Here is a 50,972-nt window from a genome sequence, read left to right as displayed (position 1 = left end):
CGCGCGCCAACCGCGATCAAATCACGCACCGGCGGGCTGGGTTCGCGCTTTCCGCGAACCATCCCGGCCGTTCGGTGGTGCCCCCGGCAGGATTCGAACCTGCGCTCCCGCCTCCGGAGGGCGGTAACCACACCTGCTTTCACCTGCACGTATGCAGAGAATGATCTTCCCATCGGCACACGACGGGCACGTCACGGATAGAGGGTTCGCACGCAGCCGAAGGCGCGACAGCTCCCCAAGTGCAAAGACGGGTACTCCAGCTCGGAGAACCCCGCCTGTTCGTCACTCTCCGGTTACACGTCGCTGGCCACCCGGCTTGCCGGATCACCGCCAGCGAACGCCCGACACGCGAAAGCCCCTCCTGGGACCAGGAGGGGCTTTCGGCGTTTCCGGCCACTTTCGCCTTAGCTACTCAAGACCTGGCGCAGCCGGCGGTCGGACACGCCGAGTTCGGCCGCCACAGCCGTCTTGGAGGGCTTGTCCGACGACGCGAGTCGCTCAAGCGCCCTGGCGCGCAACACATCGGCCGGCACGCGCTTCCTCTTGCCCCCTTGGCCTTGCTCGATCGGCCCGATGTTCGCGGCCGAAGCCTTCAGCGTCACTCGCTTCGCCACCGGCGCCAGCGCCTGCGGCGAAACTTCCGCCTTGGGCTTCACAACCGGCGCCTCCGGCAGGGTTGCACTCTCAGGTTGCCCAGTCGGGGACGGCGACGCGGCCGGAAGCTCGGACAGGACGAGCTTGGTCAGTGCCATGAACGCCAGCGTCGGCACCGACGAGAGCAGCCACCCGGAAGGGCTGGGGGTGGCGACGGCGAGCTGAGCGGCAAGGGAGAGCAGGCTCGCGCCCACCAGGATGGTGAGCGGATAGGTGATGCTGCGACCACTGCGGCGCCGCTGACGAATGGTGAGCAGGGCGGCGATGGGCACCAGCTCGGAGACTGCGGCATTGACCCATCCGAAAACGTCTGGGGTGCCTGCCGGCAGGTGGATCATCGACCACTCGTGCACGTGCGTGAAGCTGACCGCGCCCGCGGCGCAGCCGACAGCGCCGAGGATGAGGACCTGTGCGCCGCGCTCGATGCGCTCCGCGCGGGCAAGGCTAGGCGTGTCAGAGCACGCCAAAGTAGGATCTTTCATGGGTCGGGGGCCTTTCCCGATCAAGAGCCCAGGTCGAGTGCTGCCAACACTGCCTGGGCTCGCTTTTGCCAAGACCCTCTCAGGTTACCCGTGTCGGATGACCCCCGACAAGGTGTCATGATGCACGTCTGACGATCAGCGAGGGCTTTCGAGCTGTTTGGGACCAGGCTTCGGGTCCTCGATGTCGACCTTGACCAACTTGCCCAGTACGGAGACCGAGACGCGCCTACCCGCGTGCGGCTTCTTGAGCACGAGCCAGACGATCACGCACGGGACGACGAGAAGCGCCAGGATCACGGCCGCGCCGAGCATGGGACCGGCCGAAACGGCGAAGTCAAGGAATGGCGTCAGCACGCGCGCACCTGTCCGGCGACCAGCTCGAAGTTCTAGTCACCTGTCAGGTGGGGTGTGCTCGCTGCCTCCCCTTGGAGGCTTTGGCTGTCACTTCAGCCGTGCGGACGAACCACGGTGCACCAACCTTCGAGCGGCCCACCCGCTAATCCTTTGGTCCGAAGATCCTTTAGTCCTTTTACGGGCCGTTGGTGCGCTTCGATGCTACCAGCGACGGACTCGACAGCGGGTGGTCAGCGGTGGCGCGCTCCGCGTTCCTCTGGTCGAGCGGGAGCGTCCTCGCGTGGTTCGAGCGCGTCAGCGAGCACCCACTGTGCGACGCGAACCCCTGCGCCTTCCTTCGGGATCACGAACGCGACGTAACCGACCCAATGGCCGGTCGTGGTCATCTCCCACATGGACAGCTCGCCGGGAACGCGCGCCTGAAGGTTGAGCCCCTCCTCGAAGGGCTCGCGGGGACGGTCGATGCGGAACACTGCGCCAAGATCGACCCAGACAGCTTTCGGTGGCTTGCACACGATCTGCCGGCCCGTCTTCCGCGGCGGCCTAGCCCCTTCGAAGCCTCGCTGTTCGAACACGGGTTCGAGTATGCGCGCGAAGGTCGGAACGCGAAACGGGGCACCCCGGAAGTCCAGGATGCCCCGCCCTGCGACTGACGTCAGCCGTTGCTGATGTGCTTCACGAACCGTTGCCAGCCTTGCGCGCCGAACTCCAACACGACCGCAGGATTCTTGCTGTCGCGCACAGCGCCCGGCCTCACCTCGACGCATTGAGCGTCGTTCCCGCCGTTGCTGTAACTGCTCTTACGCCACTGCCCACCCGTGGTGTCAGCGGCCAACGTGCCCATCGTCTTACGCTCCTAGCTGTTGTTCGAGGTTAGCGATCCTGCGGTCCAGTATCGCCGCCGACTCCTCCTCGTTTTTCGCCAGAGCCCACGCCTGGTCGAACGCAGCCTCGTACGGGGCCGTCTGTTTGATGTAGTCGGTCCGAGACAACGACACGGTGTAGGCGATCTTTTCGAGCCTGTCGGTCGGCTTGCGGGGATCGAAGTGCAACAGCGTGAACGGGCAGCTCAACGCGGGCACGCCGCCTACGTCGTAGGTTGCCACCCTGAACTCGACTTCGGGCAGCCGAAGGAACTCGTCGCGGAAGTACACGAGCTGGTTCAACAGGACACCCGGTCCGCCGAACTCCCGGTACAGGGCTTCTTCGCCCAGGACGATCTGAACCTTGGGGCCGCCTGCGTGGATCACTTCAGCTCCGCGCTTCGGCCGTGCCGCGGCCATCGCCGGCACTTCCTTCGCAGGGACCGACAGCGACCGCTCAAGTGCGGCAAGCGCGAACTCGAAGTTCTCCAGCAGTCCAGGCCACTCGGGGTAGACCATCTTGATCGTGGACGCGAGTCGTTCGAGTGAGACGTACTTCCGCGACGATTGAGGAACCGGGGTTGCATCGGCCCGTCGTCGAGCCAAGATGCTGGCCTGTCGAAGCTGATCGGCCTCTGGCTCTCCGAGCCCGTAGAGCGTGATCATCTTCTCCACGACGTCGGGCGGTGGCGCCACATCGCCGTTCTCGATCTTGCTCAACTGCCCGCTGTACTTGTCGAGCGCCTTCGAGGCAGCGGTGAACTCGACGTGTGCGGCCTCCCGAAACCGGAACGCCAACTCCCCGCACTCAAGGCGAGCGATCAGGGGATCGGTGCCCTCGTCATCTGCCATGCGTGAAGTGTGCCGCACGGCCCGGCGCCAGCGTGCCGCACACACAGAGCTGTTATTTGAGTTGCAAACAATCACCCGTTTGGTCGCAACACTGTTTGCAACTCTGTCATAGAGTCTGCTTGCAGCTCCGCGCGGACCGGTTAGCGATCCGCATCCGGCGTGGAGCGGCAGCCAGCGAGGCAGGGCAGGCAGCGAGGCGCGGAGTACGAGGCCCCGTACCCGCTCCGCGCTAGGACACCGCGCCGCCCTCCTCGCTGGCCCGAGACTGCCCAAGGAGGTCGGGGAATGTGGACGTCGATATGCACGGTGGTACTAGCGATGGGAACCCTGAAGGCACGCCAGGTGTGGTGCGCGTACCAATGTGGGTGCCAGGGGTGCAGCGCGAGCCCGACAGTCCGGGCGCTCCGCAAAATGGGCCGGCGATGACTACCGACCTGGTCCGCGTAGCGCTGCCTGCCGGCGGCCTCGGTGTGCACCTGGCGGAGCTGAAGCGCCGTTGGTGGACGTTGCATTACGTTCCAGACGCTGAAAACCCCGTGGTCATCGCGGGTGCCTACTGGCACGAGGACTTCGTGGACGTCGTGCAGATTTTCGGTCCCGTGGAATCGATCGCCTATCGAGCGCCGATGCGCCCTGGCTGGGATGCGTTCCGCCCTCGCTCGCTTGTGTGGTCATTCAAGGGCGAACCGAACTGGTCGATCCGGAACGTGTTGTTGCTCCACGACCCGGAGGAGCCACTCGCTCCCCGCATCGAAGCGAGCCCTCTCCCCGAGTGTCAGATCCTCCCTCAGCTGCTCAGGCACCACGGCACGTTCGTGGTCGAGTCGCCGAGGCAGCCCCCGAGGGTCATGACGGTTCCTCCGCCCGCGCAGCCGCTCCCTGAACTCGGCGAGCCGCGAGCATGAGCACAGCAGCACCGCCCGAAGGCCTCCCCAGCGCCACGAGGTACACGATCATCGCGCTTCTGCTGACGGCCCCGAATCGGACGTGGGAGCCGAAGGAAATTCAGCGCCTGACGGGCTTCACCTACGGCGTTGTACGCGGCGCACTCGAAGCGCTCTTCGACTCTCGACGGATTGTGAAGGTGCCCGGCAAGCGCAAAGGGCGGTACCACGTCCGCCTGACTTCAACCGGCGTGGAGTGCTGCACCGCCTGGATTGCGCAGCATAGCTCGACGGCGCTGATCAACGCGGCGAAGTCGACAGTGCAGGGACGCGCGATCATCGAGGCCTTCACCGTGGCCACGCTCATACAGCTCGCCGACTCATCGCCGTCAAGCTCGCCCCTGTAGCCCAACTGGTAGAGGCACGCCCCTTAAAAGGGTGTCAGTAGCGGTTCGACTCCCGCTCAGGGGCACTAGGCGCCCGCAGGAGAAGCGCGGCGTCACAACAAGAATCGATGGAGGGACACAAGATGACGGCAACGCTCGACTCTGCGGCCACCCAGGCCGCAACCAGGCTCACCCAGGCCACGGTATCGACTGAGTTTCGCATGCAGTGGCGCAGCCAGATCATGAAGGACCACAGCCTGCCGTTCATGGAGGCTGACCAGATCATCTCGGACACGTTGAGCTTCCTGACCGTGTGCGCCACGTACCCGAACACCGGCTTCCGGCCAAGCAAGAAGGTCGACATCGGCTGGCACCAGTTCATCCTCAACACCAAGCCGTACGCCGAGTTCTGCCAGCGCGTCGCCGGGCACTTTATCCACCACATCCCGGACGAGTTCACCGCGCCGCGCCGCGAACGCGCCTCCGTTCAGGAAGCACTCGCCCCTACGGTAAAGGCGATCACCGACGCCGGATTGCCGTTCCATCCGGACCTGTGGCTGTCGGACACCGGCAGTTGTAGCCAGTGCCACGATGGTTGCACCGACTGCGGCCAGGGCGGCGGCTTCCACTAGCAGCCCGAGACAGAGGAGTCCGACGATTAACCGCCTCAACTGGAGTGACCTGCCCGCAGGCGTGGCCGCCGCCGTCAGCGAACACACGGGCCACGTGACCGAAGCAGAGGACGCCTCTGCCGGCCGCAACTCCGCGGTCGCTGCGTCGCTCATGACGGCAGGCGGCTGGATCTTCTGCAAGGGCATCAAGGCGGACGATCGCCAGGCCTTCATGCACCGCAACGAAGCCGCGGTGAACCCCTTCCTTCCTCGGGACGTGGCTCCGCGGCTGCTGTGGCAGGTCGAGAACGACGGGTGGTTGCTGCTCGGATTCGAGCACGTCTCCGGGCAGCACGCCGACTACTCGCCGAACTCCCCGGACCTGCCGCTCGTGGCAAAGACCGCGCAGGTGATCAGCCAGACCGAAGCGCCAACGATCGCGGACGACAGGCGCGCGATTCAGGGACAGTGGGCGGCGGCCCTGGATCGAGAACTGGCCCTCGCGCCGCCCGACAATGCCCACTCATGGTCACGTGAGAACGCGCTGACGATCAAGGAGTGGGCACGCCGTGCCCCGTCCTATCTCGGAGGCTCCGCGTTGATCCACTCTGACCTCAATCCGTTCAATGTCCTCGTGGCGGATCGAGCACAGGTCGTGGACTGGGCGTGGTGGAAGACGGGACCCGCGTGGGTCGACGCCGCACACCTCGTCGTGCGTCTCATTGCCGCTGGGCACTCCCCGGCGGAAGCCGAGGCATGGGCAGCCCAGCTCGACGGGTTCGGCTCTGCGGAGCCCGAGGGCATGACGGCGTTCGCAGCGTCGCTCGTGCGCCTCTGGGAACGGAAGTTCGCCATCAGCGACGCAACAGAAGGCGCGCGTCGCTGGCTTGAGTACAGGCTCAACGGTCACTAATCCTCACGCACACGAGAGCCCCCGCCGATCCGTTCGGCGGGGGCTTCTGCCGTTCATAGCGGTAGCCTTGAGGTCGTGACTGGAGACGTTGAGACTGGCGCTGAGCAGCGCAATCGCGCAGAGCTGGCCGATCTGCTGCGCCGGGAAATCGACTCCGGGAAGTACCCAGTCGGGACGAAGCTCCCGAGCTACCGGCAGTTGGCGGAGATGTTCGGTGCCGCCCCCAACACGGTCGGCGAGGCGGTGCGGACGCTCGCAGCAGAGGGCCGCGTCAGGGTGAAGCCGAACGCGGGTGCCGTCGTCGCCGTCCCTCACCCGAAGACGCCGGAGCAGCAGCTCCAGGAGGCTCGCGCCGGCCTCGTCGAAGTGCGCGAGCGACTGCGTTCGGTGCGCCGCGATGTCGACGCCCTCGATAGCCGCGTCGCGGACCTCATCGCCGGACTTCCAGCCGACTAGCCCGGAACGACCAAGAGCCCCTCACCCGGCGAGGGTGAGGGGCTGTCGCGCTTCCGGGGAGTGGTCGAGGCTCAGGAGGCGGAACTTCCGGTGCGCCAAGGCAGAGCAAGGGCGGAAGTTCCGTTCGGGACAGAGTGGAGCAACTTCCACTCGCCGTCCACGAGCTTCCAGACCTCACCGCCACGGGTCTCGCCGTAGCCACCCCAGGAAACTGCCGCCCTGGCGCGGCCGACGCTGGAGTGCAGCTTCCAGGTGGGGCGACGGAGCGGAACACGGCTGGCGTAGCACTCCGGGTCGACCGGAGGCGGGCTGCCCATCGGGCGCTCGTCGTAGTGCATGTTCTGGAAGGTCACGCGGCAGCCTCCTCCGTGTGGATGATCCCGTTGTTGAGGTGGTTGGTGAGCAGCTCCAGGCCGCGGGCCAGGCGCTTGCTGATCGCGCGCTGGCTGACCTGCTCGTGCTCAGCGATCTCGTCCTGAGTCCAGCCGCAGGCGTGGGTGAGGAACAAGGCGACTCGAAGTTCTCGGGTCAGCAGGGTCTTGTGCCAGGCGGAACTGATGTCCGCCAGGTGCGCCCAGTAGGTGCCGGCATGGGATGCGACGGAAGATGCTCGGGGCATGTCCGGGTCGGGGGCCTGGGAGTTCTGCATCCCCCAGGCCCACGCCCTACCCCAGACGGTCGGCAGGAGCCGCTCGACCTGTTCCGGGGTGTAGGTCAAACTTCCGCCCCCAGGCGGTCGGTCGACACGACCCGGTTGGACCGGCGAACTACCGGGCGGTACTGATCCCGCAGCCTCGACCAGAACCACCGGACGAGGTGGCCAGGGTTGGTCTCGTCCGCGAGGTAGGCGAGGACCCTGTCCGGGTTGGTGGCGGCAAGGATGGCCGCGTCCTGCCGGAGGTCGGCGATCTCGACGACGTGCCCGAAGTCGCGGGCGATGCTTCCCGAGGCGATGTTCATCGCCTCCACGACGGGGGCGAGCTGAGCCACGCGCCAGTCAGTCCGGTCGGTCAACGAACCACCTCCAGTGGGCCTACGGCCCCGTCCTTGGTCACGGCGACGATCAGGCCGGGGTGCCCGGTCGTGCCCTTGGCGTGCCGCCACCAGGTCGATTCCGACTCCAGTGCGGGCGGCTGGATGAACAGGCGACGTCCGTCGCTGTCGACGTGCTCGTGGTGTAGGTGGCCGGCGAGCAGCAGGTCCGCCTGATGCATCGGCGAGGCCGTGTTGAACGCCTGGCCCTTCCACCACTCGAAGTGTTTGCCGGGCTTCCACTGGTGCCCGTGCGCGTGCGCCACGACGGTCCCGGCCACGGGGAGCACGACGGTCAGCTCATCGGTCTCGGGAACGTAGAACTCCACGTGCCCGAAGGCGTCCGGGTTGAGCTTCGCGGCGTCGGAGACGGCGATCAGGGACTCGGTGTCGTGGCTGTCGTCGTATCGCGTCAGGCCCTTGCCCTGGATGCGGACCGCCTGGTCGTGGTTGCCGGGCACCGCGGCCTGGGTCAGCCGGCGAGCCAACGGAGCGAAGGTGAGCAGCGCGTGCAGCATCACCCGGCGGTGCAGGCGAATCTGCTCGGTCTGCGTGAGCCGGGTGCGCCACACGTTCGAGCCGCCCTGCGAGACGAACCCCTCGGTGTGGTCACCCAGCCAGCCGATGTGGACGTGGCCGATGTCGAAGCGCTGGCGGTAGAGCTCCAACAGCTCGGCTGCCCGGTCGATGCCGTCGACCGCGCGCTTGAGCGTGCCTTCCACCCCGTCGCCGTCGATCTTGCCGAACTGGGTGTCGCCGAGGGCCACGATGAAGCCGTGGTCGCCGTCCGCTCGGCTGGCGGCTGGCTTCTGCACGTGGATCTCGGAGAACAGCTCATCGAGCGGCGGGCGCTCGGTGCTGGCCGCGGTGCCGCGCCGGGCGAAGCTGTACCGGGTGGAGATGCCGGTCTCGCCCGAGGCCATCGTCCACTCCGAGGAGCGGAAGCCGGTCACCTCCCACAGCGCCGGGTCTTCGCCCTTCTCGCGCAGGACGTTGGCCGCCGCGCTCTCGTCGACCTCGACGTCACTGCGGACGACGACCTCGGCGGTGTCGCCGGAGACCTCGACCGCGCGAGTGAAGCCGCGCTCGGGATTGGCGGCTCGCGGGGGGATCGCAGGGCCGACCGGCTTGGCGAGGAGCTGCTCCGTCAGGCTGTCAGCCAACGTGGACACCCCCTTCCTGGCGAGTGGCTCGCCGGTAGTTGCGGATGGTGGACGCGGACACGGTCAGGCCGTGCTCGCGCAGGACCGTGGTCAACCAGTCGGCGGAGGTGGTGCCGAGCAGGTGCGGGCGCAGAGCGGCCCTCTGGTCGGAGGTGAGGCCGTCCCAGAGGGCCGCGAGGGTGGGGCCTGGAGTCCCAGGCAGGGGTTCGGTCACTCGGGCTGCACTGCCTTCCTGAGGGCGGAGCTGCTCACGATGTGGAGGAGCTGTCGGAGCACGGAGCGGATGTCGGAGGCGCTGTAGCGGCTCGGGCGCTTGGCGATGTCGGAGGCGAGCACCACCCAGGCCCCGACGCCGTGCTGCCCCTCGACGACGCGGACGTAGCAGGGCGCGTGCACCGGCCCCCAGAAGTCGGACAGCACCACCTGGTCGCACTCAGCGCCGGTCCAGTCGCTCGTGCCGTCCGAGCGCGTCACCTTGCGGCACAACACACAAAAGCGATCAACCAACCCGCCGTGCTCTGGGTGGAAGCCGAGATCGCGTGGCTCAGCCGGGTAGACCGGCACTCGGACGGTGATCGTCTCGGCGCTCACGCCGGCACCACCTCGACGCGCTGCACGACGGTCACGTCCTCGGGGTAGTCGACGACCTCGTCCCCGAAGAACTGCCAGTGCCCAACGTCCTCGCCGTCGTCCACGAACAGGGCCAGCTCGCCGTCTTCCTCGCCGTACCGGATGACCAGGGCGAGCTGGCCGTGCGCAAAGTCCTGTGAGGTCACGGGTTCTTCGGACCCCAGAACAGCTCGGCGATGTCGGCGACCTGTGTCGCGTGCATGACCATCGCCGGGCGCTCGACCGGCGCAACACCGCGACGGTGCAGAGCCTCCCGCCACTCCACTGCGAGGGCGGCGACCGCGACGAGGCACTCAGCCAGGTCCTTGGGCTCGTGCTTGGTGAGCGCCAGGGCAGTCTTCTCCAGGAGCAGGTCGCGCCAGGAAACCACGCCGTACCGCGCCGCCTCGTCGAGGTTCCGGCGGGTGTCGCCCAGCATCGAGCGGAAGGCGGGGCCGGTTCCGTCCGCGCGGTCCGGCTGGCCGGCGGAGGTGGACAGCCCGAGGGCGGCAACCTCGGCATTGCGCTCAGCGCGGACCTCGGCCAGGACCTCGTTGGTAATGCGCACGCGCTTGGTCATGCCGGTCAGTTCGGCGTAGTTCAGCACTGTGTAGGGCTCCAGGTGTTCGAGGTAAACGAGGGGAAGGTCTTGCAGACGGAGCTGGTCGGTAAGGTCCCCGGACCACCAGACCTCGGGGACGTCGCGGGTCACGCCGCGACCAGCTCCTTGGGCTTGAAGGCGTCGAAGATGGCGTCGCGGCCACCGGCCAGGTAGGTGTCGGTGACGTCGCCGATCTGGGGCGACAGCCGCACACCCTTGGCGGTGCGCAGGGAGCGGGTGACCTTGCTGACGAACTCGGCGCCCGCGTCGTCGGGGTCGCCCCAGACGTACACCCGCGAGAAGCCGGCCAGCATCCGGCGGTGCCGAGCGAACCAGAGCTTGGCGCCGGGGATGGCGACGGCGTACAGGCCGAGCATCCGGAGGATGACCGCGTCCAGCTCGCCCTCGCAGATGTGGATCTCGTCCGCGGCCTCGTGCACGGCGCCGACGTTGAACATCCGGGGGGCGTCGCCCTCCAGCGTCATGTACTTGCCGTGGAACAGCGCCCGGTGGTCGTGCTCCTGGAGACACCGGAAGCGGATCATCAGCGGCTTGCCGTTGCGGTCCAGGTAGGGGATCGCGAGGAAGCCGCGGAACTTCCCGTGTCCAGGGTGGGGGTCACCGACGACGCCAAGCCGGAACGTAACCGCCGCCTCGCGGCTGATTCCCCTTGCGACCAGCCACCTTGCGGCGTCCGCCGTAAGCGCTGCCTGATAGCTCGTCGTCGCCTCCTCCAGCGCTTCCCGTTGCGAGTCCGAGAGAGGCTGCAAAGGTTCGTGCTCCGACAAAGTCGAGGTCCTCCTTGAGCTGGATCAGGTTGAAGCTGTCGCCCGCCCGGCCGCAGGAGTGGCAGTTCCACAAGCCTTTGTCGAGATCGACGCTGCACGAGGGGGTCCGGTCCTCGTGCAGCGGGCAGGCGACCATCTGGCGGGTGCGGCCGGAGAAGCGGACGCCGTAGTGCTCGAAGAGGGCGCCCAGGTCCGGGCGCTCGACGTCCGTCACGCCAGCTTCCGGCCGCGCAGGGTGCCGGTCGCCCGGTCGTAGCCCAGCTCGGCGAGGCTTGCCGGCGTCGGCACGACGTCGAAAAGCAGTTCGGCGGCGCGGATCTGGCGGACGCCCCAGTGCTCGATGCCGAGGTCGTCGGCCTCCAGCCGGGCGTCGATCTCGAACTCGACGGTGGCGATGTCGGTGCCCTGCGGCCAGGCGCGCAGGTCCATCCACTCGCGCCACTCGCCGCCGAGGATTTCGGCCTGTACGGCGAGCTTGTCCATCGCGTTGGACATGGCGACGAGGTAGGGCGTCACGTCGGAGTGCTTCACCTGGTGAGTCCGAAGTAGTCGCCCACGGTCGTCAGGACGAGCGCGTCCTTCCAGTTCATGCCCCGGCGCTTGACCACGGCGATGCTGGCGACGCGCGCCCGTTCGAGGTTGCGATGCTTGGCGAAGTGGCCGCCCTCGACCAGGGCCTGGCGGACGAACTCCGTCACGTGGAGCTGGCCGGCCTTGGCCTCGATCACGACGAACTCGCCGGGGTTGGCGAAGTCGCGGACCACGAGGTCGCCCTCGTCTTCCTTGCCGGTCAGCACGAGGCGCTCCACGTCCAGGCCCGCGTCACGCAGGCCGTTGCGGAGGTCGCTCTGCCACTGGGCGCCGCGGCGCCGGTTGGCGGCGTTGCGCTTCGCGGTGTCGGTCAAAGTGAAACACCTGCCAATGCGGGGTTTTGGGTGTCGATCGCGTGGAAGCGCGTCTTGTCGGGCTCGCAGCGCAGCGCCGCGTAGGTGCGCGCTGTCGGGTCGGACGGCCCCATGCGCTGCTTGATCACCGCGATGCGGTAGATGAGCGACGTCGGGTCCAGGGCCACGGACAGCGACAGCTCCGGCTTCTCCGAAAGGCCACCCTTGACCTGGTCGCGAGACGGCGGCGCCCACGGGTCGCTCTTGGCTTCCCAGGACTTGTCGCTGGCGTGGTGCAGGAGGATGACGGTCGCGCCCGTGGCGCGGGCCAGCTCGGTGGCCGAACTCATCACCGCCATCTGCTCGGTGTAGTCCGACTCGGCGCCGTCGAAATCCATCAGGTTGTCGAAGACGATGACCTGCGGGTACTCGTTCCACAGCTCGATGTATGCCTCCAGCTCCTCGTCGACCGCCTGCCAGGTGATCGGCGAGCCGAAGCTGAAGGTGATCCGGGAGTCGGCGAGCGCGTCGAGGTACTTCTGGCGGTGGTGGCCGCCTTCCGCCATGCCGGCTTCGACCATCTCCGTCGTGTGCCCGAGGGCCATCGACGCGAGGCGGGACGAGGCGGTGAAGGCGCTCATGTCGGCGCTGAAGTACAGCGTCGGCAGGTTCATCTGCGCGACCCAGAACAGCGCCAGGCCGGACTTCTGCGTGCCTGACCGACCGGCGATCATGATTACTTCCCCGTGACGGGGCCTGCATCCCAGGTCGTACAGACTCTGGAATGCAGGCACCCGAGGAAGCTCACGGCCGGACTCGGCGTGCAGACTCAGCGACCGCGAGGGCGTGAGCAACTGCGATGCCTCCTAGACCCGCGGGGGCCAGTGGTAGTGACCGGGGGTCGACTCCTCCGCGTACGGCACGCCGGGCAGCGGGTGCGCGTACGGGGCGACCTGGTTGAAGATCAGCAGGTCCGCGGTGGAGCCGTCCTCGTGAACGTCGGTGATGAGCGCGGCGCGCGTGGCGCCGCCAGGGTCGGTCGTGTAGTGCACGAGCCGAGCCACGCTGGGAGTGGGGGAGGAGGCGGACCGGGAGGCCCGCCTCGTGCCCTGCTGCGCCTCGGCCATCAGTCGAAGTCGGGCGCGTCCGACATGGCGGCCTGGAGCGCGGCCTCGCGCTTGGTCGCGTAGGCCACGACCTTCTGCATCGTGGCGCGATCGACCTGGCGCCACACCCAGGCGGGCTTGCTGCCGGGCGTCTTGCTCGGCACCTGCGCCAGGGTCACGACGGTCGCCTGACCGACGAGCTGGCCGAGGTCGCGGGCCAGGACGGTCTGCTCGACGCGGACGCCCTGCTGGATCTCCGGCTCGCCGTTGTCGAGGTCGGCCGCGGTCTGGAAGGCCGAGATGTCGACGAGGGCCGAGTCCTTGGGGCCGTGCGGCGTCGGCCGCTGGCGCTCGAACGACTTGACCTCAACGAGGATCGCGACAGCGCCCTGGAGTTCGGCGGGCTTCAGCCAGCCACCGGACTGGTTGGGGATGTCGGCGAAGGACAGCACTGTTGGGGTTCTCCCTAGGTTGGGGGTGATGAGGTGAAACGGAGAGCCGAGGATCTCAAGTTACCCATGCGGCTCAAAGAAAGGCGAGGTCAGAGCCCCGCCGAAGATGTTCTCAGGTTACACAATCCGAACTGGAAGTGCAACCCTTGTTAGCGCGTGATGTCGCGGAGCTTCTTTGCGGAGGCGCGGTTCTGCGCCGCCGAGAACTCGGCGAACGCGGCCTGGCCGGCGAGCGTCTCGATCTGGGCCGCCGTCTCCTGCGCGACCATCTCCTGCTCGCGGGCAGCGCTCTCCAGCGCCTCCGCGGCCTCGGTGAACTGCGCCAGGGCACGACCGGCCTGGACGTCGGCCAGGGTCAGCCGCTCGGACAGCGACGGCTCGGTGGGCTCGACGACGGACTTCGAGAAGGGGTTCTTGAACACGGGCGCGGGACCTCCTAGCGAGACTGGACGAGGGGCAGGCGCAAGATCAGGCGGCAGCCTTGAGCGCCCGGCCCTTGGCCTTGTAGGCGTCCATCAGGGAGCCGTCCGCGAAGGCAGCCTGGTTCGCTGCCCAGAGCTTCTTGAGTGCGTCGACCGACGTACAGGCGTCGATCTGCGCCAGCATCGGGTTCACCGCCGGCTTGTCGTCGGTCGGCCAGGGCGGCTCCGAGGGCGAGGAGCTGGCGTTGGCCCAGACGTCCTCCGCGGTGGTCCCCTCTGCGACCGGCTTCGCGCCCAGCTCGTCCTTGAGCAACTTCATCGCCCGAGCCTCGGCCTCAGCCTCCGAGTCGCTGGAGCTGCTGGCCTGCATCCCTGCGGGCATCGGTGCGCCCGAGGCGATCTTCGCGGCGAGCTGAACCAGCTCGTGCAGCGTGCGCTGCTCCGTCGTGTAGGAGTCGAGGCCGAAGAAGGCGGTGAGGTCGTCGCGGATCTCGGTCGGCGAGCCGTAGAAGACCGCCCAGGGGTCGGCCTTGTCGCCCTTGCCCTTGATGGTGACCGTGATTCCGCGTGCCTTGCTGTTCTCGTTGCTCACTGGGGTGTGGGCTCCTCTCGTTCGATGTTCTCAGGTTACCCAATCACAGATGATTGTGCAACTTGAGAGTCTGTGGCCTGGCTCACCGGCGGCGTGAGGATGAGGTCATCCCGGACCGGCAGCTCGTTCGAGCGCCGACCGCCGACCGCACGGCAGTAGTCCCGCACTCCGCACCCTCGGCACAGCGACGTGACGTTGGGCAGGAAGACGCCGTTGCGAATGCCCGTCCACGCCATCGCGTACTGCGCGTCGATGTACTCGTCGCTGTAGACCGTGAGGTCCTTGAGGCCGGTCAGCTCGCCGTCGCTGGCCATCCAGTAGGCGCCCCACTCGGCGTCGATGCCGTACTTGCGCCACAGGGCCACTCGATAGCTGCCGAGCTGGACCGAGGACAGCGGTACCGCACCAGTCTTGAGGTCGACGATGACGACCTGGCCGTCCGGCGTGATGTAGACCCTGTCGATATAGCCCAGGAACGACTCGTCCGCGATGTCCTCGTTGACCATGACCTCGATCCCGACCGAGCCGTCCGGCAGGATCGCGATCTTCCAGTCGCTGGCGGCCTTCCATGCCAGCCACTTCTCCACGTAGATCGGGCCGTAGACCAGCCACCACTCGTAGTCCTTCTTGTTCGGCCCGCCCGTGGGGCCGATGTTCTTGAGCTTCTTACCCGAGGGCTTGACCTCGACGCCGTTCTTGCGCTCCTTGGCGAGCAGGCTGTCGAACGTCTCCTTGAAGCTGGGGATCTCACCGACTCGACGACCGACCTCGTTGAGGTCGTGGGCCTCGGTGATCGTGTGCACCGCTGAGCCGGCAACCGTCGCGTACCAGGTTGAGCCGTTGAGCTTGTGGCCGCGCTCCAGGCGCCAGCGCTCCCCGCACTCGGAGTAGGACGACAACGAGGAGTAGGACAGCCTGCTGGGAACCTGGATGGTCAAGCGCCCACCCGCGGCGCGACGATCTCGGGGACGATGATCTCGGGGGCCAGGTCGGCGTCCTCGACAGGTTCGATCGGCACCAGGTAGCGGCGCACCCAGCCGTCGTCGAGCAGCTCGGCCTCGCACTCGTCCAGCGGGATCGGCTCGTAGCCGAGCAGGGCGAGGTGGGTCAGCGTGTGCGTCACCCAGCGAGAAGCGGTGTCGGGCGCGACATCGACGTAGAAGTTGAACTCCTCAGTATCGAGGTAGAAGCGGACCCGTCCGGCCGCCATGCCCGTCAGGAAGGGCGTCCCCCTGGTGTCCGAAGCTGCGCGGTCGTCGCCGTCGAAGACGGTCGGAACCGCACGTGTTGGGGCCGTGTCGTGCAGTGGTGCCGTGTGCACTGAAGCGCGTCCTTTTGGGTAGGTTGAGATCGGGTAACTTGAGAAGTTCTCCTCTGTTGTACCCGATCTTGCGCTGCTCGTCAACGGGGGGCGGGAGACGGACCGCGTCACTGTCTGTTGTCGGATTTCACCTGATTCATCGATCATGGAATCACGGCCGTTACCCCTACTGGCCAGTAGTAAACATCCAATATAGTTTTGCATCAAACAGAAGCGCCCCAGGCCGAAGGCCGGGGCGCTGTCATTTCGTCACTGAGTGACTGTGCAAGTGTGCGTGCAATTGCGTGATCAGGTGAAGTTTCAACCAGTTAGGATTCGGACACCGGGAGTGACGCAGTGTCACGGCGGTCGCTGCTCCCTCCGTCGAGCGAGGGGCGACGGATCAGGTCGTCGTCCTGTGGCTCGCGCGGGACGTAGAAGAAGCCTTCGTCGGTGTCGGGGTCGTAGTGGACGACCGCGTTTTCCAGCTTGATGGCGTCCAGCCAGTTGGTCAGGCGCGTCTCGTCTTGCGGGCGGAGCTCGAACCCTTGTCGCCGCCGCGCTTCCAGCCTGAGCATGGTCAGCGGCGTTGCCCACTGGTGTTCCTCTTTGACTTTCCACGGCACCAGTTCGGGGTCGCGGGCCATGCGTGCCTCAAACCCGCTGCGGCGACGATAGTTGGACCACATGGAGATGGTCGTCTCGATGTTGTACTTGCGCAGGTACTCCTCGACCATCCAGCGGAAGGGCTTGCCTTCCTCCATCCAGCGGCGAACCTCGCCCTCGTCCTGGATCTTTGACCTCGCCATGTTGCACACCCTTTATGGTTGTCCCCTGATCAATCCGTGTGTAACCTTGCCACATTGGAACTTTTGTCGCAAGTAACATTTTAGGCGATCCTAAGTGGTTGCACGGGCAACTTGGGGAGATGGGGATGAGGGTTACCGTCACGGTGTGCGACGTCTGCGAGGACGCCGAGCGGGAGACCAGGTCTTGGCAGATCCGGGACGTGAGTGGGGGCGTGACCGGGAACGTGGACCTCTGCGAGGAGCACGAGCAGCCCTTGGCGGCGCTGCTCGCAAAGGCCCCCGCGTCGAGCACGGTGAAGACGAAGACCAAGGCCAGGGCAGCGGGTGCCACACCTGCGAAGGCGCGCTACCGCCCGCACGGGATCAAGGTAACGACGCCCGAGGAGATCGAGAAGAAGAAGCGCGAACAGGGCGCCTGATCGCACAACGACGAAAAACGCCCCGCCCGCTGGATGAACCAGCAGGCGGGGCGTTTGCGTTTCCGAGATCAGCTCTCGTCGGAGCCGCGGGTTGCCGGCGAGACGGCGCCGCGTGCCCAGATGACGAGGACGGCGGTACCGAGCAGGTCGACCGCGCCAGCGATGGCGGCCTCGGCCTCCGGGTCGATCGGCAGGACACCGAGGACGACGAGGGTGTGCAGCAGGCCGGTCAGGGCGGCGACGATGGCGCCGCGGATGACGAGGGGCTCGCGGGAGGTGAGCGGGGTGGAAGCCACGGGGCTACTCCTTGGGTGAGGGTGGGTGGAACGCCGAACGCCCCCGCTGGCGCTTGGCCGGCGGGGGCGTTCGGGGGATGAGGGCGGGCGGGGTTAGCGCCCGGTGTTGTCGATGTGTCGGTCGAGGCGCTCGGACACAGCCAGGCGCTCGGCGCGCTCGTGGGACAGGTCGCGGGCAAGGCCGCTGATCTCCTGGCCGTGCTCGCGCAGCGCCTCGTCGTGGCGGGCCTGCCCGGCGAGGACGGCGTCCAGGCGGGCGATGACCTTGTCCACGTCGTCGCGCAGGTTGGTCGAGTGGCTGTTCTGGACCTGCGCGCGGGCTGCGGCTGTGTCGGTCTGGACTGCGGTGAGCTTCTTGTCCGTCTTGCGGAGCAGTCCGGCGACGACGCCGAGGAAGCCCAGGCCTGAGGTGATCAGGGCAACGATGACGGGGTCGCTCACGCGCCACGCTCCTTGAGTTGGTGCACGAGCAGCTCCAGGCGCTCGATGCGGTTCTCCTGCTCCTGCACGACCGAGAGGAGGGCGACGCCGAGCAGGTCGTAGCGCAGGGACATGATCACGCCGTCCTCGTTGCGCTGGACGATCTCCGGCAGCGTCTGGTCGACCTCCTCGGCGATGAGGCCGAGTTCGTTCTTGTGGTCGGTGTTCTTGCGGTCGTAGACCCGCGGACGCAGCGCGAGCACGCGCTCGGGCTCGATCCAGTAGTCGCGGATGTTCTCCTTGAACCGCCGAGCCGAGGTGTTCTGGCAGAAGTTGCGGTTGCCGTCGACCCAGGCCGCGAACCACGGGCCGGGGCCGGGTCCGTTGGTGTGGACGCGGTCGGTGCCCCAGGCGCGGTTGACGTGGCCGTCGATCTCACCGCCGCCGTGCCGGTGCCCCCAGACCGCGTAGTTGCCGTGGCCGTGGTCGGCCCAGCTCTTGTTGTTCCACAGGTAGTCCAGGTCGCCCTGGAGGCCGGTGATGTCGCCCTTGCCGTGCGTGTGGCCGGAGGGCGGGAACGAGGAGGGCTTGCCGCTCACGCTGTCCCAGGTGTGGGTGTGCGCGGACGGGGTGAACGAGCTGGGCACGCCGTCGAGGTCGTTCCAGTGGTGGCGGTGTGGAGCGGGGGCGAAGGTCGCCGGCTTGCCCTCGATCGTGCTCCACACGATGACCGGGGCGAGGTCGACCCAGCCCGAGCCGTTGTGCCACTCCCAGCGGCCGGTCGAGAGGTTGAGGCCCAGCGTGCCCAGCCGCGGCGAGGCCGGGCGGGTCTCGGTACGCCAGACGCGGACACGGCCGCCCGTGAACTGCCTCTCGTCCTGAGGCACGGTCGTGCCGATGTTCGTGGTGCCGGTCGGTACGGGAATACGGCTCAGGCTCAGCTCGAAGATGCCGCTGTCGGTCTGCGTGAGCGGCGGGGCGCCTGCGCCCGGCTCGCCCTTGACGACCTCCAGGCTGATCTCGTTCTGGCTCGGGTCGAGGCGCAGCACGACGCGGTCAGAGCGCGAGGCCGATTCGGCTGCGGGAATCGGGACCTGCTCCACGCTCGTGGAGACCACGACGTGCCCGCGGACGATGGCCGTTCCGGGCTGAACGTTGACGTACATGCCGCCCGCGTCGGCGCTGACCGAGAAGGCCGAGCCGCTCGCGCTGTCCACGACGCCGGAGTCCTGGAGTTCGCGGAAGAGGTGGCTGTACTGGGATTCGGTGGTGGACTGGTTGTCGAACGGGTACGAGCTGACTGCCACGGGGGCGGCCTCCTGCGGGCACGGGGAAGCCCCCTGTGCGGCGTGGCACAGGGGGCTTCGGGAGACGGAGAGCTAGGCGGGGTCCGGCTCGGGCGCCGGGTCTGCCGGCTGCTCGTCGAGCGGGTGAATCTCGCTGGCGATGACCGCCAGGGCCACGACGTAGCGCAGCGCGGGCTGGAAGGCCGCCGGGTTGGGGTCGTCGACCTTTGGGGCGTCGGTGAAGATGCCGAGGATCATGTCCGCGGCTTGGTCGTATTCCCAGCCGAGCATGCGCAGCGGTACCCCTGGGGCTGCGCTCGCGTTCGGGGTTGTCACTGGCGCCTCCTACTGGTCGGCGAAGAAAGTCGCATTGATCGTCAGCCAGCTATTGCCGGCATTCATGCGGTGGATCTCGCCGTTGGCGCGGATATCGACCCGGTTGAAGGTGTCACCCATGTTCTGAACGGTCAGGTGGGTCGCCGAGGGACGGCAGCCGATCGGGAGGGTTGTGATGTGACCGGCGCTGCCTGAGCGAACAAGGCCGCGCACTTCCACTAGCGAGCTTGGGCCTTTGCGGTACTGGGCGGTGGCCCACTCCTCGCCGTAGTTGACCCACCCGTTCAGCAGGGTGAGAGGTTCCCAGCAGTCGTCGATTTCGCCTGTGCCCCAGCGAACATGGGCACTTCCCCCGCCGGAGTCGTTGCGGGTGACGATCATGACCCAGTGGGACGGGATCTCCCAGATGGTGTCGTAGTCGTCGGCGCTGGTGATGCGGAAGTTGTCGGGGTAGGTGTCGCCGTTCGTGCCGATGGGAAGCACGTACCAGAGCGTGGTGTAGTTCCCCATCGGGATTCGGCCACCTGTGACGGTGACGCTGTCGCCGCCCGGAACGGCGCTGGGGATGACCGTGCCGTCCGGTGGCATCCGAATCCACCACGACGTGTCGGTGACCAGCATCGGGTGGTAGCCGTGCGCGTAGACCCGGAAGTCGTATGACCATCGGACGCTGCGGTCCCAGGCCACTGTCTTGACGCCGCCGCCGGTCATTCCGAATTGGACCCTGATGGCGTGCAGCGCTGGGTCCGGGCCGTTGTTGAGGAACTGGTGTCCCATCAGGCCTCCATCTCCACGCCGCAGGCGTGCAGCGCCGCGCCGTAGTTCCCATCGGCCCATGCTTGGATGCGCTGGCCCGCTTCAAGGACCTGCGCGCAGTCGAGCGTGAAAACTCCGCCGGGACTGAGCTTGAGGTTGTGGAGAACGAACACGTCCTCCAGCATCAGGAAGTTGGCGCTCGCGGACTCGCTTCCCGTCCTGGAGTTGGAGAGCAGCAGACTGGTCAACACCCAGCGCTTGCCTGCCGGCACCGTTGCAACGACCTCGCCGTACTCGTTCCCGAGTTCCTCGCGAACAAAGGTCTTCGGCGTCACCGCCACGAGCTACCACACCCCCATGAGGCTCATGACCGCCGCGTCGTCCGCGGCCGTCGTTCCGATCTCTGCGTTGCGCTCCAGGGCGCTGATGCGCTTGCGCGCATCCTCCAGGCGCCGGTTCAGCGTCTCGTTGCGGTCGAACTGCCTCGGGTCGCCGAGGATCGCGCCGAGCTGCACGCCGGTCGCGCCGACCGCGAGCACGTAGCCGGTCGCGACGGCCGTCACCTCGCCCGAGCCGACGACGGCTGAGACGCGGTCGCCCAGGTACCAGTCGACGCCGAAGCGCATCGTGCTGTCGTCGGTGGGCACCGCGCGCATGGCGACGGCTGTGAAGCCCTCTTCGGCGAGGACCTCGTCAGCGGCCTGCTGGTACTCGTCAGGGTCGTCGGTCTGGCGCTGGTCGACGAACCGTTCGATCCGCCGGCCCCAGTCCTGTTCCGCCTCGACGGCTTCCGGCGTGGTGGCCGCGAGGAAGTCGCGGTTTTCGAGCTCGCCCTGGCCGCCTACGATCACGCGCGTGACGCCGGGGGCTGCGATGGCGACGGACTGCGAGGCCAGTGTGCCGTTGAGGACGTCCAGGCGGATGTCCATGCTGCGGTCGATCACCTGGTAGGTCTCGAACACCAGCTCGTCCCCACGCTGCACCACGCGGAACCCCAGGCCCGCCATCACGGCGATCTCGGAGACCAGCGCGCCGAGCACGGGGAAGCGGGCCGACTTCTTGACGCGGGGGCCGCGCGCGAGGTTGGAGCCCATGCGCAGCCGGGACTTGCGTCGCGCGGCCGGTGCGCCAGGTCCACAGTTGGCGTTGACGTAGCCGTGGATGACGCTCTCGGCGTCGCCCTGGCGCACGTCGTGCGAGGCAGTCTGTGTAGTTGGGTCCGGATTCGACGGCTGAGGCCAGGCCAGCATGTCGGCGAGCACCACGGAGTCCGACACGCCCTCGAAGCTGACCATGCCCGCGGTGTCGTTGGCGGAGGTGACCGTGACCGGGCTGACCGTGGGGCCGGACATCAGGATGTCCTGCGGGCCGGTGACGATGATCCCGGCGCCGGGCTGACCGAGGGCGCCCGCGAGCGGGTGCTCCGCGGGCAGCTCCAGCTTCCAGACGCCGATCCCGTTGTGCTCGCCCTCGATCCGGAGGTTCAGCTCCTCGGGCCGGATGAGGCCCAGGCGCGACAGGTCCCGGTTGCGTACCTCGACCGTGAGATCGGCGAGCCGCACTAGATCACCATCCACTTCCGGGGTCGCCAGGTGCACAGGATTCGCGACTCGGGGATGACGTCCTCCAGGCTCACCGTCGCGGTGGTCGTGCCGGGAGGGATGCCCCAGAAGCGAGGGGCCGGCGCCAGCTCGCCGTAGCGATTGCGCCCGAGGTTGTCCACGACTGTGCCCAGGCTGGCGTCGAGGAACAGGCTTTCGCCGACGCCGAGGACGCCGCGCCAGTACAGCACTTCGCCGGTCGGCGAAGTGGCCTTGAAGTCGCGGCCGGGGCCGACGATCTCCCAGACGGGGAACGAGCTGGCGTCGCCAGAGTTCTCCAACTGGATCTGGCCGATGGCCTGGCTGGAGGCCACGTTCATGGTCGTGAGGCTGCCCGCGAGCAGGCCGCGGATCACGGCCTGCTCGCCGATCATCTTGCGCGTCGGCACGCTGTAGGTGAAGAACGGGTTTCCGGCTCGGAGCGTGATCACGATCAGCAGGTCGGTCTCGCCGATCGTGTCCACGCCGAAGCCGTAGTCGCCGCCTCCTACGCGGACCACGCTGGTGGTCCACGAGGTGCCGTCGTCCTCGACCCAGCGCAGCGTGCACGGCTCGGCCAGCATGACCGCCAGCCGATTCACGAGGCGCTGTAGCTCCGCGCGGTCGGGAGCTTCGAGCAGCAGGGGCAGGTCGATGTCGCGCGGCAGGACGCGCCGGCCGCGGTAGATCGCGCCGTCACCCGCACCGCTGAGCCACTGCACGGAGACCGGGGGCAGGCCCAGCCCGGTCACACCGGACAGGGCCTGGACCCCCCTTCCCTTGCGCAGTGCGTCGTCGAGGTCGAAGACGTCCACTGTGGATTCGAGTTGCAGTCGTGGCACTTACCAGCCCATCCTTGCGCGACCGGCGGCTGCGAACAGGTCCTCCTCGGAGGAGATGGACGAGCCGGGGGCCGCGTAGTAGTTGAGAACCTTCTGGGCGCCCTCCCTGCTGCCCGCCAGCGCGCCGTCCGCCAGCCCCGCCGCCCGTCGCGAGACGCCAGGGGCGTCCACTCCAGGGATGGCGAAGTCGGTGTCGGCCACGTCGTCGGTGAGGCCCCGCAACGACTTCCGGACCGCGTCGTAACGCGATTCGAGGCCGTCGATGAAGCCGTCGATGACGAGCTGGCCGGCGCCGCGCAGGATGGTCCGGTCGCGAGGAGCCGGTCCCTTCCAGTCGGGCAGGAGCGCGGTCAGCTCGGCGAGCGCGGCCTTCACCCGCCCGAAGGCGCTCCGTAGGCCTGCGAGGAAGCCGTCGATCACCTTGTGTCCGGCGTCGACGAGGAGCTGGCCGAGCGGCCCGAGCGCCGCGACGATGCGGTCCGGGATACCCCGAACCCAGTCGATGACGCTGTTCACGCCGTCACGAGCTGCGTCTGCCATCAACCGCCAGGCGTCACGCGACTTCTGACGCATGTCCTCCCAGCCGGAAGACCACAGCTCCCGCATCTTGCCGAGGCCGCTTGTCAAGGGCGCCAACAGGTTCACGCCCATGAACGTGGCGAAGGTGCCGGTGATCATGGACCAGATTCCCTGACCGATTTCCTTGATCCCGCGCCAGACTCGATCCCAGTCCGCCGTCAAGAATCCGGCGAAGACGTCCCAAGATCCCTTCATGGCAACGAAGGCGCCAGAGAAGACATCGGCCAGTCCAGTTAGGACAGACGCGAGATTTTCGCCGAGGAAGGACGCCAGCAGGCGTGCCGCGGGCAGGACATCCTCGCGGAAGACGCGCGCGGCCTCGGCGCCCTTCGAGACCATCGGAGCGATGACCTCGGCCACCTTGACGATGGCACCGACCAGCGCTGGCAGAACCTCCAGCGCGAACGCGACGAACGCGGGAACGAGGGTCTCGCTCGCGAGCGTCGCCAGCTCGGCGAAGCCGGGCAGGAGCGGCGTGACCGCTTCCGTGATCCGCGCGAGGGCGTCGGCGACGAGCGGGATCAGCTTGACCAGCTCGGGCAGCAGTCGCTCGACCATGCCGCCCCACACGCCGACCATCTGCACGAACAGCTCGGCGAGCTTCGGCAGCAGGTCGCTGGAGGTCAGCGACGTCAGCGCGGTCACGAGCGCGTCGCCGATGAGCGGGAGCAGGCGCTCCAGGACGGGCACCAGACCGTTGATCGCGGTCGTGAGCGCCGGGACCAAGGCCGTGTCGGCTGCTCGCGCGAGCGCGTCGGCGACACGCAGCAGGACCGGCGACAGCGCCTCGGTCACCCGCAGCAGGCCGTCGCCCAGGACGCCGACCAGCCGGGTGACGCTCGGCGCGAGCCGGATCACGACCTCAGCCAGGGTCCCGAGGACCTCGGCCGCCAGTGGCCCCAGGACGCGGGCGATCTCGCCTACGAGGATGGCCAGCTTGCCCAGCGCGACAGCGACCGGCCCGAAGGCGGGTCCCAGTGCGGCCAGGGCGTCGCGCAGCGCCTCGAACATCAGCACCAGCGCGCCCTGGAAGGCAGGATGACTCAGGGCCGTAGCGACGTTGTCGAGCAGCGTGCCGAGCGCCTCGCCGACCACCGGAAGGATGGCCGTGAGGGTCCGGCCCAGCGTCTCCAGCAGGCGCGTAACCGCGGGACCCGAGATCGTGGCGATGAGGTCCATCGCCTGGTGCGCCGCGCGGAAGACGTCGGTCATACCGCTCTGGAAGCGCTCGCCGTTGACGATGTCGGCGATCCGGGTCAGCTTGTCGGCGAGGGTGCTCAGGGTGGAGCCGCCTGCGGCCTCGGCCGCCTTCGTCATGCCGAGGAAGATCCGTCCAACTTGGACGATGATCGTGCCGAGGTCGGCGAGTGCCTGGATGCCGTTGTCGATCCAGGTCTGGAGTCGGCCGTCAGCGGACGCCTGTCCGAGGAAGTCGTCCAGGCGCTGGGAGATGTCGACGAACCACTGCGCCAGCCGGGGCAGGTAGGACGAGCCGACCGTGCCGAGCTTGGCCAGGATTCCGGCGTAGGCGTCGGTGCCCTTGCCGGCGAGGCGGATGGACTCGACCAGCGAGTCGAACATGCCGCCCAGGACGTCCGCCCCGAGCGCCTTGCGCAGGGAGTTGGACAGGTTGGCGAAGAACCCGCCCAGCGCGTCCGCGGTGCGACCGGCGCCCTTCTCCAGGGAGGGGAACAGGTCGTCGACCAGCCGGCGAATCGGCGCCTCGGCCACCTTCCAGAACCGCTCGGAGAGCTGGTCCTGCAAGCTGGACAGCCGAGTCTTGACCTCGGGGAGGACCTCGTTGAAGTCCTTGAGGACCGCGATGGCGACGCCCACTCCGACCGCGATGCCGCCGAAGATGCCGGGCAGCGCGAGCGCCGCTCCGCCGATCTGCGCCAGCGACGCCGACAGCGTGAAGAGGTTGCTCACGGCAGTGAGCGCCCAGCCGGCCAGGCCCGCGATTGCGAGGGCGATCGAGCCGATGATCGGGACGTTCTTGTCCAGGTCGGACAGAGCCTGGCCGAGCTGGCGAATCCAGTTGGCCGCGACTCGGGCACCGGACAGCGACGCGAGCACGGCGCTCACTCGCGCGGCCGACGCCTTGTTGATGTCGACGATGATCTCCACGCGGCGTGCGCGGGTCATCGCGGCGAGCTTCGCCCTGGACGCCTTCTCCGACAGCGCGTTGACGTCGGTGTGGATCTCGGCCGTCAGGTTGCTGATCCGGTCCTCGATCTCCTCGATCTCGCGCTCCAGCTTGCGCCGGGCGACGGAATCGAGTTCGGGCTTGATCTGCGCCTTGAGCTGCTCGATCTTCTCGGCGTGCGCCTCGATCTGGCGCATGGTGCGCTGCACCGCGGCCTGGTCGAGGGTCGGTGCGATGCTCACGCCGTCGAGGCGTGCCTGGACGCGCTTGCGGATCTCGTCAGCCTTGGCGTAGTTGACCGCCAGCTCCAGGTCCTGGTGGATCTTGAGGTTGCGCTCCAGCTCCGCCTTGGCTTTCTCCAGCGAGGCGCGGTCGGGCTTGACCTTGATCTCGACCTCGCGCAGCTTCTCCAGCTCGGCGTCGATCTTCGAGATGGTCGACTGGAGCGAGGAGACGCTGCCCTTGTTGACGCGGAGGTACACGGTGGTCGCGGCGTCGAGTTGGGCCTGAAGGTCCTTGCGGGCCTTCTCCAGCGACGCCTTGTCCATCTTGACCTTGAGGTCGATCTCGGCGAGCTTCTCCAACTCGGCGTCGATCTTGGCGACGGCGCGCTGGAGAGAGGACGCGCTGCCGGGCCGAACCTTGAGGTCCAGTGTGGCGATGCTGGCCAGTTGCTTCTCCAGCGCACCCAGCTTGCTCGTCAGGTCAGCGCGGTCGAGCTTGACCCTGATTTCCTTCTCATCCAGCGCGTCCAGCTCGGCGCGCAGGCGCGTGATGGCCCGCTGCACCGACCCCTGGTCGTCCATCTTCACGCGCAGCGTGATCGCGTCGAGCTGCTTGGCCGCGGTCTCCCGCACCTTGCGCGCCTGCGCCGCAACGCCGCTCATGTCGAGGTTCGGCTTGATGACGACCTTGACGTCCCGCAGGGCCTTCTCGATGACGTTGAGCTGGCGCTCGGCGTCGGGCCGGAACTCGTCCGTGTTCGGCAGGACCTTGACCGCCACGCGGCCGATGATCTGAGTGCCGGGCATGGGCTACCTCCGGGAGATGCGCGCGTGCAGATCCGCGACGCTCACGCGCTTCTTGGGGGCGGCCGTGGGCGCGGTCTTGGGCTTGTCGTGGGGGCGCGGCCATTCCGGGAACTTCGGAGGCGTCTTGCCCCAGTTGCCGGTCGCGCGGGTCTGCAAGTTGATGGCGTCGTAGGTGTCGGCCTGCATGTGCCGGTCGACGCCCCAGCCGAAGTGCTGCATGCCGCCGTTGGCGAATGCGGCGGTCATGGAGGTGTCGGGAAGCCTCTGCACCAGAGCGAGGACAAGGGCCGGAGCCGGTCCGCGGCACTCGATCACGTCCACCAGGTCGATGCCGTAGTGGAAGCGCAGGTCCGCGTACAGGCCCCGGCCGTAGTCGTCGATCAGGCGGCAGAGGACGAGGCTTCCCCCACGGACTGGCCCTCCGTGTAGCGCTCGAACACCTCGGCCAGCACGCCGAGGTCGTCGCCGATGGAGTCGATGAGCAGCTTGGCCTGCGCTGAGTTCTGCGCGACGATGCGCAGCGCCTCCTGGAAGACGGCCACCTGGTCGACTTCCTCGTCTTCGCCCGCCTCGGCCTCCATCTGCTTCTGGATGCCGATGAGCTTGTCGCGCTGGGACTTCTTCATCCGCAGCGGGTTGAGCAGCCGCACGGTCTTCTCGCCCACGGTGATGTCGGTGGAGCCGTACTTGCGGTCGGCGGCGGCGCGGATGTCGTCGAGGGAGAAGCTGGACACGGTTTGCGGACCTCCGGTTTTGGGGCAGGACAGGGGAAAGCGGACCGAGGGGGCGCCACCGTGAGGGGCGGCCCGGCGTGCACGCGGGTCCGCAAGGCACGTGCACGCCGGGTGTCAGGGGGAGCGCGCGATCAGGACTTCGCGCCGGACTCCCAGGAGTCGCCGTCCCAGTGGGCCTGCGTGGAGTCGCCGAGGGTCACGTACTGGCCGGCGGTCCACGTGGTCGCCGGGGAGGCGGTGATCGTGCTCGCGCGCAGCGCCGCCAGGCTCGACGGAAGGGCCGCACCGGACGGGGTGAAGGTGCCGGGCGTGCCCGCCGTTGCGCCCGTGGCGACCACGGACGATGGGGTGCTCGCCAGCGGGGTCACCGCGTAGGTCCACGTGTTCGTGCCGTGCACCAGCGGAGTGATGCCAATCGGCATGCCGGCGAGCGACTCCGTGTCCGACAGCGACATGTCGTCCGCGCGGTAGATTTCCGCCTTGGGCGCGTAGAAGGCGAAGATGTTGTCGCCGTCCACGAACACGATCAGCACCGCGCACACGGTGGGCTTGGGGTCGGTCGGGACACCCAGCGTGCCGTTGGCCAGCAGGGGCGCGTTCGCGCCGTAGAACAGGCGCAGGCCGCGAACGTCGAACTGCTGGAGCGTGAACAACATCCTCTCGGTGCGCGCCGAGTAGCGGGTGCGCAGCGTCTTGTTCTGGAGCGTCGCGAGGACCGTCGCCTCACCGCCCTCGGAGGTGATGCTGAGCAGCTCCTCCAGCGAGGTGTGGCCGACGTTGTCCCACGGGGCCGCGGGCGAGGTCAGGTCCGAGGGCATCTCCGTGCCGGTCGGCGCCAGCAGGTAGTTGCCGGTGTCGATGACGAGAGTCGCGCCGTCGTCGAGTGCCAAAGTCGTTCCCTCCCAGGGGATCGAGGGGTCAGCAAGGACCCCGCTCCTCGACGAGGGCGGGGTGAGGGTGAGGGGGAGTCAGCGCCTGCGCGGCTTGCGGATCTCCAGGTCGTAGGTGCTCTCGTAGCGCCACATGCCGGTGGGCAGGTCGGCGTACTGCACCGGTCCTGAGCTGGTGGCCCAGTCGGGCTTGCGGGAGGGCTCGCCGCGCATCTTGATCGAGACGATGGACCCCAGGCCGGGGTAGTTGACGTGGGCGAGCCAGGCGTTGCGCATGACCACGCGCACGGCTTCCGACACCAGCGCGCCCTTCTCGTCGCCGTCCGGGTCCTGCGTGTAGACGTTGATCGAGAACCGGGCCTGGTCGGTGAACCGCGGGTCGCCGCGCCAGTCGCCCAGGGCGGGCAGCCGGCGCACGAGGATGAACAGGCCGGGCGCGTCGTCGGCGATGAGGCTGACGACCGGCACGTCCGGCAGGCCCTCGCGCAGTATGCGCAGGCAGATGTCCTCGATCGGCGTGAGCTCGACCAGGGCCAGCACGCTGGCGGGGAGGTCGATCATCGCCTGCCCCTGCGGGGCTTGCGCTTCACGCTCATCGCGTCGCGGAGGACCCCGAGGCCCTCCATGCCCGCGCGGCCGTCCGGGTTGTCCTCGGTCGGCGGAACGGGGGCGCGGCCGAACTCGATGCTCAAGGCGGCCATGAGGCCGCGCTCGTCGTCGAGGACCACGTAGCGGTCGATGTCGCCCTGCTCCACGTCGATGCTCGCGTGGCCGTCGTGGCGGTGCGCGGAGAGGCTGGCCTCGGCGTGCCCCGCGCGCTCCAGGGTGATGTCGTCCAGGCCGTCCTGCACGGTCCGGTGCAGGGCGATGAGCTTCTCGATCTTGTGGCGCCCAACGCGCCGGTACACCTCAGCCACTACGGCCTCTCTCGGATGTCGAGTGACCAGTGCCGGGTGCGGCGCGTGCCGTGGTGGTACTGCGGCGGCGAGACGATGTCCCACTGCCGCCCTTTCCACTCCACGCGAGACCAGAGGTTCACGCCCTCCAGGTCCGCGGACACGATCATGCGGGTCACGTTGATCTGTTGCTGGCCAGGCACCTCGGCTCGTGCGGAGCGCTGCGGGATGAACGCCGCGCGCACCTCGTGCGGGCCGTCCGGCTCGGCGCGGGTCACGTGGTTGCCGCGCCGGTCGGTGGTCTGGGCCGTCTTCCAGATGCGGGCGCGCTGCCCGCGCTTGCGCTGGTGGCTCACCAGGGGCTCTCCGGGTCGGAGAACATCGGGAACGGTTTGCCGCCGCCGGTCACCGGGACGTACGAGGCATCCGGCTTGGGGCGCGTGGCCCAGCTCGTGACGGGCGCGGTCAGCAGCGCGGTCTTGCCAGACATCGAGGTCAGCGCTCGCAGCTCGTCGCGGTTGAAGTGCGCCGACCCGGCGCGGTCGCCCAGCTCGGCCCAGGTGAGCGTCTCGTCTCCTGCGCGGCTGGTGACGTAGCCCTCGGGGTTGCGCATGTAGCGCACCGCAGCCCCCAGGACCATCGTGCGGACGAGCTGCGGAGCGGTCAGCGGATCAGGCCAGGGGCGGCCGTAGTGCCTGGCCCAGCCAGACAGATCGTCGAGAGCGGCAGCGCCCAGGCGCTCCTCGTCCTCGTCGAGCGTCCAGTCCAGGCGGGCCTTGAGCTGCTCCAGCGTGGCGAAGGGCTCCATGCTCATGCCTCCTCGGTGCGCACGGGGGCAGGCGGCACGCCCGAGGTGGGCGTGCCGCCGTGCTCAGGGGGATCAGGCGTTGGCCGGGTCGGTCTCCGGCTTGCGACCGGTCGGGGTCCAGACGCTCGCGTCGCTGATGCCGGTGATCTTCGCCAGCTCCGAGGCTGCGGCCGGGTAGTTCGAGGCGCCGTCGAGCGTGAGCTTGATGCCGCGCACGAAGTGCTCGCCGGCCGAGACGATCTCGGTCTTCTCGACCTCGTCCCAGCCGACCAGGACGTCCTTGACGTCCCGCACGCCCGCGTAGCAGTTGACGACCGAGCGGTCCTGCATGTGCTCGGAGTCGTAGTCGCGGACCCAACGCAGCGCGAGACCCTCGAAGCTGGTCGTCGCGCCGTAGGGCACCGACTGCGGGACGGACGGCGCCGCGGTCGCCATGATGAAGGCCGTGTCGGCGAAGGCGTAGGCGTCGGTCGCGCCGATGGTCTGGTCGACCACGAACGTGAAGCCAAACTTCTGGCCCAGGCTCGCCAGGCGCAGCGCGCTCTCTGCGGTGTCGTCGCCGACGTACTGCGCGAGGTTGAGCTTCTCGTCGGCCAGCAGCGCCGCCTCGAAGTCCGAGCCGACCAGCATGAACCGCTGGCCCTCGGGGACCTGGAACTTGTTCAGGACCCGGCGGGCCTCGATCAGCGCGCCGCGCAGGTTCTGCTGGGTGTTGCCGACCACGACGTTGTAGGCCGCGCCGGTCAGCGTGGTGACGCACTTGCGCGCCAGGCCGCGGGCGACCGCCTTGACCTGCGGGCGCAGCAGCTTGCCCCACTGGTCGATGTCGAAGTCGTTCTGCTCGTCGGTCAGCTTGACCGCCGAGTAGAAGTTCCCGCCGAACGTGACGGGGATCTTCCGCTCCGCGTACTCGTCGAAGACGATGCCGCTGGAGCGGTCGTTCCGCCAGGCGTACTCGTGGAACGGGAGCACGCCCTCGACCTTGACCGAGATCGTGTCGTCCTTGGCGCCCTTGAAGGCGTCCACGGACTCCTTCTTGAACAGGTTCGGGACGACGAGTTCCTGCTCCAGCATCCCGATGGCGGTCGCGACCAGCTTCTCCGGCTTGACGACCTGGTGCTGAGGGGTGGGCACTGTGTGGCTCCTCCGGGCATGACAAAGCCCCCGGCCGATCCGGCCGGGGGCTACGGGTGGGTGGGGGTGTGCTGGCTAGCGCGGTGCTAGCGCCGGGTGCGGCGGGCGAGCTTGCGCGGGTCCATCTCGCCGTCGTCGCCGTCGTCGGGGGTCAGGCCCCCACCTAGCACGAGGGGGTCGCCCGCGGGGGCGTACTTCTGGAGGGTCTTGGCGACCGCCTCCAGCTCCTGGGCCGTCTTGCCCGTGAGTAGCGCGGCCAGCTCGTCGGGCAGTTCGTACTTGCGTGCGACCTGCTCGCGCACGAGCTGGTGCTCCAGGTCCTGCACCTTCTCGGTCAGCGCCGCGGTTGCGGCGGCGACCTCCTCGGGGGTCTTGGCGTTCTCCAGCGCGGTCTGGGCCTCGCGGAGCTGCGTGCGGTAGCGCCCGGCGTCGTTGCGGGCCTTCTCCAGCTCCTTGCGCACCCAGGTCGGCAGTTCGGCCTCGGCCTTGCCGCCCTCTACCTCGGGGGCCGCTGAACCGTCGCCGGGAACCTCGGCGCCCTCGGCGGGCGGGGTGCCCCCCTCGGCCTGCTGGTCACTGGCCGGCACTTCCTCGGTGGGCTGGACGGGCTCGGGCACGGGACGCCTCCTGGACGCTCTCGGGATGGATCACGCCGCGTCGCCTGGACGCTGGCGGGCCTGGCGCTCGGCCTGGCGCTTCTCTTGGTTGATGTGGCGGCGCCACTCGCGCAGCGCTGCCTTGCCCTTGAAGCCGCGGTCGGCGATGAGGGTTTTCCACTCGGCCTTGTACCTGCGGTTCAGGTCGGTCAACGACGACTGGCTGAACTGCTCGCGGCTGTAGATCGGCTCGGCGTAGCAGTGGCAGTTGTCGTGGTACTTGTCCAGATCGCCGAACGTGACGTCCGCGCTGGACCCCTCAGCCGACTTGTAGACGGCGCCACGGGAGATGAGCATCGCGCACCAGCCGCACGGCGTTCCCGTGCGGGAGAGCCGGACGTAGCCCAGGACTCGCCGGTCGCGCTGACCGGCCGCCCAGACGGTGCTCCTGGCACCGTTCATGGCGACGCGCTCGGCTGCGGCTGCCTGTCGGGCTCCGGCCTGGCGGTGTGCTTCCGCCCGCTGCACGTCCACAGTGGACGCGGGCTGCTCGTCGTCGATCTCGTCGAGCTTGCGATCGAGGTTGTCCAGTCCGAGCGCTTCGAGCACGAGGCGGGCCTCGGCCTCAGCCTCGCGCTCCAGGCGCTCCAGCTCGCGGTCGAGGCCGTCGATCGTCTCGACGGGGACTCGGTCATCCTCGGTGGGATCAGCAGGCCGCTCCAGCGCCCCTGAGTCGTCCTCTGTGGCCCTGTCCGACGCCGGGCGGCTCGCTGTGCCGGCGGGCTTCTCGACGTCCTCCTGGGACGGCTGAGAGCCTGCCAGCGCGGCGAACTCAGCGCGCAGCATGGACAGGGTGACGTAGGGCGGATCAGGGCGTCGCGGGTCGGCCACGGTGGTGCCAGTGCGCAGCGCGCGGCTGAGCCGGTAGTAGGCCAGCGCGAGGTTGCGCGCCTGACCCCTGCGGGTCATCACCAGCCGGACCGCCCGCGCCAGCCAGGCTGCGCTGAGCGCGGTGGTCCTGGCCGGCGGAACCCTCGACCACAGCTCCAGGGCCTCCTGGATCGTGGCGACACCGAGCTGGTTGAGGGCGAGGTGGTAGGCGATGGCTGCGGCGTCGGCTTCCGACGCCTGCGGGGCAGTCAGCGGGTCACCCCCTGTTCAGTCAGGCGGCCGGGACGTCGGAGAACTCGACCGGGGTCGGAGGGGTCGTCGCGCGCCGGACGGAGGCGGCGAGCATCAGCTCGGCGTCCTCCTGCTCGCGGAGGTCCTCCCAGTCGTCGATCTCGTTCTGGGTGACGCCAGGGATGCGCCGCCACAGACCGCGCTTGGGGACGTGGAGCTGGTCGGCGAGCTTGCCGAGGGCGTCCGCGGACTGCGCCAGCGAGCGCTGCTCCATGTCGCGCCAGAGCACCTCGCCGTGCCAGTCCTCGGCCGAGACGGTGTCGCCGGCCAGCTCGGCGGCGAGGCGGAAGACCCGCTCCCACGCCTCGGAGAACACGCGGCGGAACTCCTCGATCTTGCGCGACAGCGCGGTCTCCGCGGCCAGCAGGGCTTCGGCCGACAGGTTGGCGATCTGCCCGAGCAGGTGGTGCGGGGGAGTCTGCGACACGGCCGCCAGGTGGCGGATGCTCATGTCGATCGACTCGATGAATCCGCCGAGTGGGGTCTCGTCCAGCGTGCCGAACTTGACGTCCGCGTCGTCGCTGAACAGGAACCGCTTGGCGTTGAGGTTGACCGGCAACGGCTGCGGGGCGCCGTTCTCGTCGAGGATGGGCTCGCCCGTCTCCGGGTCCCGCTTGATCGGCGGGGCCATGCCCGAGGCGTAGCGGACCTTGAACGAGCCGCCCGTCTGCGCGATGAGCAGGTCGAAGACCGTCTGGTTGATCCGGTCTTGCAACTCGATCATCGGCTCGATCACGCCGATGGTCCGGCCCTCCAGGTCCACCAGGGCGGCGAACCTTGTGACCGGGCACTCCGACGAGCCGTGACGACGGCCGTTCTGGACCTTCACGCTGTCCAGGTCGGACAGGGACTTGAAGGTCACGCGGTACTCGTTGCGCGAGTCCCACAACCGGGCGATGCCCCGCTCGTCTCCGCGCGGGAACTGGACGATCGTCAGCGCGGCGAACGGGACCTCGTCGTTGGCCGGGTCCTCGAACAGCGCCGCGGTCTTCATGGCCGACAGGCCCTTCGAGCGGACGCGGCCCTTGACCTTCTCGGTCAGGGCGAAGGAGTGGCCGTAGCTCAGCGCGCCGCGGTAGATCGCGGACTGCCGGCCGCCCAGTCGCGAGCGCTCCCAGTGGTCCCACTCGGGCAGGGCGGCCCCGTCGTTGCCCTTGGGCAGCTCACCGGGGCGACCGCGCCGGAACCCGTCCACGCACAGCGCCTGCGCCGGAGTACCGACGAGCAGCGGCATCCAGTTGGACACCGACCGCCGAGCCAGCAGCTTGTACTCCGCGTCCGCCGTCTCCGGCATGTACGGGTCGTCGTGCCGGCCGTGCAGGTAGTCGTCGATCCGCTCCAGTCGCGGCTTGTCCTTGTAGAGGATGCCGAGGAGCTGCTTCGCGAGGGACACGGGACTCGTGCTGGACAGGGGAAATCACCTCACATGAAGTAGCCGCGCCCGGTGCGCTTCTTGGTCTTCTTGCCGCGGGTGCGCAGGTCGTAGAGCGCCTCGTGCGCGAGCATCAGCGCCGCGTAGAGGTCGACCTTGCGCGGGGAATCGGCCGACTCCTTGCCGAAGGACAGGCCGTAGTTGTTGGTGCGGCGCCGCGCGTTGAGGACGTGCCGCTTGAGCGCCAGATCCCCGTTGTGGACCAGCTTCGCGTCGAGGATTGACCGCATGAGCCGCTCGTGCGCCAGCGTCGAGCGCTGGAGTGAACCGCGCATGTCCCAGGCGATGGCGTTGGTACCAGGCGCCTTCACGGCCAGGCCCTCGCCGTACGCGGCGGCCCAGTCGGTGATGTAGGACTCCCAGAGCGCGACGTCGGCGTACATCGCCTTCACGTCGTAGAGCTGAAAGGTCTCGTGCACGCGGCTGTTGACCAGCTCGCGGTTGACTTCCCAGTTCTCGCCCTGTGGGCCGTCCGGCTTCTCCCAGAGGTCGATGACGAACGCTGCCATGTCGGCGACCCGGATCGCCACGAGGGCGGTCGCGTCGTCCGTCTTGCCGCCGTCGAACCCGAGGACGATCTCGTCGCCGGGGCGCAGCACCAAGTCGTCGCGCTGGCAGGCTTTCCACTCGGCTGGCCCGTACAGCGCGTCCTCTTCGGCGACGATCTGGTTGAGCCACATCCGGCGGGACCGGCTGGCCGAGATCGTCAGATCGAGGACCGACTCGATGATCGCATCGACGTTGAGCCACACCGCGTCACCCCGGATCTTGGGGATGACGATGCGCAGCGCCTCAGGCGTCAGCGGGGTCTTCGGGTGGGCCTCGATCGAGTCGTAGAGGTAGCTGATCTTGGCGGCGCGGCCTTCGAGGATCTGCTCGAACGAGGCGCGCATCTTCTCGGCGACGGAGTTCTCGCCGGGGAGGTAGGCGTTGGTGATCGCGAGGTAGCGCGAGTCCTTTTTGGTCGCGTTGCCGTCGATCGTCTCGTACATCTTGTGGCCGTTGTTGCCCGCGATCCAGTGGTGCGTCTCGTTGAGCAGGACGAACGTGGTCCGCTTGCCCTCGATCGCGCGATAGGACGAGGTGACGGCCTCAAGGCGTGCCTTGCCGCCGTTGGCGCGGATCAGCTCCGCGCCGTCCTTGATGCGGTAGACCTGCTTGAACCGGTCGCTCATCAGCGAGGGGATGAGCGCCATCGTGTTGGTGGTCTGCGACTGGTTGACCGCGGTGACCTGAACCCACGCCTGCGGGTGGGGGATGCCGACCGGCTCGTTGGTCTTGGGGTCCCAGTGGGAGAAACGCGACGGGCCGACCAGCTCGACGAGGCAAAGCACTGCGAGCAAAGGGTCTTTGCCCCATCCTTTGCATCGCTGCAAGACACCCTTGCGGTAGATGAAGCGGCCGTTCTTGTCGACCGCGTACCACCACAAGACGAACCGGAGCTGCTCCGGCGTGAACTTCCAGGGGCCGCCGTCCTCAGCGCGCAGGTACTCCGCGCACCAGCCGGCGATCTGCCAGCCGAGCGTGAACTGCGGAAGTTCCCAGGCGCCAAGGGGATTGCGCATCCAGGTGGGGCCGAGGAACGACGGCTCAAGGGCGTCGATCTCCTCGGCGGTCAAGGGCGTGGTCGCCACGATGTGCCTCCTCGGGCGGGGGACCGCGCGGAGGCAGATCAGGCTCAGGCGAGGCCAAGGTCCTTGCGGTAGTCGGCGATGGCCGTCACGGAGGCCGGGGTGGTTTCCTCCTCCGGCTCGTGCAGCTCGATGCGCACGCGGCGGCGATCACCTTCGGAGACCAGCAGCCGCTCGAACGCGGAGTAGATGGTCTGGAGCATCTGCCCTGACCGCTTCCCGCCCGGCGCGTTCTTGTAGTACGAGAGGTCTTCGCACAGCGAGTAGGCGAAGGCCCAGTCGCTGTCCTGGTAGAAGTCGGCCTGGCCCGACGTCTTCAACGCCTTGTAGAGGCGGAGCGCGATCGGGTGCCAGTTCTTGTCCGGGTGAGGGACGGTGACCGAGCGCAGGACGCCGCGGGTTACCGGCGTGGCGTCGCCGCCCTTGCGCTCGCGCGGTCGGGCGAGGTTGTCCTCGCGCTCGGGAACGGGGCCGGGCACTCGATCACCTCCTCGAAGATGGGGACGCCCGCCCCGCAGCGAAGGGCAGGGCGGGCGTGGTCGCGCCGATCAGAGGCTGAAGAGGTGTGCCCAGTCGTCGCTGTAGCACTTGCCCCAGATCGTCGTCTGGTTCGGGCGGTACTTCCGCTGGAAGGCCGCCATCGCGTCGGTCGTGGGCGGGTCCCAGCGACCGTCAGCCCAGCCGGCGTGGCCGGGTGCGAGGCCGAGCTGCTGGAGCTTGACCTGGATGGCCCGGATGTGGGGCCGCTCCCAGTCGTACTGGGCGCCGGGTGCACCGCCATGCTGAGCGTTCGGGCCACGCCAGTCGCCGAACCAGTGGCCAGCCGGGAGGGGCCAGGCCGGAACGGTGGGCTTGGGCGCCGGAGCGGGGGCCGGCGCTGGAGCACTGGTACCCGTCAGCATTGGGATGTTCCACGGCCGCGGGTCGAGCAGGCGCCGGTCGCTGTGCACGCTGAAGTGCGCGTGCTCCCAGTGCCCGTTGCTCGGCGTCCACTGGTACGGACGGAACTGGGGCCGGGTGTCCATGAGCAGTGCCCGGTGGATCGCGTACTTGAGGCGGTTCTCGCCCTGGTCGCGGCAGGCCACCTGGAGCTGGTCCGTGAAGGCGTTCAGGTCCAGCCCGATTGCCGGGTGGTTGGTGATGTCCAGCGCCGTCACGTACGCCTGGCCGTCGATCACGACCCACGGGTTGTGGTCGGACGCCGAACCCTGCGCGCGGTGGGCCGCGTCGCCGATCCAGCCGTCCGAAGCCCTGCTCCGGTTCGGGAACTTCTGATCGAACTGCGCTCGGAGGGTTTCCAGCGCGGGTGCCAGGAGGTAGGACAAGGGCTCAACTCCAATCGGAGGGCGCGCAAAAAGCCCCGCCAGCCGATTCGCTGACGGGGCTTTCGCGCGCAGGCGCGGCAGGATTCGAACCTGCGCAACACGGTTTTGGAGACCGCTGCTCTGTTCCGCTGAGCTACGCACCTTTGATGCGGGCGAGGTGCCGGCGACCGCGCCCGCGGGACTTCACAGGAGGCCGGGGTGTTCCTCCGTGCGCCGGTATTTCGCGTTCTGCCTCCTCCAGTTGGCGGCTTTCGCCGCCGCCCCTTCTTTGGAGGACTTCTGCCGGTGATGCCACCCGCAGAGCGAGGTGAGGTTGGCGTCTCGGTGGTCGTCACCGGGCAGAACGTGGTCCACGTCGCTCGCCGGTTCTGCGCACCGTTCCCCGAGATCGTCGAGGTGCGTGCAGCGAAAACCGTCGCGTCGCAAGATGCGAGCGCGGATGCGAACCCAGCCGGCCGGGAGGCGACTACGCCGGTCAGAACCGGACCACTGGGGCATGGCGAATACCGCCTCACGACGTGGAAGAAAAAGCCTCGACGACGTAATGCAGGGAGAGGAGGACCTGCTGTCGACCCGAGGCGGTCTGAAAGGGAGAAGTCCCAAAGGCTTTTGGGTTTGCCTGATGGTCTTGATCAGGAGGCCCCGACAGGGGCCTAAGCCTTCTGGCTAAGTGCTATCTCCGTCAGCCTCGATAGAGGCTGAAGCCTTCAGGCTTTATCCAGCCCATCAGGCTTGTACTAGTAATACGGCTGTTGATCATGGTCGTAGAACCACGTCGATGTGTAACCTGAGTCACAGCCGTCAGGCTGTGCAGCGGCGAGGAGCTGGAGAGGCCGGGTGCCCTGGCGGGCACGCAGCGGCGAAGGGCTAAGGCTTCGCCTGCGGCTTGGCGCTGAGGCCCCTCCGGGGCCAACGGAGAAAGCGCCTTGGGTCATGAGCCTGCGGTGCCGGCGGAGAGAGCACGAGAAAGCGCTGCCTGTGAACGATTGTGCACTCTAAGTGAAGGAATGCGGGAATCACTCGAAAGAGTGAAAGAGGGCAGGGCGGAGAAGTGGGTAGATGGTGTTAATCTGTGGCTGCTAACTGCTTATCCACCAGACTCAACGCACGGAACTTTGGCGGCACTCCTCTCACCGACGCCGAACCTGCGCAAGCAGGGAACACGAGGAGGAGCAATGTCGCTGGAGTCACCGGAGTCGCCAGAGAGAAGCAGCTGCGGGAAATGGGCCGACTGGCTTAAGAACGCGCGGATATTGGTTAACCGTGTCGTGCTTATTCTTCTGCCGGCGCTCCAAGTCGTGGATCTGGTGGTCCGGATACGGAGTGGGATCGAGTAACCACACGGCCCTTTTTTTCGCCGTCTTGTTACGGCCACCTCCCCGCGGTGTCGAGCCCGCGCGTTGAGCCCGTGGCCGCGAAGGCGAAGAAGCAAAGCACAAGCCGCAGAAGACGCCCGCTTCCGTGACCGCCGGCTTCATGTCAGGCCGCCCGCGTAGACGCCTTCTCGCAGGTAGAAGACCACCCCAAGGTCCTTCCTGCCGCTGTGGGCCGCAGGCCCCCGTTGAGGAAAACCGTCAGATTCCGCTCGCCGCTGGCCCTGGCTCATGCGCCTGTCTGTAGTTGCTGAGCTGCGGCGACACTGAGCGTGGCCTCCGCTCGTAAGCTTGCGAGCGACCTTGGAACCGTGGCAGAACCTCAGGCGCTAAGACATGGCGGTGCCGGCTCGGGCTCGCAAGGGGTCATACCCCCAGGGGGTAGCTGGTCGGATCGGGTGGCGTACCCTCGCGCGCTGCCCGTGCGCGGTTCCTCTTTCTGACGAGACAGGCAGGCAGTCGGTGACCCACGTCACACCAGCCAAGGTGACGGCCGGACGGGGTGTCAGCGTGCCGGGCCAGCGCGCATGATCAGGGCCAACGCTGGCCTCTCTACCTGCTGATATGGGCTCAGATCGCCCGTGCTGGCAGGGGGGAGTTAGAACACCTGGCAGGCGGTAGCGCGCGTCTGTGTCGCTCTCAGCTCCCCGTATGTGCCTCGATGCTCTGATCAGGCAATATGTGAACGGGTAGGTTGAGGACACATGGTCTGAACTGGGAAAACAATCCGGATTTGACTGCAATGGGCAACCTGAGTAATGTTCTCGGTGTCAGGAACGAAGGCCCCGGAACGCAGGGGACGGACTCCTGAACGCAGGATCTTTGAGAACTGAATTCGCAAGTTGCACACCGGGCGACGATTCGCTAGGGTTCATGGCAACGCATAGCGAGCCACGCCGGGTGCAATCGGGCAGGCAAAGTCAAGGCAGCGCACGGGAAACCATGTGAAGCCGGTTGGATCACTCCGCAACGGGCGGGGGTTAGGTTGACCGGCTGACCTGCCGAGACAAGCTGAAGCGAGTGCGAACGGCACGGCAAAGCACCGCAGATCGAAGAACCAAGCGGCGCTCCAAATGGGTAACTTGCGAATTCAGATCAGACCTGCTAAGGTTTGACACAGCACGGAAGAGAGGGACCGGATACTGGTCGCCAGAAATGGCTGCTAAGTCCGGAGCGTCCCTCAAGCTAGCCACTCCAGGCTTGCTCTTTGGGAACTAAATAGCGTGTAACCGGAAATGCGGCATCGCATACGGGCAGCCCGTTAGCCCCCTCGGGGGCACGTGGATGGGCCAGCCGATACCCCTGGGAAGTGCGTGGATGACACATCACGTGCGGAGCCCAGGCAGGAACGATGCTGCCGAATTCTCAGACCTCGATGGGTAACTTGAGAGGTCAGTCTGTCGCTGACCATCTTCAGGATGGCCATGCCTCGGAAGCGGCGACAGGCGCAAGGGCGGAGTCACTTCACAGGGGTGAAGTGTGCCTTCTCTTGCCCGATTGGGCAACCTGAGTGGTTTGAACAATGGGAGACAACAATGCCCGGTACTGAGGCCCTTCTTGCCGCCGTCGCAACGTTCGGCGACAAGTGGGCGGACGGAATGCTCGCTTCCCACGTGTCGGAATCCCTCGCGTGCAGTGAGGTGGACGTGCTGGCTGATGTTCTCTGGCTCCTGGGCTGGAGGGAACAGGCGATCACCTGGCTTTCCGAGCACGGGGAGTCCTCCTCGGAAGAGGACGAGGACGAACACTTCGAGTGGACCCGCGAAATCGCGGAGCGAGAACTGGCGGCCAGAAACGCCGATTGATGTCCGGTCGAGGGGTGCGTGCGGCTTCCGTACGGCCCCTGGCTCAGGTCATCAATCGACGAAATCAGGAGCCTTGAACATGAGCACGATCATGCGCTTTTACCGCACGTACACCCCGGCGCAGTACGAGCGCGCCGTGGAGTTGTGGGGGAATCTGCTGGACTCCCACGTGATCCGCCTGAGCGGGGACACGTGGGGGAGAGGCATCGAGAAGATCGAGCCTGACCACCTGCACCAGCTCATCATGAGCGACGGCGCGGAAACGTTCGACTACGAGGCCGTGACCGTGACCCTGGTCAGCTACAGCGACCACCACGGAAGCGAATTCGACGCGGCGAACGTGCTTGCCCTGGAAGGCACCCCCGGCGTGGAGACCAAGACTGAGGGGCGCGGGGGCGAGGGGTACGCACAGGTGCAGCTCGGCGAACTGCCGGGCGACCTGGGCGAGGACATCGACACGTGCCTGGAGTGGCTGGCACACATCGTCGAGTGCGTCGACAGGATCGCGGACTACCCGGTCTTGGACCACGACAAGCTCTACGAGTACGAGCAGGAGCTGCGCGAGGCCGCGTGGGACGAGTGGCTGCGTAGCGACCTGATCGGCGAGCTGGACAAGTGGGCTGGCGGGGACGGCTGGGAGGACTTCGGCGTCTCCGACGATGAACTGCGCGAGATGTTCTACGGCTACATCCCCGCCTACTGGGAGTTCCAGAGCGCGACGTCCATCACGAACACCAGCTTCCGCGAGATCACCGAGCACATCCAGGGCACCGTGCTGGCCGCGTGGCGGAAGTGGGTCTACGACCCTGCGCAGCCTGCCCTGCCCCTGTCTGTCTGACCAACCGGCGAAACCCCGCGAGGGGTCCACGGGACTGGCATGCCCGTGCTGATGAGCCTGCCGCATAGCAAGGGATTGGTGAACGAATGGCCTACACGCGGGACCAGGTCCTCGCTGCCGTGAACAACGGGTCGGACCTCGTGCGGACCGCTCTCGAACTGGGGGACCGGGACGACGACCTCCTGAACCTGGTCGTGAACACCGTCATGTCCGTACTGGATGACCCGGAAACGGACCTGGATTCGGCCATCAGAGAGAACTACGAGACGGACCCAAGCGAGGTCCTGTCGTGGTGGACGAACTGGAGCTGACCGGCGAAACCGTCCTATCCGGACGGTCCACGGGCTTGGCATGCCCGTGCTGATGAGCCTGCCCACGACCTGAGTTGTCGCCGGTCTACCCGAGCGCGCCAGGCATCGCACCACCCCCTTCCCCGCGCACAGCCAAGGAACATCCATGCCCGACGTGAAGGTGTCCGTCCGCAACATCACCCGGATTTACCGCGCTGCCACCACGGATGACCGGGTGGAAGGGCGCGGCTGGTACGCAACCGCACGAGAGATCGCCGAAAGCCTGGACCCAGAGGACCCCGCGCGGGCGGCGGCCGTGATCGCGGTGTTGTCCCCGCAACTCTCGTGGCGGCGCAACGTGATCGAGGCGCAGAACGCCTACGCCGGACGTCCCATCAAGACCTTGGGCCTCAACGCGGAGAAGGCGAGACGAATCCTCGCGGGAGAGAACCCCGAGGACGTCGTGAGCGGACCCAAGGTGCGCGCCTTCTGGCGCACCATCGCGGACCCGTCCGACCCCCGCGCGGTCGTGATCGACCGGCACGCGATCGATATCGCGGCAGGCCGCGTGCTCGGCGACAAGGTGCGTGGCGTGCTCCTGAGTCGCGCTGGGGCCTACGACGAGGTGTGCGACGTCTACCGCCGCGCGGCCCGAATCCTGTCGCGGGAGTTCGGCACCGACCTGTCGCCCGCTGCTGTGCAGGCGACCACGTGGGTCCACTGGCGCCGCGAGTACGCCGCGCTGTACGTGGCCTGACTGGCGAAACCGTCCTGACTGGACGGTCCACGGGATTGGCATGCCCGTGCTGATGAGCCTGCCCAAAACCAAGGGGAATCAATGAACGAGATGCCGCGCGTCTGGATCGGCTGCATTGGCTGCTACAACGGCGGATTCTTGGTCGGCGAATGGGTGGATGCGGACGAGGCGGACACCTACGCCGAAATGGACCAGTGGACCAGCCTGATCGACAGCGCGAGAAACTGGCCGAACGGCAAGGCCCAGGCCTACCACATCGTCGAGGCCCACGAGGAACTGTGGTGCTACGACTCGGAAGGGTTCGGCGACCTGATCAAGGGTGAGTGCTCGCCCGGTCAGGCGGCCGAGGTCTGGCAGCTGGTCGAAGACCTCGGCGACGACGAGCGCGACGCCTTCGGCGCGTGGCTCGCCAACCAGCACCTGTCGGCCGACTCCGACCACCTGAAGCAGTTCCAGGACTCCTACCAGGGGAGAGCTGACAGCGCGGAGGACTACGTCCGGGACTGGATCGAGGAGTGCGACGGAGTCGACACCTCGCAGTTTCCGTATAGCTGCATCGACTGGGATGCGGCTGCCCGCGAGTTCTTCATGAGCGACTACGACGCGCTCGACGCACCGGACGGTGGCGTCTTCATCTTCTCGCACTGACCACGGCGAAACGGGAGCCAACTCCCGTCCGCGGACCTGGCATGTCCGTGCTGACGAGCCTGCCATCAATAGGAGGAGTGGTCTTGATGACCGAGCCGCAGTTCGACGTGCTCTCAATCGCGAAGGAAATCGCGACTGAGCTGGGCGACGGCTGGAGTGCCTCTCCCGGACAGTGGGAGAACAAGCAGAACGCCTTCCTGACGGGTCCGGATGGCCTCGAATTTCACTTCAGGTTCAACCATTACGCCAGCGTGACCCACTTCCAGATCGGGCTCTCCGTGAGGGGGCTGTACCGCTTCCGACCGCCCGGCATGATCGTGGAAATCCAGGCCTCGGTGCGCAAGACGCCTGAGGAGATCGCGGGCGACATCAAGCGCCAACTGCTTCCCAGGGCGCTCCCGGTGCTCGGGGAGACGCTGGCGCGGAAGCGGGCTCACGACGAGGAAGAGGCGGCGATTGTTCGCCGGGCCGAAAGCATCCGGTCTGCGCTAGGCGACCGAGCCTACGTACAGAAGCAAGACAACTCAGTGCGGCTCGGCGGGAACGACGAGGAGATGCGCGTTGAGGTGGACGCCCGATACGAGCGCGTCTGCTTCACGGTCGAGACGACTCCTGAGCGGGCAATCCTGCTGGCGCAGGCGATCGGTCAACTCTGAGCACCTGGCCGGCACTGGCGAAACGGGAGGGGACTCCCGTCCACGGACCTGGCGTGTCCGTGCTGACGAGCCTGCCAAATCCCTTGGAGTACCAGTGAAAACTCGCAATGCCCTGATGGTGTTCGCGGCCGTCTGGATCGTCACGGTCGGCCTGGCGGTCGGCATGGTCTTCCTGGTCGCCTGGATCTCGCCCGAGACCGTTCAAGGCGTCTTCTGCGCCCATCAGTACGAGACGACCACCCCGAACGGGGTCACGTACCGGGTGTGCGTCCGCACCCCATGAGTCTGGCGAAACCGTCCACTTACGACGGTCCACGGGCCTGGCATGCCCGTGCTGATGAGCCTGCCATGAGAAGGGGAGCCCATGACAAGCACGCTGATTCCCGAGTTCCGCTACCGCATCGAGCACGACGAGTACGCGGAGAACCCGCGCACGACGGGGGCCGCTGTGACGAACGTGATCACTTTCCTTCGCCGCAACTACCTCCCGATCGACGACGACTTTGGACCGCTGTCCGCCGCCTGGATGCGTTTGGCCTACCGCTACTCCAGCCCGCTCGCTGTGCGGATCTTTGAGCGCTACGCACGGGCGATCCACGGTGCGGTCACTCTGGTCGACCGCCCGAGCGACGGAGCGTTCGCGATCTGGTACGTGATGCCCGACGACGTGGACTTCTGGACGGGTGCCAAGCGCGGCAACCCCGAGCAGATGGAGAGCGGGGGCTTGCAGCTCCTGCGTGATGAGCGGGACGAGTACCGCTCCTGGGCCAACAACGAGGCTGTCCGCTTCGTGATCGAGAAGCGAACGACCTGGACCAACCCGGACCACGAGGACCGGGACTCCTGGGAGGAAGTCGAAGCGGTCGGCGGCTTCTTCGACGAGGGCGAAGCCGAGGCAGAGGCGCGGGCGGCACTGAGCCGCCGGGAGGAGGACGCCCGCTGGGAGGCCAGCTCCGACACGCCGACACCTCCCGAGAACCTCAAGGACGAGTCGGGTCACGGGGACGAGGACGAGGACGAGGTGCCCGACGTGGTCTGGGATGCGGTCGTTGCCGGCCCAGCCAGCCTGGAGCGCGTCGTGGCGGCCACGGAGGGCGAGAACCCGGCCTGGGACGTCGGCTCCGTGATCAACGAGGCCGTCAGGGTCGCGGTGCGAACGGTGCGCGAGTTCGACGCCGCGCAGGGACGTGAGCCCGATCCGAGATGAGGCGAAACCCGGCTCGCAGCCGGGTCCGCGGGGCTGGCATCCCTGCGCTGATGAGCCTGCCAAGAGCCGAGAGGCGCCACATGAACGACATCAAGTCGACGCCGCCCGAGCTGACCAATGCGAGTAGTGACCGCTGGTTCGCGGTCGACTGGCCATCGCAGGACGGCCGGAACCTCAACCGACTCGCCAACCCCGTTGGGTACCAGCGGTTGCACTTCGGCGTCCGGCTCAGGGAGACGGATGAGTGGTCGACGATCCGCGTCGGAAAACCCGAGCGATTCATGACCGAAGCCCCGAGAACCTACGAGGAGTTCCTGTGCGCGGCCCAGGAGTTCGTCCGCGTGATCGAGGGCGTCTAGGGCGAAACCGTCCAAGGCGGACGGTCCGCAGGGCTGGCATCCCTGCGCTGATGAGCCTGCCATGCGAGAGGGGAACGAAATGCCGCACCTGGTGTTGAACGAGGCCGGCGAACGCATAAACGAGGGTGACTCGATCGCGAACTTCCGCGGGATGCCCGGAACCTTCCTGCGGGTCACGCGGGGCGCTGAGTACAACGGCACCGCCAAGGTGTCGGTTCGTGATCCGGGCGGATGGGAGCGAGAGAGCTACGCGGACGCCTGGCGCCTGCGGGTTCGGACAGTCAGCGAGTGGGTGGCCGCGCAGGATCACCGTGCCATCACGGACGAGAACGTCCGCTGCATCATGGAGTTGATGAGCCAGGGGGCCGACCACTGGATGGACCCGCTGAACCTGGCGAACGAAGCGGAAACCCCGTCGGGGACCAGGTTCACTGTGGTCGACATGGCAAACGACCGGGACTTCCATCTGACCTACGGCGACATCCGCATCGCCTTCCTGATGCTGGCCGATCCCGAGCAGAAACTCGTCCATGCCCGATCCGCCCACTACTTCCGTACGGCGTGGGCGGACAGAGACGCGGACGGCATCCAGGTTCAGGACCTGGACGCCGTTTCGGGTGACCTGGTTGCACAGGTCGCGTGCTTCGGCGAGGTGAGGCACTGATGTTGCCGATTCGCCAGGAGCAGTACTTCCACAGATAGCTCAAGCAACGAAGGGAATGCGGCCATGTCGATTCGACTGCTGCGCAAGGTGTTGGCCCTCGTCCTGGTGACGGGGCTGACGATGACGAACCTGCCGGTCGTGCCTCTCAGAGAGCTCCAGGAGGACGACCCCGGCTGGATCTGCCAAGTAATGGGCAACAGGTTCTGCGGCCCCGCGGACCAGCTCGCCGGCTGACGAGAGGAGAGGGACACCATGCCGCCGATCAGGCAGTACCAGTGGCACCCGTTATGACAGGGCGAAACCGTCCATTGCGGACGGTCCGTGGGGCTGGCATCCCCGCGCTGACGAGCCTGCCGAACAGAGGGAGTGTGGACGATGAGCGAGTTGCGGGAGTTCGCCGTCAGGCTGCGAGACGAGCAAGACCGCACGACGGTCTATCCGCTGGCCTACGACGCAGACCAGGCCGAACTGCTGGCCCGACTGATCACGGGGTCCTGGGGTCACACCGCGCGGGCGGAGGTCCTGGGAGTTCGGCCCATTTGCGACTACTGCGACGGGGTCGCGACTCGCGTGGAGCGAGGCTCCCTGTGCCCGCTTTGCGAGAGGCACGCGAGAGAGCAGTACCGCAGCGACTGGCGCACGGAGACCTACCACCTAGGGGACAAGCACTTTCTGTCCCTGGTCGAGGTGGGACTGGCCGGCGCCGAGCACTGATTGAGGCGAAACCCCCACGGGGGTCCGCAGGGCTGGCATCCCTGCGTTGACGAGCCTGCCAGCAGGAGGAGTGCCCATGCAGTTCTACGAGTTCCGCCAGCTCAACACGGGTGGCCGATTCGTGTACGACCCGGAGCGCGGGATCACGAAACACGTGGTGATCGAGGCGGCCTCCGCAGATGAAGCCAACCGCCGGGCTCGTGAGATCGGCCTGGATTTCGACGACGAGGACAACTGCTGTGGTCAGCGGTGGGTGCCGGCGGAGGACTTCGACGGCAGCGGCGGCTACGACGAGCCGATCGTTGAGGACGGCTGCACCCCGGCGCGAGAACTGGTCCCTGATGCGGGTGACGACGAGCTGAAGGGGGCGCACATCTTTGTCCACTACGCAGATGGGCGAGTGCAGCCCCACGCCGTCTCGCTCCACCACCTCGCATGAACGAGGCGAAACGCCGTGAGGCGTCCGCAGGGCTGGCATCCCTGTGCTGATGAGCCTGCCGAGATGAGGGAGACAAGATGACCAAGGCCAGTGAGGCGAGGGGTAACTTCGGCGGCCTGTGCTACACGCCGGGCTGCCCGGAGATCGACGCGATGGGGTCCTCGATCTACCACGCGGGCAACGACCGCAACCGGTGCGACGGGTGCCTTGACGCGCTCGACATCCTGATTCCAGCCATACCGCGGGAGGTGTGGCGCCTACGGCTGGTGAACGACGAGGCGATGAGCGCCCACGTGCGCCACGTCGTGGCGCTGCCCTATGACGAGCTACGCAAGCGCGCGGCGCCGCTACTGGAGCGCAAGGAGCGCGCGTATCAGGACTTCGCGCGTTTGGCGCGGGCGGCGGGGGACGGAGCGTTGGTGCGCGACCTCGTCGCGCGCATCGTCGAGGTGCCGCATCTGGTGATCGACTCGACGGTAACCAACTTCTGGGTCCGCCACTTCAACGAGGCGAGGAAGTAAGGCGAAACCCGGCGCGAGCCGGGTCCGTGGGGCTGGCATCCCCGCGCTGATGAGCCTGCCACGAGGAGGACTGAGTGCAGCACACCATCCAGGAGCGCTTCCAGCAGTTTCACCTGGACAACCCAGAGGTCTTCGAGGCCTTGGAGCGTCTCGCCGGCGAGTGGTTCTCGGCGGGGATGCGCAAGCTTGGGGTGAAGATGCTCTGGGAGACGATGCGGTGGGAGCGCAGCAAGGCTGCCGCGCCGGGCACGTTCGCCCTGAACGACGCCTACACCAGCCGCTACGCGCGGGAGTTGGTGAACCGGCACCCCGAGTGGGCGCCATACATCGAGCTGCGCGAACTGAGGGCCGCCTGATGGCGCCGCCCGAGCCGATCATCAAGCGCGGCGAAGAGGTTCGCGTGGTGTCGGAGACTGGCGGGGAGAAGGGCAAGAAGCTGGCTTCGGTGGGCAGCCTCGACCCAAAAGCCCTGCTCGTGCTGGCGGAGGCGTCCGGGTTCGGTGCGGCGAAGTACTCGCAGCACAACTACCTGCGCGGCTACGCCTGGAGCCTGAGCTTCGACGCCTGCATGCGCCACCTGCTGGCGTTCTGGGCTGGCGAGGAGCTGGACCCCGAAAGCGGCCTGCCGCACCTGGCGCACGCCGCCTGGCACTGCCTGGCGATGCTGAGCTTCCTGCTCCGGGGCATCGGCACTGACGACAGGTTCGACGCGCCCAAGCGCCCCCGCCAGTGACGGCAATTCGTGTAACCCTCGTCAATCAGGTTGCCCACGGCTGGCCGATTGGGTAACCTGAGAAACGACAGGGAGGGAGCTGCAACAGTGAGTAACAAGAGCCCGGACGGCGCAGGCGTTCCCGTCGCGCAGGGGCCGCCCTTCGAGGACGGGGACGACGTCGTCCTCCGTGCTCATCCTGAGTCTCAGCTCTTCGCCATCATCGGGAAGGCCGAGATCCCCAGTGTCGAGGGTGAGCACTACTTCGGCCGCGCTGAGAACGGAGGCGTGGTTCTTCTTCGTGCGGCTGACATCATGCTCGCGCCGGCACCCGAGGAAGGCGTCCCCGCGTTCGTCTCGGGAGAGCCGGTGTGCATTCTGTCCACCGCGTTTCCCGGTTGGGCGCCGGTCGGCTCAACGGGCATCGTGAACGACGTCTCCCGCGGCGTGGTCTACGTCCGCATGACCGAGTCGGCCCACGTCATCCCGTTCGACCCCAAGGACCTTCAGGTCGTGCACGCCTCACGATGGCATGGCCGATTGGGTAACCTGAGTGATCAGGTTGCCCAGTGAGGATCACGCCTCGCAAGCACGAGGTCGCGGCCATCGTGGAAGTGCTGGAAGACGGCAGCTACGAGTCCGCAGAAGCCCTAGCGAAAGCCGTGATCAAGCGCGTAGGCGAGGTACTCGCTGACCGCGAGTTCTACGCCTGGGTGCACCGCTTCGGTCCGGGCGAGATGCAACTGGCCTGGGGTCCGTTCACCTCGGACTCCGAGGTCGTCAAGTTCGCCACCAAGGCGAAGCTCGGCGGCCAGTCGATGTCGCTGCGGCTGTGCAGCACAGGCGCCTTCACGGAGCGCCTCAAGAAGAACCCCGGCGTCCCGGTCGCGGCATGCGATCAGTGCTTCCACCTCCAGGGCGCGCACGAACTGGCCCGCTACGGCGGCAAATGCTCCGTCCGCGGGTGCACCTGCGGGCAGGACCAGCAGTAGTCCCTTTCTCCCCTCGCTCGGGCCGCTGTCGGAGGCGGCCCGAGTGCATCCCTTCTGGAAGTGACCTTGTGAGCAGCTTCAAGACGGTTTCCCATGTCTGGTGCGACGCCTGTGGGAAGCGGGGCTTCACGGACGACCACGACGCCGAGAAGGCCCTCGGCCGTGCACGCGCTCGTCGGGAGCGCTGGGCAGACCAGAACAACCCGGCTTCTCGGCGCGGCATGAAGCGCGAGAACCGGATCTACGAGTGCCCCGAGGGCCTCCTGCACCTCACTGAGCAGTCGCGCCGGGTCCACAACGCCCGCGCCAAGCATTGGTCGGAGGTGGCCGCATGAGCTGCCAGACGTGCTTGGCTCGTCGCTTCGCGCTCTCGTCGGAGAGGGGCAACCTCACCCGCGTAGCCCGGATCGCGGTGCGCAACGAGACCAGCCGCAATCTCGCGTTCGTGACCACCGCCAAGGCGGCGGTCAAGGCCGCAAAGACGGCCCTCGCTGAACACGAGGCGCAGTGCGAGGTGGCCGCGTGAGCAGCAAGCTCCATCGCGCGATGGAGGCGGTCCAGGAGGCCGTCTACGAGGAGAACGAGCGTGGCGGCGAGGCCCGCGGACTCCTAGCGGAGATTGGGCGACTGGTCGGGGTCAACCTCGGCGAGAACCCGCTCGGCGGTCAGACCTGGGACCTGGCGAACATGCGTCGCGTCGTGGACGCGGTCGACGGCCTGCGCCGACAGAACGCGCAGCTTCGCGGTCTTCCGCCGGACGGCTTCGCGTTGGGCGCACTCCGCGAGAGCGTCGACTTCCGCGAGCGCGGCTGGTGAGCATCCCGCCCTATCGCCGCGTCCCCTTCTTCGTCACGGTCGGCGACCTGCCTGCGCAGCTCGTCGGCTACCTCGACCGCCGAGCCTTGGAGGCCGACTCCGACGCGGCGCTGGTCTCGATCCTTCGCGCTGTCGCAAACGAGATCGAGAGCCAGGTCGACGAGGAACGCGGCCAATGATCCTCCGCTGCAAGGACTGCCGGGCGGTCTGGACGTCGCCCGGCGTCCGCGAAGACGGCTGGTACGAGGCCATCCGCTGCACCTGTCCAGTCGGCTCCGAGCCCGAGTTCGAGGACCTCGTCGAGTGCATCGCCCTGGAGATCCATCGCGTGATCGCGAGATCGCTGGGGTTGCTCGATCCCCAACCCATCAGTCCCGTTCCCTCCATTAAGGACGGTTCCGCTCAGTGAACACCGGCCCCATCACCCGCACGGTCCCCGAGCTTGCCCACGAGGCCGACCTCCTGATCGTCGGCTTCCCCGAGGAGCGGCGCCACTACCCGCAGTTCCGCCACCAACAGGTCATGGCTGCCTCGACGCCGCTGTTGTTCCGCCTGCGGGGTCGCAAGTTCCGCCGCGCGTTCTACACCAGCAACGCGCAGAGCCTGCGCGGCTTCGATCGCGTCGAGGACCTGCTCCACGAGCTGGTCGCGCACGGGCTTGGCGAGATGGTCGTGCACGCTGATGCCTACGAGCGCCTCAAGGCGGAGGACGAGGCCGGCGAGGTTGAGGCGGGCGAGCTGTACGCGGACCTGCTGCGCTCCCTGCGCCAGGGAAGGGCGTTCGAGGCGTGACAATCGCCGAGCTGGTGACGCGCGACCCGCGCGAGGACAGGCTGCCCCGTTGGGTCCAGGTGAAGCTGGAGCGCCTGCGCGACTCCGCACGGATCGCTGCCCGCGAAGTCGAGTACGCCGACCGGCGAGCGGCCGAGGCCAGGCTCGACACCCGGCCGGAGGAGTCCGACGCGATCTTGGTTGCGGCTAGCGACGAGATTCCGATCGGTCTGGGCAAGGAGCCCCGCATCAGGTTCCGCGCGAACGCGGAGGACGGCCTGTATGTCGAGGTGTGGCTGGAGAACGACGTGGTCTGGGTGCGTGGTCCGTGGGGGCTGGTCGTCCACCCCTACTCGGGCAACGTCATCAAGCTGACGTCGCAGTGATCGAACGCTGAATGCACAGGCGGGACACCCAGATTCGGGTGTCCCGCCTCTTCTGGAAATCGAATCGGAGAGTCAACCCATTGCCCCCTCGTCATCTCACTGTCGCCGACGTGTGCGCTGATCTCGGGATCGCCCGGTCCACCTTCTACGACTGGCGCGCAAAGCAGCGCGGCCCGAAGTGCATTCGCCTGCCAAACGGCGAGCTGCGGGTTCGGGCTACTGAGTACGAGCGGTGGCTCGAACAACAGGAGGAGTCGCCATGACGGACGAGACCAGTTACGACGTCCAGGTTTTCGCGCTCGACCCGTACGCCCACAAGGGCAGCAAGAAGGTCACCTACTGGGTGCGCTGGCGGGTCACCAAGAAGCGCTTCAAGTCCAAATACGGGACCAAGGCCCTCGCGGAGGCGTTCCGGTCCAACCTGATCGCCGCAGCCCGCAAGGGTGAGGCGTTCCGGACCTTCGACGGACTGCCGGTCTCGATGGCCCGCCA

The 50,972-nt window shown here is 67.5% G+C and carries 81 protein-coding genes, 3 tRNA genes and 8 other RNA genes (1 of these 92 only partly in view); 42 read left to right on the top strand and 50 right to left on the bottom strand.

Going from position 1 to position 50,972, the window contains the following annotated elements; genetic code table 11:
• Positions 1 to 75: 75 nt before the first annotated feature.
• The 6 genes from ORI60_RS16750 to ORI60_RS16725 form a co-directional block, all read right to left on the bottom strand.
• Positions 76 to 143, bottom strand: a tRNA-Arg gene (locus ORI60_RS16750).
• Positions 144 to 404: 261 nt separating this feature from the next.
• Entirely contained in the window at positions 405 to 1,121 is a 717-nt protein-coding gene (locus tag ORI60_RS16745; RefSeq protein WP_266038250.1) for a hypothetical protein, read from the bottom strand.
• 150 nt (positions 1,122 to 1,271) lie between these two features.
• Positions 1,272 to 1,490 (bottom strand): hypothetical protein, encoded by a 219-nt coding sequence (locus ORI60_RS16740; protein ID WP_266038249.1) that lies wholly within the window; start codon positions 1,488 to 1,490, stop codon positions 1,272 to 1,274.
• A gap of 230 nt (positions 1,491 to 1,720) precedes the next feature.
• On the bottom strand, positions 1,721 to 1,963 hold the full coding sequence (locus ORI60_RS16735; RefSeq protein ID WP_266038248.1) for a hypothetical protein: 243 nt from the start codon (positions 1,961 to 1,963) through the stop codon (positions 1,721 to 1,723).
• Positions 1,964 to 2,145: 182 nt separating this feature from the next.
• Positions 2,146 to 2,334 carry a DUF397 domain-containing protein gene (locus tag ORI60_RS16730; RefSeq protein WP_266038247.1) on the bottom strand — a complete coding sequence of 63 codons (189 nt, stop codon included), beginning with the start codon at positions 2,332 to 2,334 and terminating at the stop codon, positions 2,146 to 2,148.
• A 4-nt stretch (positions 2,335 to 2,338) separates the two neighbouring features.
• Positions 2,339 to 3,205, bottom strand: a complete 867-nt coding sequence (locus ORI60_RS16725) for a helix-turn-helix domain-containing protein (RefSeq protein ID WP_266038246.1) — start codon at positions 3,203 to 3,205, stop codon at positions 2,339 to 2,341.
• Positions 3,206 to 3,627: 422 nt separating this feature from the next.
• Between ORI60_RS16725 and ORI60_RS16720 the strand changes: the two genes are divergently transcribed.
• The 6 genes from ORI60_RS16720 to ORI60_RS16695 all read left to right on the top strand — a co-directional run bounded on the left by ORI60_RS16720 (position 3,628) and on the right by ORI60_RS16695 (position 6,455).
• Positions 3,628 to 4,110 (top strand): hypothetical protein, encoded by a 483-nt coding sequence (locus tag ORI60_RS16720; RefSeq protein WP_266038245.1) that lies wholly within the window; start codon positions 3,628 to 3,630, stop codon positions 4,108 to 4,110.
• Entirely contained in the window at positions 4,107 to 4,496 is a 390-nt protein-coding gene (locus ORI60_RS16715) for a hypothetical protein (RefSeq protein WP_266038244.1), read from the top strand. Before ORI60_RS16720 ends, ORI60_RS16715 begins: the two co-directional genes overlap by 4 nt.
• Positions 4,487 to 4,561: transfer RNA gene (locus ORI60_RS16710), tRNA-Leu, on the top strand. The genes ORI60_RS16715 and ORI60_RS16710 overlap by 10 nt, the downstream gene beginning before the upstream one ends.
• 57 nt (positions 4,562 to 4,618) lie before the next feature.
• Positions 4,619 to 5,107, top strand: coding sequence for a glycine-rich domain-containing protein (locus ORI60_RS16705; protein ID WP_266038243.1), 489 nt, complete (start codon positions 4,619 to 4,621; stop codon positions 5,105 to 5,107).
• Between the two features lie 94 nt (positions 5,108 to 5,201).
• Positions 5,202 to 5,999, top strand: a complete 798-nt coding sequence (locus ORI60_RS16700; RefSeq protein WP_266038242.1) for a phosphotransferase — start codon at positions 5,202 to 5,204, stop codon at positions 5,997 to 5,999.
• Between the two features lie 75 nt (positions 6,000 to 6,074).
• Positions 6,075 to 6,455, top strand: a complete 381-nt coding sequence (locus ORI60_RS16695) for a winged helix-turn-helix domain-containing protein (RefSeq protein ID WP_266038241.1) — start codon at positions 6,075 to 6,077, stop codon at positions 6,453 to 6,455.
• A 71-nt stretch (positions 6,456 to 6,526) separates the two neighbouring features.
• On the opposite strand, the gene ORI60_RS16690 is transcribed toward ORI60_RS16695, so the two are convergent.
• From ORI60_RS16690 to ORI60_RS16595, 20 genes are all read right to left on the bottom strand, one after another.
• A complete protein-coding gene (locus tag ORI60_RS16690; protein WP_266038240.1) occupies positions 6,527 to 6,808 on the bottom strand; it encodes a hypothetical protein in 282 nt (93 codons plus the stop codon).
• Positions 6,805 to 7,173, bottom strand: a complete 369-nt coding sequence (locus ORI60_RS16685) for a sigma factor-like helix-turn-helix DNA-binding protein (RefSeq protein ID WP_266038238.1) — start codon at positions 7,171 to 7,173, stop codon at positions 6,805 to 6,807. The genes ORI60_RS16690 and ORI60_RS16685 overlap by 4 nt, the downstream gene beginning before the upstream one ends.
• Complete coding sequence (locus ORI60_RS16680) at positions 7,170 to 7,469, bottom strand: hypothetical protein (RefSeq protein WP_266038236.1); 300 nt, start codon at positions 7,467 to 7,469, stop codon at positions 7,170 to 7,172. Before ORI60_RS16680 ends, ORI60_RS16685 begins: the two co-directional genes overlap by 4 nt.
• Complete coding sequence (locus ORI60_RS16675) at positions 7,466 to 8,650, bottom strand: hypothetical protein (RefSeq protein ID WP_266038235.1); 1,185 nt, start codon at positions 8,648 to 8,650, stop codon at positions 7,466 to 7,468. Before ORI60_RS16675 ends, ORI60_RS16680 begins: the two co-directional genes overlap by 4 nt.
• Positions 8,643 to 8,864, bottom strand: a complete 222-nt coding sequence (locus ORI60_RS16670; protein ID WP_266038233.1) for a hypothetical protein — start codon at positions 8,862 to 8,864, stop codon at positions 8,643 to 8,645. The genes ORI60_RS16675 and ORI60_RS16670 overlap by 8 nt, the downstream gene beginning before the upstream one ends.
• Complete coding sequence (locus ORI60_RS16665; RefSeq protein ID WP_266038232.1) at positions 8,861 to 9,241, bottom strand: hypothetical protein; 381 nt, start codon at positions 9,239 to 9,241, stop codon at positions 8,861 to 8,863. Before ORI60_RS16665 ends, ORI60_RS16670 begins: the two co-directional genes overlap by 4 nt.
• The gene (locus ORI60_RS16660) at positions 9,238 to 9,426 is read right to left on the bottom strand and encodes a hypothetical protein (protein WP_266038230.1); all 189 of its coding nucleotides are present in this window, start codon (positions 9,424 to 9,426) and stop codon (positions 9,238 to 9,240) included. The genes ORI60_RS16665 and ORI60_RS16660 overlap by 4 nt, the downstream gene beginning before the upstream one ends.
• On the bottom strand, positions 9,423 to 9,971 hold the full coding sequence (locus tag ORI60_RS16655; RefSeq protein ID WP_266038228.1) for a hypothetical protein: 549 nt from the start codon (positions 9,969 to 9,971) through the stop codon (positions 9,423 to 9,425). The genes ORI60_RS16660 and ORI60_RS16655 overlap by 4 nt, the downstream gene beginning before the upstream one ends.
• Positions 9,968 to 10,405, bottom strand: a complete 438-nt coding sequence (locus ORI60_RS16650) for a toprim domain-containing protein (protein WP_266038227.1) — start codon at positions 10,403 to 10,405, stop codon at positions 9,968 to 9,970. The genes ORI60_RS16655 and ORI60_RS16650 overlap by 4 nt, the downstream gene beginning before the upstream one ends.
• A 73-nt stretch (positions 10,406 to 10,478) precedes the next feature.
• On the bottom strand, positions 10,479 to 10,862 hold the full coding sequence (locus ORI60_RS16645) for a CHC2 zinc finger domain-containing protein (protein ID WP_266038226.1): 384 nt from the start codon (positions 10,860 to 10,862) through the stop codon (positions 10,479 to 10,481).
• Positions 10,859 to 11,179 carry a hypothetical protein gene (locus ORI60_RS16640; protein WP_266038224.1) on the bottom strand — a complete coding sequence of 107 codons (321 nt, stop codon included), beginning with the start codon at positions 11,177 to 11,179 and terminating at the stop codon, positions 10,859 to 10,861. Before ORI60_RS16640 ends, ORI60_RS16645 begins: the two co-directional genes overlap by 4 nt.
• The gene (locus ORI60_RS16635) at positions 11,176 to 11,553 is read right to left on the bottom strand and encodes a hypothetical protein (RefSeq protein ID WP_266038223.1); all 378 of its coding nucleotides are present in this window, start codon (positions 11,551 to 11,553) and stop codon (positions 11,176 to 11,178) included. Before ORI60_RS16635 ends, ORI60_RS16640 begins: the two co-directional genes overlap by 4 nt.
• A complete protein-coding gene (locus tag ORI60_RS16630) occupies positions 11,550 to 12,326 on the bottom strand; it encodes an AAA family ATPase (protein WP_266038222.1) in 777 nt (258 codons plus the stop codon). The genes ORI60_RS16635 and ORI60_RS16630 overlap by 4 nt, the downstream gene beginning before the upstream one ends.
• A 72-nt stretch (positions 12,327 to 12,398) precedes the next feature.
• Positions 12,399 to 12,596, bottom strand: coding sequence for a hypothetical protein (locus ORI60_RS16625; protein ID WP_266038221.1), 198 nt, complete (start codon positions 12,594 to 12,596; stop codon positions 12,399 to 12,401).
• 62 nt (positions 12,597 to 12,658) lie between these two features.
• The gene (locus ORI60_RS16620; RefSeq protein WP_266038220.1) at positions 12,659 to 13,090 is read right to left on the bottom strand and encodes a hypothetical protein; all 432 of its coding nucleotides are present in this window, start codon (positions 13,088 to 13,090) and stop codon (positions 12,659 to 12,661) included.
• Between the two features lie 149 nt (positions 13,091 to 13,239).
• Complete coding sequence (locus tag ORI60_RS16615) at positions 13,240 to 13,512, bottom strand: hypothetical protein (protein WP_266038219.1); 273 nt, start codon at positions 13,510 to 13,512, stop codon at positions 13,240 to 13,242.
• A gap of 46 nt (positions 13,513 to 13,558) precedes the next feature.
• Positions 13,559 to 14,104 (bottom strand): hypothetical protein, encoded by a 546-nt coding sequence (locus tag ORI60_RS16610; RefSeq protein WP_266038218.1) that lies wholly within the window; start codon positions 14,102 to 14,104, stop codon positions 13,559 to 13,561.
• 35 nt (positions 14,105 to 14,139) lie between these two features.
• Positions 14,140 to 15,042 (bottom strand): PD-(D/E)XK nuclease family protein, encoded by a 903-nt coding sequence (locus ORI60_RS16605; protein ID WP_266038216.1) that lies wholly within the window; start codon positions 15,040 to 15,042, stop codon positions 14,140 to 14,142.
• Positions 15,039 to 15,425, bottom strand: coding sequence for a hypothetical protein (locus ORI60_RS16600; protein ID WP_266038215.1), 387 nt, complete (start codon positions 15,423 to 15,425; stop codon positions 15,039 to 15,041). Before ORI60_RS16600 ends, ORI60_RS16605 begins: the two co-directional genes overlap by 4 nt.
• A gap of 308 nt (positions 15,426 to 15,733) precedes the next feature.
• Positions 15,734 to 16,213 carry a hypothetical protein gene (locus ORI60_RS16595; RefSeq protein ID WP_266038213.1) on the bottom strand — a complete coding sequence of 160 codons (480 nt, stop codon included), beginning with the start codon at positions 16,211 to 16,213 and terminating at the stop codon, positions 15,734 to 15,736.
• 125 nt (positions 16,214 to 16,338) lie between these two features.
• Between ORI60_RS16595 and ORI60_RS16590 the strand changes: the two genes are divergently transcribed.
• Positions 16,339 to 16,632 (top strand): hypothetical protein, encoded by a 294-nt coding sequence (locus tag ORI60_RS16590; RefSeq protein WP_266038212.1) that lies wholly within the window; start codon positions 16,339 to 16,341, stop codon positions 16,630 to 16,632.
• Positions 16,633 to 16,700: 68 nt separating this feature from the next.
• Here the strand turns inward: ORI60_RS16590 and ORI60_RS16585 are convergent, their stop codons facing one another.
• The 24 genes from ORI60_RS16585 to ORI60_RS16470 form a co-directional block, all read right to left on the bottom strand.
• Positions 16,701 to 16,928, bottom strand: a complete 228-nt coding sequence (locus tag ORI60_RS16585; RefSeq protein WP_266038211.1) for a hypothetical protein — start codon at positions 16,926 to 16,928, stop codon at positions 16,701 to 16,703.
• Positions 16,929 to 17,021: 93 nt separating this feature from the next.
• Positions 17,022 to 17,369 (bottom strand): hypothetical protein, encoded by a 348-nt coding sequence (locus tag ORI60_RS16580; protein ID WP_266038209.1) that lies wholly within the window; start codon positions 17,367 to 17,369, stop codon positions 17,022 to 17,024.
• Entirely contained in the window at positions 17,366 to 18,655 is a 1,290-nt protein-coding gene (locus tag ORI60_RS16575) for a tail fiber domain-containing protein (RefSeq protein WP_266038207.1), read from the bottom strand. The genes ORI60_RS16580 and ORI60_RS16575 overlap by 4 nt, the downstream gene beginning before the upstream one ends.
• Positions 18,656 to 18,727: 72 nt before the next feature.
• Positions 18,728 to 18,925, bottom strand: coding sequence for a hypothetical protein (locus ORI60_RS16570; RefSeq protein ID WP_266038205.1), 198 nt, complete (start codon positions 18,923 to 18,925; stop codon positions 18,728 to 18,730).
• Between the two features lie 54 nt (positions 18,926 to 18,979).
• Positions 18,980 to 19,747, bottom strand: coding sequence for a hypothetical protein (locus tag ORI60_RS16565; protein ID WP_266038204.1), 768 nt, complete (start codon positions 19,745 to 19,747; stop codon positions 18,980 to 18,982).
• Positions 19,747 to 20,067, bottom strand: a complete 321-nt coding sequence (locus tag ORI60_RS16560) for a hypothetical protein (protein ID WP_266038203.1) — start codon at positions 20,065 to 20,067, stop codon at positions 19,747 to 19,749. Before ORI60_RS16560 ends, ORI60_RS16565 begins: the two co-directional genes overlap by 1 nt.
• A gap of 3 nt (positions 20,068 to 20,070) precedes the next feature.
• Entirely contained in the window at positions 20,071 to 21,288 is a 1,218-nt protein-coding gene (locus ORI60_RS16555; protein ID WP_266038202.1) for a siphovirus ReqiPepy6 Gp37-like family protein, read from the bottom strand.
• Positions 21,288 to 22,148, bottom strand: coding sequence for a hypothetical protein (locus ORI60_RS16550; protein WP_266038201.1), 861 nt, complete (start codon positions 22,146 to 22,148; stop codon positions 21,288 to 21,290). Before ORI60_RS16550 ends, ORI60_RS16555 begins: the two co-directional genes overlap by 1 nt.
• Positions 22,149 to 25,904, bottom strand: a complete 3,756-nt coding sequence (locus tag ORI60_RS16545) for a hypothetical protein (RefSeq protein WP_266038199.1) — start codon at positions 25,902 to 25,904, stop codon at positions 22,149 to 22,151.
• 3 nt (positions 25,905 to 25,907) lie between these two features.
• Positions 25,908 to 26,150, bottom strand: coding sequence for a hypothetical protein (locus tag ORI60_RS16540; protein WP_266038197.1), 243 nt, complete (start codon positions 26,148 to 26,150; stop codon positions 25,908 to 25,910).
• Between the two features lie 134 nt (positions 26,151 to 26,284).
• On the bottom strand, positions 26,285 to 26,638 hold the full coding sequence (locus ORI60_RS16535; RefSeq protein ID WP_266038195.1) for a phage tail assembly protein: 354 nt from the start codon (positions 26,636 to 26,638) through the stop codon (positions 26,285 to 26,287).
• 131 nt (positions 26,639 to 26,769) lie between these two features.
• The gene (locus tag ORI60_RS16530) at positions 26,770 to 27,528 is read right to left on the bottom strand and encodes a hypothetical protein (RefSeq protein WP_266038194.1); all 759 of its coding nucleotides are present in this window, start codon (positions 27,526 to 27,528) and stop codon (positions 26,770 to 26,772) included.
• 78 nt (positions 27,529 to 27,606) lie between these two features.
• The gene (locus tag ORI60_RS16525) at positions 27,607 to 28,089 is read right to left on the bottom strand and encodes a hypothetical protein (RefSeq protein ID WP_266038193.1); all 483 of its coding nucleotides are present in this window, start codon (positions 28,087 to 28,089) and stop codon (positions 27,607 to 27,609) included.
• Complete coding sequence (locus ORI60_RS16520) at positions 28,086 to 28,445, bottom strand: DUF5403 family protein (RefSeq protein ID WP_266038192.1); 360 nt, start codon at positions 28,443 to 28,445, stop codon at positions 28,086 to 28,088. Before ORI60_RS16520 ends, ORI60_RS16525 begins: the two co-directional genes overlap by 4 nt.
• Positions 28,445 to 28,780 carry a hypothetical protein gene (locus ORI60_RS16515; RefSeq protein WP_266038190.1) on the bottom strand — a complete coding sequence of 112 codons (336 nt, stop codon included), beginning with the start codon at positions 28,778 to 28,780 and terminating at the stop codon, positions 28,445 to 28,447. The genes ORI60_RS16520 and ORI60_RS16515 overlap by 1 nt, the downstream gene beginning before the upstream one ends.
• Positions 28,777 to 29,238 (bottom strand): hypothetical protein, encoded by a 462-nt coding sequence (locus ORI60_RS16510; protein ID WP_266038189.1) that lies wholly within the window; start codon positions 29,236 to 29,238, stop codon positions 28,777 to 28,779. The genes ORI60_RS16515 and ORI60_RS16510 overlap by 4 nt, the downstream gene beginning before the upstream one ends.
• A 66-nt stretch (positions 29,239 to 29,304) precedes the next feature.
• The gene (locus ORI60_RS16505; protein ID WP_266038187.1) at positions 29,305 to 30,366 is read right to left on the bottom strand and encodes a hypothetical protein; all 1,062 of its coding nucleotides are present in this window, start codon (positions 30,364 to 30,366) and stop codon (positions 29,305 to 29,307) included.
• An 86-nt stretch (positions 30,367 to 30,452) separates the two neighbouring features.
• Positions 30,453 to 30,983 (bottom strand): hypothetical protein, encoded by a 531-nt coding sequence (locus ORI60_RS16500; protein ID WP_266038185.1) that lies wholly within the window; start codon positions 30,981 to 30,983, stop codon positions 30,453 to 30,455.
• Positions 30,984 to 31,013: 30 nt separating this feature from the next.
• Positions 31,014 to 31,931 carry a hypothetical protein gene (locus tag ORI60_RS16495; RefSeq protein WP_266038184.1) on the bottom strand — a complete coding sequence of 306 codons (918 nt, stop codon included), beginning with the start codon at positions 31,929 to 31,931 and terminating at the stop codon, positions 31,014 to 31,016.
• 193 nt (positions 31,932 to 32,124) lie between these two features.
• Positions 32,125 to 33,537 (bottom strand): phage portal protein, encoded by a 1,413-nt coding sequence (locus ORI60_RS16490; protein ID WP_266038183.1) that lies wholly within the window; start codon positions 33,535 to 33,537, stop codon positions 32,125 to 32,127.
• Positions 33,538 to 33,566: 29 nt separating this feature from the next.
• Positions 33,567 to 35,210 carry a hypothetical protein gene (locus tag ORI60_RS16485; protein ID WP_266038181.1) on the bottom strand — a complete coding sequence of 548 codons (1,644 nt, stop codon included), beginning with the start codon at positions 35,208 to 35,210 and terminating at the stop codon, positions 33,567 to 33,569.
• A 44-nt stretch (positions 35,211 to 35,254) separates the two neighbouring features.
• Positions 35,255 to 35,686 carry a hypothetical protein gene (locus ORI60_RS16480; RefSeq protein WP_266038180.1) on the bottom strand — a complete coding sequence of 144 codons (432 nt, stop codon included), beginning with the start codon at positions 35,684 to 35,686 and terminating at the stop codon, positions 35,255 to 35,257.
• A 69-nt stretch (positions 35,687 to 35,755) separates the two neighbouring features.
• On the bottom strand, positions 35,756 to 36,532 hold the full coding sequence (locus ORI60_RS16475) for a peptidoglycan-binding domain-containing protein (protein ID WP_266038179.1): 777 nt from the start codon (positions 36,530 to 36,532) through the stop codon (positions 35,756 to 35,758).
• Between the two features lie 69 nt (positions 36,533 to 36,601).
• A tRNA-Trp gene (locus ORI60_RS16470) sits at positions 36,602 to 36,675 on the bottom strand.
• Positions 36,676 to 39,440: 2,765 nt separating this feature from the next.
• Between ORI60_RS16470 and ORI60_RS16465 the strand changes: the two genes are divergently transcribed.
• From ORI60_RS16465 to ORI60_RS16295, 35 genes are all read left to right on the top strand, one after another.
• Positions 39,441 to 39,710, top strand: a complete 270-nt coding sequence (locus tag ORI60_RS16465) for a hypothetical protein (protein ID WP_266038177.1) — start codon at positions 39,441 to 39,443, stop codon at positions 39,708 to 39,710.
• Positions 39,711 to 39,789: 79 nt separating this feature from the next.
• Positions 39,790 to 40,548, top strand: a complete 759-nt coding sequence (locus ORI60_RS16460) for a hypothetical protein (protein WP_266038176.1) — start codon at positions 39,790 to 39,792, stop codon at positions 40,546 to 40,548.
• 86 nt (positions 40,549 to 40,634) lie between these two features.
• Positions 40,635 to 40,859, top strand: a complete 225-nt coding sequence (locus tag ORI60_RS16455; RefSeq protein WP_266038175.1) for a hypothetical protein — start codon at positions 40,635 to 40,637, stop codon at positions 40,857 to 40,859.
• 1 nt (position 40,860) lies between these two features.
• An RNA gene (locus ORI60_RS16450) (hammerhead ribozyme type II) lies at positions 40,861 to 40,926 on the top strand.
• Between the two features lie 78 nt (positions 40,927 to 41,004).
• Complete coding sequence (locus ORI60_RS16445; protein WP_266038174.1) at positions 41,005 to 41,595, top strand: hypothetical protein; 591 nt, start codon at positions 41,005 to 41,007, stop codon at positions 41,593 to 41,595.
• Position 41,596: 1 nt separating this feature from the next.
• An RNA gene (locus ORI60_RS16440) (hammerhead ribozyme type II) lies at positions 41,597 to 41,662 on the top strand.
• Between the two features lie 14 nt (positions 41,663 to 41,676).
• On the top strand, positions 41,677 to 42,243 hold the full coding sequence (locus ORI60_RS16435) for an antirestriction protein ArdA (protein ID WP_266038173.1): 567 nt from the start codon (positions 41,677 to 41,679) through the stop codon (positions 42,241 to 42,243).
• 86 nt (positions 42,244 to 42,329) lie between these two features.
• Complete coding sequence (locus tag ORI60_RS16430) at positions 42,330 to 42,899, top strand: hypothetical protein (protein WP_266038172.1); 570 nt, start codon at positions 42,330 to 42,332, stop codon at positions 42,897 to 42,899.
• Between the two features lie 94 nt (positions 42,900 to 42,993).
• Entirely contained in the window at positions 42,994 to 43,182 is a 189-nt protein-coding gene (locus tag ORI60_RS16425; protein WP_266038171.1) for a hypothetical protein, read from the top strand.
• Between the two features lie 3 nt (positions 43,183 to 43,185).
• Positions 43,186 to 43,251: hammerhead ribozyme type II (locus tag ORI60_RS16420), an RNA gene on the top strand.
• 12 nt (positions 43,252 to 43,263) lie between these two features.
• Entirely contained in the window at positions 43,264 to 44,106 is an 843-nt protein-coding gene (locus ORI60_RS16415) for a hypothetical protein (RefSeq protein WP_266038170.1), read from the top strand.
• An RNA gene (locus ORI60_RS16410) (hammerhead ribozyme type II) lies at positions 44,106 to 44,171 on the top strand. The genes ORI60_RS16415 and ORI60_RS16410 overlap by 1 nt, the downstream gene beginning before the upstream one ends.
• A gap of 15 nt (positions 44,172 to 44,186) precedes the next feature.
• A complete protein-coding gene (locus ORI60_RS16405) occupies positions 44,187 to 44,465 on the top strand; it encodes a hypothetical protein (RefSeq protein ID WP_266038169.1) in 279 nt (92 codons plus the stop codon).
• An RNA gene (locus tag ORI60_RS16400) (hammerhead ribozyme type II) lies at positions 44,465 to 44,530 on the top strand. The genes ORI60_RS16405 and ORI60_RS16400 overlap by 1 nt, the downstream gene beginning before the upstream one ends.
• A gap of 14 nt (positions 44,531 to 44,544) precedes the next feature.
• A complete protein-coding gene (locus tag ORI60_RS16395) occupies positions 44,545 to 45,129 on the top strand; it encodes a hypothetical protein (RefSeq protein WP_266038167.1) in 585 nt (194 codons plus the stop codon).
• A gap of 63 nt (positions 45,130 to 45,192) precedes the next feature.
• A complete protein-coding gene (locus ORI60_RS16390; protein ID WP_266038165.1) occupies positions 45,193 to 45,363 on the top strand; it encodes a hypothetical protein in 171 nt (56 codons plus the stop codon).
• Between the two features lie 59 nt (positions 45,364 to 45,422).
• Positions 45,423 to 45,488, top strand: an RNA gene (locus ORI60_RS16385) — hammerhead ribozyme type II.
• A gap of 16 nt (positions 45,489 to 45,504) precedes the next feature.
• Positions 45,505 to 45,843, top strand: coding sequence for a hypothetical protein (locus ORI60_RS16380; protein WP_266038164.1), 339 nt, complete (start codon positions 45,505 to 45,507; stop codon positions 45,841 to 45,843).
• 76 nt (positions 45,844 to 45,919) lie between these two features.
• Positions 45,920 to 46,282, top strand: a complete 363-nt coding sequence (locus ORI60_RS16375) for a hypothetical protein (RefSeq protein WP_266038163.1) — start codon at positions 45,920 to 45,922, stop codon at positions 46,280 to 46,282.
• A 3-nt stretch (positions 46,283 to 46,285) separates the two neighbouring features.
• An RNA gene (locus ORI60_RS16370) (hammerhead ribozyme type II) lies at positions 46,286 to 46,346 on the top strand.
• A 13-nt stretch (positions 46,347 to 46,359) separates the two neighbouring features.
• Positions 46,360 to 46,803, top strand: a complete 444-nt coding sequence (locus tag ORI60_RS16365) for a hypothetical protein (RefSeq protein ID WP_266038162.1) — start codon at positions 46,360 to 46,362, stop codon at positions 46,801 to 46,803.
• Positions 46,803 to 46,867: hammerhead ribozyme type II (locus ORI60_RS16360), an RNA gene on the top strand. The genes ORI60_RS16365 and ORI60_RS16360 overlap by 1 nt, the downstream gene beginning before the upstream one ends.
• A gap of 10 nt (positions 46,868 to 46,877) precedes the next feature.
• Complete coding sequence (locus tag ORI60_RS16355) at positions 46,878 to 47,159, top strand: hypothetical protein (protein WP_266038160.1); 282 nt, start codon at positions 46,878 to 46,880, stop codon at positions 47,157 to 47,159.
• On the top strand, positions 47,159 to 47,536 hold the full coding sequence (locus ORI60_RS16350) for a dATP/dGTP diphosphohydrolase domain-containing protein (protein WP_266038159.1): 378 nt from the start codon (positions 47,159 to 47,161) through the stop codon (positions 47,534 to 47,536). The genes ORI60_RS16355 and ORI60_RS16350 overlap by 1 nt, the downstream gene beginning before the upstream one ends.
• Positions 47,537 to 47,623: 87 nt before the next feature.
• Entirely contained in the window at positions 47,624 to 48,088 is a 465-nt protein-coding gene (locus ORI60_RS16345; protein ID WP_266038158.1) for a hypothetical protein, read from the top strand.
• The gene (locus tag ORI60_RS16340; protein ID WP_266038156.1) at positions 48,085 to 48,507 is read left to right on the top strand and encodes a hypothetical protein; all 423 of its coding nucleotides are present in this window, start codon (positions 48,085 to 48,087) and stop codon (positions 48,505 to 48,507) included. Before ORI60_RS16345 ends, ORI60_RS16340 begins: the two co-directional genes overlap by 4 nt.
• A 68-nt stretch (positions 48,508 to 48,575) precedes the next feature.
• Positions 48,576 to 48,842, top strand: coding sequence for a hypothetical protein (locus ORI60_RS16335; RefSeq protein ID WP_266038155.1), 267 nt, complete (start codon positions 48,576 to 48,578; stop codon positions 48,840 to 48,842).
• Entirely contained in the window at positions 48,839 to 49,033 is a 195-nt protein-coding gene (locus tag ORI60_RS16330) for a hypothetical protein (RefSeq protein ID WP_266038154.1), read from the top strand. Before ORI60_RS16335 ends, ORI60_RS16330 begins: the two co-directional genes overlap by 4 nt.
• Positions 49,030 to 49,323, top strand: a complete 294-nt coding sequence (locus ORI60_RS16325) for a hypothetical protein (RefSeq protein ID WP_266038153.1) — start codon at positions 49,030 to 49,032, stop codon at positions 49,321 to 49,323. Before ORI60_RS16330 ends, ORI60_RS16325 begins: the two co-directional genes overlap by 4 nt.
• Positions 49,320 to 49,502, top strand: a complete 183-nt coding sequence (locus ORI60_RS16320; protein WP_266038152.1) for a hypothetical protein — start codon at positions 49,320 to 49,322, stop codon at positions 49,500 to 49,502. Before ORI60_RS16325 ends, ORI60_RS16320 begins: the two co-directional genes overlap by 4 nt.
• On the top strand, positions 49,499 to 49,732 hold the full coding sequence (locus ORI60_RS16315; protein WP_266038151.1) for a hypothetical protein: 234 nt from the start codon (positions 49,499 to 49,501) through the stop codon (positions 49,730 to 49,732). The genes ORI60_RS16320 and ORI60_RS16315 overlap by 4 nt, the downstream gene beginning before the upstream one ends.
• Positions 49,729 to 50,115 carry a hypothetical protein gene (locus tag ORI60_RS16310; protein ID WP_266038150.1) on the top strand — a complete coding sequence of 129 codons (387 nt, stop codon included), beginning with the start codon at positions 49,729 to 49,731 and terminating at the stop codon, positions 50,113 to 50,115. Before ORI60_RS16315 ends, ORI60_RS16310 begins: the two co-directional genes overlap by 4 nt.
• On the top strand, positions 50,112 to 50,480 hold the full coding sequence (locus ORI60_RS16305) for a hypothetical protein (RefSeq protein ID WP_266038149.1): 369 nt from the start codon (positions 50,112 to 50,114) through the stop codon (positions 50,478 to 50,480). Before ORI60_RS16310 ends, ORI60_RS16305 begins: the two co-directional genes overlap by 4 nt.
• Before the next feature lie 11 nt (positions 50,481 to 50,491).
• Positions 50,492 to 50,743: a helix-turn-helix domain-containing protein gene (locus ORI60_RS16300; RefSeq protein WP_323055916.1), complete on the top strand. Its 252-nt coding sequence runs from the start codon at positions 50,492 to 50,494 to the stop codon at positions 50,741 to 50,743.
• Positions 50,740 to 50,972 carry the 5' portion of a tyrosine-type recombinase/integrase gene (locus ORI60_RS16295; RefSeq protein ID WP_266038148.1) on the top strand. It continues 1,165 nt past the right edge of the window, so the window shows 233 of its 1,398 coding nt (coding positions 1-233); it begins with the start codon at positions 50,740 to 50,742; its stop codon lies off the right edge, out of view. Before ORI60_RS16300 ends, ORI60_RS16295 begins: the two co-directional genes overlap by 4 nt.

The sequence above is a fragment of the Lentzea sp. NEAU-D7 genome, assembly GCF_026242055.1.
In the GTDB taxonomy this organism is placed as follows: Bacteria; Actinomycetota; Actinomycetes; order Mycobacteriales; family Pseudonocardiaceae; genus Lentzea.
The sequence above is the reverse complement of the archived record's forward strand: the minus strand, read 5'-3'. Positions and strand labels throughout refer to the sequence as shown.

Coding starts and splice junctions, on each gene's coding strand:
- ORI60_RS16455 (WP_266038175.1), top strand. CDS start 40,635: ATGGCCTACACGCGGGACCAGGTCCTCGCTGCCGTGAACAACGGGTCG.
- ORI60_RS16730 (WP_266038247.1), bottom strand. CDS start 2,334: ATGGGCACGTTGGCCGCTGACACCACGGGTGGGCAGTGGCGTAAGAGC.
- ORI60_RS16590 (WP_266038212.1), top strand. CDS start 16,339: ATGAGGGTTACCGTCACGGTGTGCGACGTCTGCGAGGACGCCGAGCGG.
- ORI60_RS16415 (WP_266038170.1), top strand. CDS start 43,264: ATGACAAGCACGCTGATTCCCGAGTTCCGCTACCGCATCGAGCACGAC.
- ORI60_RS16570 (WP_266038205.1), bottom strand. CDS start 18,925: ATGCTCGGCTGGGAATACGACCAAGCCGCGGACATGATCCTCGGCATC.
- ORI60_RS16460 (WP_266038176.1), top strand. CDS start 39,790: ATGAGCACGATCATGCGCTTTTACCGCACGTACACCCCGGCGCAGTAC.
- ORI60_RS16435 (WP_266038173.1), top strand. CDS start 41,677: ATGAACGAGATGCCGCGCGTCTGGATCGGCTGCATTGGCTGCTACAAC.
- ORI60_RS16540 (WP_266038197.1), bottom strand. CDS start 26,150: ATGACCGCCGCATTCGCCAACGGCGGCATGCAGCACTTCGGCTGGGGC.
- ORI60_RS16510 (WP_266038189.1), bottom strand. CDS start 29,238: ATGAGCATGGAGCCCTTCGCCACGCTGGAGCAGCTCAAGGCCCGCCTG.
- ORI60_RS16300 (WP_323055916.1), top strand. CDS start 50,492: ATGCACAGGCGGGACACCCAGATTCGGGTGTCCCGCCTCTTCTGGAAA.
- ORI60_RS16350 (WP_266038159.1), top strand. CDS start 47,159: ATGGCGCCGCCCGAGCCGATCATCAAGCGCGGCGAAGAGGTTCGCGTG.
- ORI60_RS16525 (WP_266038193.1), bottom strand. CDS start 28,089: ATGATCGACCTCCCCGCCAGCGTGCTGGCCCTGGTCGAGCTCACGCCG.
- ORI60_RS16545 (WP_266038199.1), bottom strand. CDS start 25,904: ATGCCCGGCACTCAGATCATCGGCCGCGTGGCGGTCAAGGTCCTGCCG.
- ORI60_RS16380 (WP_266038164.1), top strand. CDS start 45,505: ATGAGCGAGTTGCGGGAGTTCGCCGTCAGGCTGCGAGACGAGCAAGAC.
- ORI60_RS16650 (WP_266038227.1), bottom strand. CDS start 10,405: ATGATCCGCTTCCGGTGTCTCCAGGAGCACGACCACCGGGCGCTGTTC.
- ORI60_RS16330 (WP_266038154.1), top strand. CDS start 48,839: ATGAGCTGCCAGACGTGCTTGGCTCGTCGCTTCGCGCTCTCGTCGGAG.
- ORI60_RS16375 (WP_266038163.1), top strand. CDS start 45,920: ATGCAGTTCTACGAGTTCCGCCAGCTCAACACGGGTGGCCGATTCGTG.
- ORI60_RS16565 (WP_266038204.1), bottom strand. CDS start 19,747: ATGGGACACCAGTTCCTCAACAACGGCCCGGACCCAGCGCTGCACGCC.
- ORI60_RS16465 (WP_266038177.1), top strand. CDS start 39,441: ATGCCCGGTACTGAGGCCCTTCTTGCCGCCGTCGCAACGTTCGGCGAC.
- ORI60_RS16595 (WP_266038213.1), bottom strand. CDS start 16,213: ATGGCGAGGTCAAAGATCCAGGACGAGGGCGAGGTTCGCCGCTGGATG.
- ORI60_RS16390 (WP_266038165.1), top strand. CDS start 45,193: ATGTCGATTCGACTGCTGCGCAAGGTGTTGGCCCTCGTCCTGGTGACG.
- ORI60_RS16430 (WP_266038172.1), top strand. CDS start 42,330: ATGACCGAGCCGCAGTTCGACGTGCTCTCAATCGCGAAGGAAATCGCG.
- ORI60_RS16725 (WP_266038246.1), bottom strand. CDS start 3,205: ATGGCAGATGACGAGGGCACCGATCCCCTGATCGCTCGCCTTGAGTGC.
- ORI60_RS16720 (WP_266038245.1), top strand. CDS start 3,628: ATGACTACCGACCTGGTCCGCGTAGCGCTGCCTGCCGGCGGCCTCGGT.
- ORI60_RS16445 (WP_266038174.1), top strand. CDS start 41,005: ATGCCCGACGTGAAGGTGTCCGTCCGCAACATCACCCGGATTTACCGC.
- ORI60_RS16365 (WP_266038162.1), top strand. CDS start 46,360: ATGACCAAGGCCAGTGAGGCGAGGGGTAACTTCGGCGGCCTGTGCTAC.
- ORI60_RS16715 (WP_266038244.1), top strand. CDS start 4,107: ATGAGCACAGCAGCACCGCCCGAAGGCCTCCCCAGCGCCACGAGGTAC.
- ORI60_RS16395 (WP_266038167.1), top strand. CDS start 44,545: ATGCCGCACCTGGTGTTGAACGAGGCCGGCGAACGCATAAACGAGGGT.
- ORI60_RS16495 (WP_266038184.1), bottom strand. CDS start 31,931: ATGACCCGCAGGGGTCAGGCGCGCAACCTCGCGCTGGCCTACTACCGG.
- ORI60_RS16315 (WP_266038151.1), top strand. CDS start 49,499: ATGATCCTCCGCTGCAAGGACTGCCGGGCGGTCTGGACGTCGCCCGGC.
- ORI60_RS16405 (WP_266038169.1), top strand. CDS start 44,187: ATGAACGACATCAAGTCGACGCCGCCCGAGCTGACCAATGCGAGTAGT.
- ORI60_RS16705 (WP_266038243.1), top strand. CDS start 4,619: ATGACGGCAACGCTCGACTCTGCGGCCACCCAGGCCGCAACCAGGCTC.